At 68.6% G+C, this 55,259-nt stretch carries 57 protein-coding genes and 1 riboswitch (2 of these 58 cut by a window edge); of the genes, 30 read left to right on the forward strand and 27 right to left on the reverse strand.

The window, feature by feature from the left end; translation table 11 throughout:
- On the forward strand, positions 1-91 hold the end of the coding sequence (locus tag H507_RS0100275; protein WP_022908716.1) for a DUF302 domain-containing protein. It extends 302 nt beyond the left edge of the window; only the last 91 of its 393 coding nucleotides appear in the window; its start codon lies off the left edge, out of view; its stop codon occupies positions 89-91.
- 6 nt (positions 92-97) lie between these two features.
- Here H507_RS0100275 and H507_RS0100280 read toward each other — a convergent pair whose 3' ends face one another.
- The 4 genes from H507_RS0100280 to H507_RS0100295 are packed head-to-tail and all read right to left on the reverse strand — an operon-like array spanning position 98 to position 3,564.
- On the reverse strand, positions 98-748 hold the full coding sequence (locus H507_RS0100280) for a peroxiredoxin family protein (RefSeq protein ID WP_022908717.1): 651 nt from the start codon (positions 746-748) through the stop codon (positions 98-100).
- Entirely contained in the window at positions 745-1,689 is a 945-nt protein-coding gene (locus H507_RS0100285) for a cytochrome c biogenesis CcdA family protein (RefSeq protein WP_022908718.1), read from the reverse strand. Before H507_RS0100285 ends, H507_RS0100280 begins: the two co-directional genes overlap by 4 nt.
- A complete protein-coding gene (locus tag H507_RS0100290) occupies positions 1,689-2,006 on the reverse strand; it encodes a glutaredoxin family protein (protein WP_022908719.1) in 318 nt (105 codons plus the stop codon). Before H507_RS0100290 ends, H507_RS0100285 begins: the two co-directional genes overlap by 1 nt.
- A 46-nt stretch (positions 2,007-2,052) precedes the next feature.
- Positions 2,053-3,564, reverse strand: coding sequence for a multicopper oxidase family protein (locus H507_RS0100295; protein WP_026377547.1), 1,512 nt, complete (start codon positions 3,562-3,564; stop codon positions 2,053-2,055).
- Between the two features lie 162 nt (positions 3,565-3,726).
- Here H507_RS0100295 and H507_RS0100300 point away from each other — a divergent pair, with 162 nt between their 5' ends.
- From H507_RS0100300 to H507_RS0100315, 4 genes are all read left to right on the forward strand, one after another.
- Positions 3,727-4,452: a response regulator transcription factor gene (locus tag H507_RS0100300; RefSeq protein WP_281166918.1), complete on the forward strand. Its 726-nt coding sequence runs from the start codon at positions 3,727-3,729 to the stop codon at positions 4,450-4,452.
- Positions 4,449-5,615, forward strand: a complete 1,167-nt coding sequence (locus tag H507_RS0100305; RefSeq protein ID WP_084707564.1) for a sensor histidine kinase — start codon at positions 4,449-4,451, stop codon at positions 5,613-5,615. The genes H507_RS0100300 and H507_RS0100305 overlap by 4 nt, the downstream gene beginning before the upstream one ends.
- Positions 5,616-5,712: 97 nt before the next feature.
- Positions 5,713-6,120, forward strand: a complete 408-nt coding sequence (locus H507_RS0100310) for a YciI family protein (RefSeq protein WP_026377549.1) — start codon at positions 5,713-5,715, stop codon at positions 6,118-6,120.
- A 43-nt stretch (positions 6,121-6,163) separates the two neighbouring features.
- Complete coding sequence (locus H507_RS0100315) at positions 6,164-7,312, forward strand: RNA polymerase sigma factor (protein WP_026377550.1); 1,149 nt, start codon at positions 6,164-6,166, stop codon at positions 7,310-7,312.
- A gap of 51 nt (positions 7,313-7,363) precedes the next feature.
- On the opposite strand, the gene H507_RS0100320 is transcribed toward H507_RS0100315, so the two are convergent.
- Together H507_RS0100320 and H507_RS0100325 are read right to left on the reverse strand one after the other, a co-directional pair.
- Entirely contained in the window at positions 7,364-7,735 is a 372-nt protein-coding gene (locus H507_RS0100320) for a VOC family protein (RefSeq protein WP_022908725.1), read from the reverse strand.
- A gap of 79 nt (positions 7,736-7,814) precedes the next feature.
- Complete coding sequence (locus H507_RS0100325; protein WP_026377551.1) at positions 7,815-8,837, reverse strand: zinc-dependent alcohol dehydrogenase family protein; 1,023 nt, start codon at positions 8,835-8,837, stop codon at positions 7,815-7,817.
- Between the two features lie 147 nt (positions 8,838-8,984).
- Here H507_RS0100325 and H507_RS0100330 point away from each other — a divergent pair, with 147 nt between their 5' ends.
- Entirely contained in the window at positions 8,985-9,932 is a 948-nt protein-coding gene (locus tag H507_RS0100330) for a helix-turn-helix transcriptional regulator (RefSeq protein ID WP_022908727.1), read from the forward strand.
- A 1-nt stretch (position 9,933) separates the two neighbouring features.
- On the opposite strand, the gene H507_RS0100335 is transcribed toward H507_RS0100330, so the two are convergent.
- Together H507_RS0100335 and H507_RS0100340 are read right to left on the reverse strand one after the other, a co-directional pair.
- Positions 9,934-10,590: a DUF1345 domain-containing protein gene (locus H507_RS0100335; protein ID WP_022908728.1), complete on the reverse strand. Its 657-nt coding sequence runs from the start codon at positions 10,588-10,590 to the stop codon at positions 9,934-9,936.
- Between the two features lie 169 nt (positions 10,591-10,759).
- Positions 10,760-11,158 carry a VOC family protein gene (locus H507_RS0100340; protein WP_022908729.1) on the reverse strand — a complete coding sequence of 133 codons (399 nt, stop codon included), beginning with the start codon at positions 11,156-11,158 and terminating at the stop codon, positions 10,760-10,762.
- A 148-nt stretch (positions 11,159-11,306) separates the two neighbouring features.
- On the opposite strand from H507_RS0100340, the gene H507_RS0100345 reads away from it, so the two are divergent.
- A complete protein-coding gene (locus H507_RS0100345) occupies positions 11,307-12,023 on the forward strand; it encodes a DsbA family oxidoreductase (RefSeq protein ID WP_022908730.1) in 717 nt (238 codons plus the stop codon).
- 98 nt (positions 12,024-12,121) lie between these two features.
- Complete coding sequence (locus H507_RS13645) at positions 12,122-12,700, forward strand: MarR family winged helix-turn-helix transcriptional regulator (protein ID WP_022908731.1); 579 nt, start codon at positions 12,122-12,124, stop codon at positions 12,698-12,700.
- A gap of 81 nt (positions 12,701-12,781) precedes the next feature.
- Here the strand turns inward: H507_RS13645 and H507_RS13650 are convergent, their stop codons facing one another.
- Positions 12,782-12,955 (reverse strand): CsbD family protein, encoded by a 174-nt coding sequence (locus H507_RS13650; protein ID WP_022908732.1) that lies wholly within the window; start codon positions 12,953-12,955, stop codon positions 12,782-12,784.
- Between the two features lie 237 nt (positions 12,956-13,192).
- Here H507_RS13650 and ddaH point away from each other — a divergent pair, with 237 nt between their 5' ends.
- The 3 genes from ddaH to H507_RS0100370 all read left to right on the forward strand — a co-directional run bounded on the left by ddaH (position 13,193) and on the right by H507_RS0100370 (position 15,687).
- Positions 13,193-14,029, forward strand: coding sequence for a dimethylargininase (gene ddaH / locus H507_RS0100360; protein ID WP_040437330.1), 837 nt, complete (start codon positions 13,193-13,195; stop codon positions 14,027-14,029).
- 18 nt (positions 14,030-14,047) lie between these two features.
- Positions 14,048-15,268: an ornithine--oxo-acid transaminase gene (gene rocD / locus H507_RS0100365; RefSeq protein ID WP_026377555.1), complete on the forward strand. Its 1,221-nt coding sequence runs from the start codon at positions 14,048-14,050 to the stop codon at positions 15,266-15,268.
- Positions 15,269-15,276: 8 nt separating this feature from the next.
- Positions 15,277-15,338: riboswitch (guanidine-III (ykkC-III) riboswitch) on the forward strand.
- A 34-nt stretch (positions 15,339-15,372) separates the two neighbouring features.
- Positions 15,373-15,687: a DMT family transporter gene (locus H507_RS0100370; RefSeq protein ID WP_022908733.1), complete on the forward strand. Its 315-nt coding sequence runs from the start codon at positions 15,373-15,375 to the stop codon at positions 15,685-15,687.
- Between the two features lie 45 nt (positions 15,688-15,732).
- On the opposite strand, the gene H507_RS0100375 is transcribed toward H507_RS0100370, so the two are convergent.
- On the reverse strand, positions 15,733-16,347 hold the full coding sequence (locus H507_RS0100375; RefSeq protein WP_022908734.1) for a response regulator: 615 nt from the start codon (positions 16,345-16,347) through the stop codon (positions 15,733-15,735).
- A gap of 83 nt (positions 16,348-16,430) precedes the next feature.
- Here H507_RS0100375 and H507_RS0100380 point away from each other — a divergent pair, with 83 nt between their 5' ends.
- Complete coding sequence (locus H507_RS0100380; RefSeq protein WP_084707565.1) at positions 16,431-18,368, forward strand: vWA domain-containing protein; 1,938 nt, start codon at positions 16,431-16,433, stop codon at positions 18,366-18,368.
- A 67-nt stretch (positions 18,369-18,435) separates the two neighbouring features.
- Here H507_RS0100380 and H507_RS13655 read toward each other — a convergent pair whose 3' ends face one another.
- The 3 genes from H507_RS13655 to H507_RS13660 form a co-directional block, all read right to left on the reverse strand.
- On the reverse strand, positions 18,436-20,493 hold the full coding sequence (locus H507_RS13655) for an MMPL family transporter (protein ID WP_022908736.1): 2,058 nt from the start codon (positions 20,491-20,493) through the stop codon (positions 18,436-18,438).
- Positions 20,494-20,751: 258 nt separating this feature from the next.
- On the reverse strand, positions 20,752-21,330 hold the full coding sequence (locus H507_RS0100395) for an NADPH-dependent FMN reductase (RefSeq protein WP_022908738.1): 579 nt from the start codon (positions 21,328-21,330) through the stop codon (positions 20,752-20,754).
- Positions 21,331-21,466: 136 nt separating this feature from the next.
- Positions 21,467-22,645, reverse strand: coding sequence for a sensor histidine kinase (locus tag H507_RS13660; protein WP_022908739.1), 1,179 nt, complete (start codon positions 22,643-22,645; stop codon positions 21,467-21,469).
- A gap of 325 nt (positions 22,646-22,970) precedes the next feature.
- Here H507_RS13660 and H507_RS13665 point away from each other — a divergent pair, with 325 nt between their 5' ends.
- The 4 genes from H507_RS13665 to H507_RS13675 all read left to right on the forward strand — a co-directional run bounded on the left by H507_RS13665 (position 22,971) and on the right by H507_RS13675 (position 25,912).
- On the forward strand, positions 22,971-24,215 hold the full coding sequence (locus tag H507_RS13665; protein WP_084707648.1) for an LLM class flavin-dependent oxidoreductase: 1,245 nt from the start codon (positions 22,971-22,973) through the stop codon (positions 24,213-24,215).
- Complete coding sequence (locus H507_RS13670; protein ID WP_022908741.1) at positions 24,215-24,862, forward strand: CE1759 family FMN reductase; 648 nt, start codon at positions 24,215-24,217, stop codon at positions 24,860-24,862. Before H507_RS13665 ends, H507_RS13670 begins: the two co-directional genes overlap by 1 nt.
- A gap of 98 nt (positions 24,863-24,960) precedes the next feature.
- The gene (locus H507_RS0100415) at positions 24,961-25,362 is read left to right on the forward strand and encodes a helix-turn-helix transcriptional regulator (protein ID WP_022908742.1); all 402 of its coding nucleotides are present in this window, start codon (positions 24,961-24,963) and stop codon (positions 25,360-25,362) included.
- A 64-nt stretch (positions 25,363-25,426) separates the two neighbouring features.
- Positions 25,427-25,912 (forward strand): VOC family protein, encoded by a 486-nt coding sequence (locus tag H507_RS13675; RefSeq protein WP_022908743.1) that lies wholly within the window; start codon positions 25,427-25,429, stop codon positions 25,910-25,912.
- A gap of 7 nt (positions 25,913-25,919) precedes the next feature.
- On the opposite strand, the gene H507_RS0100425 is transcribed toward H507_RS13675, so the two are convergent.
- The 3 genes from H507_RS0100425 to rhaI are packed head-to-tail and all read right to left on the reverse strand — an operon-like array spanning position 25,920 to position 30,669.
- On the reverse strand, positions 25,920-27,359 hold the full coding sequence (locus tag H507_RS0100425; RefSeq protein WP_026377556.1) for a rhamnulokinase: 1,440 nt from the start codon (positions 27,357-27,359) through the stop codon (positions 25,920-25,922).
- 8 nt (positions 27,360-27,367) lie between these two features.
- Positions 27,368-29,446, reverse strand: a complete 2,079-nt coding sequence (locus H507_RS0100430) for a bifunctional rhamnulose-1-phosphate aldolase/short-chain dehydrogenase (protein WP_022908745.1) — start codon at positions 29,444-29,446, stop codon at positions 27,368-27,370.
- Between the two features lie 41 nt (positions 29,447-29,487).
- Positions 29,488-30,669, reverse strand: a complete 1,182-nt coding sequence (rhaI, locus tag H507_RS0100435; protein WP_022908746.1) for an L-rhamnose isomerase — start codon at positions 30,667-30,669, stop codon at positions 29,488-29,490.
- 101 nt (positions 30,670-30,770) lie between these two features.
- Here rhaI and H507_RS0100440 point away from each other — a divergent pair, with 101 nt between their 5' ends.
- Entirely contained in the window at positions 30,771-31,781 is a 1,011-nt protein-coding gene (locus H507_RS0100440; protein ID WP_022908747.1) for a LacI family DNA-binding transcriptional regulator, read from the forward strand.
- Between the two features lie 51 nt (positions 31,782-31,832).
- Here H507_RS0100440 and H507_RS0100445 read toward each other — a convergent pair whose 3' ends face one another.
- On the reverse strand, positions 31,833-32,354 hold the full coding sequence (locus tag H507_RS0100445; protein ID WP_022908748.1) for an aminoacyl-tRNA deacylase: 522 nt from the start codon (positions 32,352-32,354) through the stop codon (positions 31,833-31,835).
- Between the two features lies 1 nt (position 32,355).
- Positions 32,356-32,952, reverse strand: coding sequence for an NADPH-dependent FMN reductase (locus H507_RS0100450; protein ID WP_022908749.1), 597 nt, complete (start codon positions 32,950-32,952; stop codon positions 32,356-32,358).
- A 208-nt stretch (positions 32,953-33,160) separates the two neighbouring features.
- Between H507_RS0100450 and cobA the strand changes: the two genes are divergently transcribed.
- From cobA to H507_RS13685, 3 genes are read left to right on the forward strand one after another with little or no spacing between them, the layout of a single operon-like run.
- Entirely contained in the window at positions 33,161-33,886 is a 726-nt protein-coding gene (cobA, locus tag H507_RS13680; RefSeq protein WP_022908750.1) for a uroporphyrinogen-III C-methyltransferase, read from the forward strand.
- 4 nt (positions 33,887-33,890) lie between these two features.
- Entirely contained in the window at positions 33,891-34,730 is an 840-nt protein-coding gene (locus H507_RS0100460) for an adenosylcobinamide-GDP ribazoletransferase (protein ID WP_211217277.1), read from the forward strand.
- A gap of 3 nt (positions 34,731-34,733) precedes the next feature.
- Positions 34,734-35,315 (forward strand): bifunctional adenosylcobinamide kinase/adenosylcobinamide-phosphate guanylyltransferase, encoded by a 582-nt coding sequence (locus tag H507_RS13685; RefSeq protein ID WP_022908752.1) that lies wholly within the window; start codon positions 34,734-34,736, stop codon positions 35,313-35,315.
- A 58-nt stretch (positions 35,316-35,373) separates the two neighbouring features.
- Here H507_RS13685 and H507_RS0100470 read toward each other — a convergent pair whose 3' ends face one another.
- Positions 35,374-35,592 (reverse strand): DUF6458 family protein, encoded by a 219-nt coding sequence (locus H507_RS0100470; protein ID WP_022908753.1) that lies wholly within the window; start codon positions 35,590-35,592, stop codon positions 35,374-35,376.
- Positions 35,593-35,770: 178 nt separating this feature from the next.
- The gene (locus H507_RS0100475) at positions 35,771-36,865 is read right to left on the reverse strand and encodes an NADH:flavin oxidoreductase/NADH oxidase (protein WP_022908754.1); all 1,095 of its coding nucleotides are present in this window, start codon (positions 36,863-36,865) and stop codon (positions 35,771-35,773) included.
- A gap of 114 nt (positions 36,866-36,979) precedes the next feature.
- Here H507_RS0100475 and H507_RS13690 point away from each other — a divergent pair, with 114 nt between their 5' ends.
- Both H507_RS13690 and H507_RS0100485 read left to right on the forward strand, forming a co-directional pair.
- Positions 36,980-37,663 (forward strand): DinB family protein, encoded by a 684-nt coding sequence (locus H507_RS13690; RefSeq protein WP_022908755.1) that lies wholly within the window; start codon positions 36,980-36,982, stop codon positions 37,661-37,663.
- Positions 37,660-38,217 (forward strand): DinB family protein, encoded by a 558-nt coding sequence (locus H507_RS0100485; protein ID WP_022908756.1) that lies wholly within the window; start codon positions 37,660-37,662, stop codon positions 38,215-38,217. The genes H507_RS13690 and H507_RS0100485 overlap by 4 nt, the downstream gene beginning before the upstream one ends.
- 29 nt (positions 38,218-38,246) lie before the next feature.
- Here H507_RS0100485 and H507_RS18395 read toward each other — a convergent pair whose 3' ends face one another.
- On the reverse strand, positions 38,247-40,445 hold the full coding sequence (locus H507_RS18395) for an ATP-dependent DNA ligase (RefSeq protein ID WP_022908757.1): 2,199 nt from the start codon (positions 40,443-40,445) through the stop codon (positions 38,247-38,249).
- Positions 40,446-40,550: 105 nt separating this feature from the next.
- On the opposite strand from H507_RS18395, the gene H507_RS0100495 reads away from it, so the two are divergent.
- Positions 40,551-41,186, forward strand: a complete 636-nt coding sequence (locus tag H507_RS0100495) for a vitamin K epoxide reductase family protein (RefSeq protein WP_026377563.1) — start codon at positions 40,551-40,553, stop codon at positions 41,184-41,186.
- Positions 41,187-41,336: 150 nt separating this feature from the next.
- Positions 41,337-42,164 carry a phosphotransferase gene (locus H507_RS0100500; RefSeq protein WP_022908759.1) on the forward strand — a complete coding sequence of 276 codons (828 nt, stop codon included), beginning with the start codon at positions 41,337-41,339 and terminating at the stop codon, positions 42,162-42,164.
- Here the strand turns inward: H507_RS0100500 and H507_RS0100505 are convergent.
- Positions 42,143-43,039: a helix-turn-helix transcriptional regulator gene (locus tag H507_RS0100505; RefSeq protein ID WP_022908760.1), complete on the reverse strand. Its 897-nt coding sequence runs from the start codon at positions 43,037-43,039 to the stop codon at positions 42,143-42,145. The genes H507_RS0100500 and H507_RS0100505 overlap by 22 nt on opposite strands.
- Positions 43,040-43,434: 395 nt before the next feature.
- On the opposite strand from H507_RS0100505, the gene H507_RS13700 reads away from it, so the two are divergent.
- The 4 genes from H507_RS13700 (at position 43,435) to H507_RS0100525 (ending at position 47,291) form a co-directional block, all read left to right on the forward strand.
- Positions 43,435-45,228: a restriction endonuclease gene (locus H507_RS13700; protein WP_022908761.1), complete on the forward strand. Its 1,794-nt coding sequence runs from the start codon at positions 43,435-43,437 to the stop codon at positions 45,226-45,228.
- Positions 45,221-45,457, forward strand: a complete 237-nt coding sequence (locus H507_RS18430) for a hypothetical protein (protein WP_084707568.1) — start codon at positions 45,221-45,223, stop codon at positions 45,455-45,457. Before H507_RS13700 ends, H507_RS18430 begins: the two co-directional genes overlap by 8 nt.
- Before the next feature lie 3 nt (positions 45,458-45,460).
- Positions 45,461-45,958: a DUF4304 domain-containing protein gene (locus H507_RS17045; protein WP_022908762.1), complete on the forward strand. Its 498-nt coding sequence runs from the start codon at positions 45,461-45,463 to the stop codon at positions 45,956-45,958.
- Positions 45,959-47,072: 1,114 nt separating this feature from the next.
- Positions 47,073-47,291, forward strand: coding sequence for a hypothetical protein (locus tag H507_RS0100525; protein ID WP_157438828.1), 219 nt, complete (start codon positions 47,073-47,075; stop codon positions 47,289-47,291).
- 132 nt (positions 47,292-47,423) lie between these two features.
- Here the strand turns inward: H507_RS0100525 and H507_RS0100530 are convergent, their stop codons facing one another.
- The 5 genes from H507_RS0100530 to H507_RS0100550 all read right to left on the reverse strand — a co-directional run bounded on the left by H507_RS0100530 (position 47,424) and on the right by H507_RS0100550 (position 51,705).
- Entirely contained in the window at positions 47,424-48,227 is an 804-nt protein-coding gene (locus H507_RS0100530) for a DUF6414 family protein (protein ID WP_022908765.1), read from the reverse strand.
- An 865-nt stretch (positions 48,228-49,092) separates the two neighbouring features.
- On the reverse strand, positions 49,093-49,797 hold the full coding sequence (locus tag H507_RS17545) for a DUF3800 domain-containing protein (protein ID WP_022908766.1): 705 nt from the start codon (positions 49,795-49,797) through the stop codon (positions 49,093-49,095).
- A gap of 130 nt (positions 49,798-49,927) precedes the next feature.
- A complete protein-coding gene (locus tag H507_RS13710; protein WP_022908767.1) occupies positions 49,928-50,335 on the reverse strand; it encodes a DUF4913 domain-containing protein in 408 nt (135 codons plus the stop codon).
- Positions 50,332-51,372 (reverse strand): hypothetical protein, encoded by a 1,041-nt coding sequence (locus tag H507_RS0100545; protein WP_022908768.1) that lies wholly within the window; start codon positions 51,370-51,372, stop codon positions 50,332-50,334. Before H507_RS0100545 ends, H507_RS13710 begins: the two co-directional genes overlap by 4 nt.
- Before the next feature lie 36 nt (positions 51,373-51,408).
- Positions 51,409-51,705 carry a hypothetical protein gene (locus H507_RS0100550; protein WP_157438829.1) on the reverse strand — a complete coding sequence of 99 codons (297 nt, stop codon included), beginning with the start codon at positions 51,703-51,705 and terminating at the stop codon, positions 51,409-51,411.
- Positions 51,706-51,895: 190 nt separating this feature from the next.
- Between H507_RS0100550 and H507_RS0100555 the strand changes: the two genes are divergently transcribed.
- Positions 51,896-54,748, forward strand: a complete 2,853-nt coding sequence (locus H507_RS0100555) for a Na+/H+ antiporter subunit A (RefSeq protein WP_022908770.1) — start codon at positions 51,896-51,898, stop codon at positions 54,746-54,748.
- Positions 54,745-55,259, forward strand: partial view of a Na(+)/H(+) antiporter subunit C gene (locus H507_RS13715; RefSeq protein ID WP_022908771.1) — the 5' portion only. Its footprint extends 34 nt past the window's final position; the window shows 515 of its 549 coding nt (coding positions 1-515); it begins with the start codon at positions 54,745-54,747; its stop codon lies beyond the right edge, outside the window. Before H507_RS0100555 ends, H507_RS13715 begins: the two co-directional genes overlap by 4 nt.

Here is a 55,259-nt window from a genome sequence, read left to right on the forward strand (position 1 = left end):
GCACGAGCTCACGGGCAACCAGGCCATGGCACCCGTCGCCGAGCGGATCGGTGGCATGCTGCAGGGCGCACTCGACAGCCTGACCAGCTGACGCTGCTCACAGGCGACTCTTCGCCTCCTTGAGCAACTGGGCGGGAGCGATCCACATGGAGGGGTAGTCCCCCTGCCACCGCTGCACCCCGCTCGCATCGATCAGCACGAACCCGTGCCCCGGCAGCCCTTCGTGCATGCCGGTTCCCAAGGTGCCGTAGGCCTTGGAGACGCTGCCGCCCTCGTCCAGCAGGTAGGTCGAACGGACGCCGAACTGGTCAAGGTCTGGCTGGATCTGCTCCTTGGTGTTCATCACGATCGGCAGCACCCTGATGCCGGCCTTCGCGAAGCCGGGGTCCTTCTCGATCTCTGCCATCTGCTGGGTGCAGGACCCGCAGCCGGCACCCTCGTTGAAGTAGAGGAGCACGGGCTTGCCGCGGTAGTCGGACAGCGAGACGGTGGTTCCCGCCGTGGTGCGCAGGCTGAACGCGGGCGCCTGGCGCGACACTGACGAATCGGTGGCGCGTGAGTTCAACAGCCCGACGGTGACCAGCCCGGCGATCACCACGAGGACGACCACGGTCGCCACGCGGCTGACCAGGCGCCACCTGGCCCGGTGGGCGTCCTCCATGGCGCGCTGGTTGCGCAACGTCTCGCGGGCGGTGAGCGCGGCACTCTCGCGGTTGGCGCGCCGGGTTCGGCGAGAACTGGTGGTCATGATCGGCTCCTCGGGGCAGATGGTTCGGTGGGATCGCTGCTCGGCACCTCGTGGCAGCTCACCGCGGGCGGTGGCGCGGTCCGCCGGTCACGCAGGGTGAACCAGACGAACAAGCCGGCCAGGGCGAGCAGTCCCAGACCGAGGACGGCCTCGGGCACCGGTTCGAGCCAGCCGAGCAGGCTGCGGGCCGCCCGGGTGACGCCGGCGCCCGCAGCCCGTTGGAACCAGGTGGCATTCCCGGTCATGGTCGTCGAACTGGCAAGGGAGATCACGGCGACGCCCATGGTCATGAAGGCGAGTGCGACGATGACGTTCACCGTGGTGGTGCGCAGGGTTCGGCCCGCCACACGAAGCGCGATAGGACGCGACCGACCCCATCGGCGTTGGTCGAGCCGGGCGACGTCCCACAGCAGCGCCATGGCCAGGAGTGGCAGCACCATGCCGAAGACGAAGGCGAGGCCCAACACCATCCCACCGGCAGGATTGCCCGCCAGCGCCGAGAGGGTCATCACCCCGGCCAGCACGGGGGCGCAGCAGCTCGAGGCGATGCCCGAGAAGACGCCGAGGCTGAAGAAGGTCGCCGAGTCGCCGCTGGTGGTGTCCGGGGCCCGCAACAGGGAGGGCATCGACCACATGCGGCCAGACAGTGCCAGCAGGCCCAGGCCGATCATCAACAGCCCACCCGCCCAGTAGAGGGGCTCGTGATAACGGGCGATGGCTCCCGCGAGGATGCTGACGCCGAGGGTGATCGGTACCAGCACCAACGCGAGCCCGGCCGCGAACACGAGGGTCAACGGCAGCAGCCGCCACCGATTGTTCTTGACCGCCGCTGCCAGGTAGGAGGGGGCGAGGAAGACGATGCAGCAGGGAGCGAACAGTGCCACCGTGCCGGCCAGGAATGCCGCGAGGACGCTGCCGGTTCCGAGGAGTTCGGCGCCCATCATCGACCCCGGCCTGCTGGAGCCAGGCGTTCGAGGGCCCGGTCGAGCTTGCGGCGGGGCAGTCGTCCGGCCGAGAACCACTCACCCTCGACCAGCACCAGCGGGAACATCGCCGGGCGGTGCCTCATCAGCAGTTCTCGTCCTCGTGCAGAGTCCGCGTCAACGAGTTCGACCCCTGCCTCCCCGCGAGCGGCGCGCTGGGCCAGTTCGGCCCGGGCGTCCTCGCAGAAGTGGCAGCCGGGAGCGATGAGCAGGGTCACCTGTGGTGGCACGGGAGCGGTCTCGGCTCCATGCCCGGGGTGCGCAGCGATGTTCACCCCACCAGCGTCCCGGCCTCGCCCGGTGGGCCCGGTCAAGCCAAGGTCAAGATTCGGTGTAGCGCAGCTCAGTCATCATGCCTGCCTCGGCGTGGTAGATGTTGTGGCAGTGCACGGCCCATCGTCCGACGTTGTCGGCGTCCAGATCGATCGCCAGTCGCTGCATGGGTGCCAACAGCACGGTGTCCTTGCGCAACCCCGAGGGCAGGGCGAAGGTGTGGCCGTGCAGGTGCAGAGGGTGGGTCATCATCGTCTGGTTGGTCACGTCGATCCTCAGCCGCTGACCCTGCTGGACGGTGAGCGGGTCGTTCTTGCCGAACGGCGCCCCGTTCATGCCCCACACGTACGGCTTCATCGATCCGTCGAGGCTCAGCTGCAGCGTCGCGTCGGGCACCCGGTCGGGCAGCTTGGCCGACTCAGCGGGCAGCAACTGTGACCCGATGAACACCTCACCCGACAGTTCCGCCGGGCGCACGTCAGCTGCGGGCGGCGATCCGGCGCCCGTGCGGACCACGGCCATGGCCTGACCTCCCGACGTCTTCCCGAAGGGGGCAGCCACCAGCGGGAAGACCCCGTCAGCGAGGGTGACCACGGCGTCGTAGCGCTCGCCCATGCCGATGTGGAACGCACCCACCTCACGTGGCACCACCGGGTGACCGTCGGTGTGGGTGAGAGTCATGCGATGACCGCCGAGTGCGACGGTGAAGATGGTGTCGGAGGCCGCGTTGATGATCCGCAGCCGCACCTTCTGGCCCGGCTTGGCCGTGAACCTCTCGGGAGCTGCAGGCACCCTGCCGTTCACCAGGAAGTGCGGATAGGTGACATCGCCGGCATCTCCCCAAGGGGCCATGGCGGTGCCCCCACCCCCCATGTCGTGGCCACCCATGTCGTGCCCACCACCCATGCCGCCCATGTCGTGCGAGCCGCCGCCGTCGTCGACCAACTTCTTCAGCACGTCGTCGGGGGTCCGGCCGGTGCCGTCAACCCAGTCATCGAGGACCACGACCCATTCGTCGTCGTGACCACCGGGTTCGTTCGGGTCCTCGATGACCAGCGGCGCGTACAGGGCGCGGTCGAGTTGGACCCCCACATGGGGATGGAAGAAATAGGTGCCCGGGTCAGGCGCGGTGAACTCGTAGACGAAGCGGTCGCCCTGCTTGACCGCGTCCTGGGTCAGTCCCGGAACACCGTCGGCGGCATTGCGCAGGCGCAACCCGTGCCAGTGGATGCTGGTGTCAGCGGGGAGCTTGTTCTCGAGGCTGATGCGCAGGAAGTCACCGGCCTTGGCGCGGATCAGCGCACCCGGGACCGTGTCGCCGTAGGCCCAGGTGGCAACGGTGGGCCCACCCAGGTCGAGCGTCGTCTCGCGGGCCACCAGGCTCTTCTGCACGAGTCCCTGTCCGGCCGAGGGCGAGGCAGAGGGCACCGGTCCGATCGGGTGGGTCGACCCGTGCGTGGCGTCGGTGGTGGAGCACCCGGTCAGGGTGGCCGCCAGACCGGCGCTCCCCACCAGTCCGGCTCCTCCCAGAAGGATGGCGCGGCGTGACAGACGATGCACGGTGACTCCCATTCCGGTCCCGGGTGGGGGACCCTCCCCATCCACCGTGCCATCCCTGGCACGCGGATCGGGTCTGGGGAATGTTCAGGTTCGGTCAAGATTGGCCGGACGACCTCGGCCCCCGATGCCGGTCCCCCGTGCGAGCGGGGGCAGACTGGCCTGGTGAATCCCCCTGCCCCAGCCACGGTTCCGGCCCCGCCCACGGTTCTGGTCGTCGACGACGAGAAGCCCCTGGCGGGGATGATCGCGGCGTACCTGTCCCGTGAGGGTTTCGGAACGCTGCTGGCCCACACGGGCCCGGATGCGCTCACCCTGGCCGAGCAGCGGGCCCCGGACGTGGTCGTCCTCGACCTGGGGCTGCCCGGCATGGACGGCCTGGAGGTGTGCCGCCGGATCCGCACCTTTAGCGACTGCTACATCATCATGATCACAGCCCGGCAGGACGAGGTCGACACCCTGATCGGCCTTTCGGTGGGCGCGGACGACTACGTGACCAAACCCTTCAGCGTGCGTGAGCTGGTCGCCCGCGTCCAGGCGGTCCTGCGTCGTCCACGCACGTCGGGTGGCTCGCACCCGCAGGAAGCGCCTGTCCGGGTGTTCGGCGACCTGCACGTCGACGTTGCCGGGCGGGAGGTGAGCCTGGCCGGGGTGCCGGTGGAACTCACCCCGACCGAGTTCGACATCCTCGCCACCCTCACCTCGAGGCCACGGCTGGCCTTCAGCCGCAGGCAGATCCTTGACCTGGTGTGGGGTGACACCTGGGTGGGTGACGACCATGTGGTCGACGTGCACGTGGCCCACCTGCGGCAGAAGCTCGGGGACGACTCCGCGGACGCCCGCTACGTGCGCACCGTTCGTGGTGTGGGTTACCGGATGGGTCCGGCATGAGTGCTCGGCGCCCCGCCAAACAGAGGTACCCTGCCAAACAGAGGTACCCTGCCAACCAGAAGTACCCCGCCAACCAGAGTCTTGCCGGACGACTCATGGTCGGTCAGACCATCGTGCTGCTGGCGAGCGTGCTGACGGCCGGGCTGGTGGCCTCACTCGTCGGGCCCCCGATCTTCCATGATCACCTGGTCGAGGCCGGTCACACCGCCCGATCACCCGAACTGACCCACATCGAGGCCGCCTACCGGGAGGCGAGCGCCATTGCGTTGGGCGTCGCGCTGCTGCTCTCGCTGCTGTGTGCCCTGGTGGTGTCATGGTTGGTCAGCCGTCGACTGCGTCGCTCCCTGCACGACCTCACCGAGACGGCTCGAGAGGTGTCCCAAGGGCGATACGGACGGCGCGCTCCCGTGACCGGCGGCGGTTCGGAGCTGGACTCGTTCGCCGTAGCGTTCAACTCCATGGCCAGCCGGCTGCAGGACGTCGAGGCGACCCGGAGGCGTCTGCTGTCTGATCTCGCCCATGAGCTGCGCACCCCGATCGCCACGCTCAGCGCTTACCACGAGGGGCTGGCGGACGGCGTGATCGAGCTGGACGCCGACGCGCGGGCCGTGTTGGTCTCCCAGACGGCACGACTCTCGCGCCTGGCCGAGGACATCGACGACGTCTCCCGGGCCGAGGAGGGACGGCTCCGACTGGAGCTGTCACGCCAGCCCTTGGAGGACCTGATCACCGCCGCCCTCGACGGGGCCCGACCGGCCTTCGCCGAGAAGGGGGTCGACCTGGTGCGCTCCCCGGGTGGGGGTGCGGTGGTCGTCTGCGTCGACCCCTCCCGGATCGGCCAGGTGCTCGGCAATCTGCTCACGAACGCCTTGCGCCACACCCCGGCCGGGGGACGGGTCATGCTCGGGGCATCGCGCTCGGGCGAGAACGAGGTCGCCATCCGCGTCAGTGACACGGGCGAGGGCATCACCGAGGAGCAGCTGTCCCACGTCTTCGAACGGTTCTTCCGCGGCGATTCCGCTCGCGACCGCGACCGCTCGGGGTCGGGAATCGGGCTGACGATCAGCCGAGCCATCGTCCTCGCGCATGGCGGGACGATCACCGCCAGCAGCGACGGACCCGGGCACGGCGCGAGCTTCGAGATCTTGCTGCCCCGCGCCTGAGGGAACATCCATGGGCGATGATGTCGAGAATCGTGAGGCAGCCTCGTCCCACCAGTGACGCCGCCCACCGGGGCCGCGCGAGACAAGGGAGATGACCATGGCCAAGTACCTGTTGCTCAAGCACTACCGCGGCGCCCCCAAGGGGGTGAACGACCACCCGATGCACGAGTGGACCCCCGAAGAGGTGACCAACCACATCCAGTACATGCACGACTGGTCGGCCAGGCTGGAGCAGACCGGGGAGTTCGTCGACGGCCAGGCGCTGTCGCCGGACGGCACCTTCGTCCGCTCCGACGGCGAGGGACGACCCCCCATCACCGACGGGCCGTTCGCCGAGACCAAGGACCTCATCGCCGGCTGGATGGTGATCGACGTGGATTCGTGGGAGCGGGCCCTCGAGGTCGCGGGGGAACTGTCCGCGGCCCCGGGATACGGCGGCAAGCCGATCCACGAATGGCTCGAGATCCGTCCCTTCCTGACCGAGCCCCCCACCGTCACCGAATGACACTTCCCACCAGCACCCCTTGACCGGAACCGGCGTGACCAGCGTGGACGAAACCCTGCTGCGAGCCCTGGTGCCCACGGTGATCGGTGTCCTCGTCCGCCGCGGCGCCCCGTTCGCGGCGGCCGAGGACGCCGTGCAGGAGGCCTTGGTCAAGGCATTGACCAGCTGGCCGGACGACCCACCGGCGCATCCGCGTGCCTGGCTGGTGACGGTGGCATGGCGTTCCTTCATCGACGCCAGCCGTTCCGAGGGGGCCCGCCGAGACCGGGAGCTGCGGCTCGAACTCGAGCCGGAGCCGGGAGCGGTGAGCGATGCGGACGACACCCTGCAGCTGTACTTCCTGTGCGCCCACCCGAAGCTGACCTCGTCCTCGGCAGTCGCTCTGACCCTGAGGGCCGTCGGTGGGTTGACCACACGGCAGATCGCCCGGGCCTACCTGGTGCCCGAGGCGACCATGGCGCAGCGGATCAGCCGGGCCAAGCGGACCATCGCCGACACCCGCCTCACCGAGCCCGGTGACCCGGCGACGGTGTTGCGGGTGCTCTACCTCGTCTTCAACGAGGGCTACTCGGGCGACCTCGACCTCGCGGCCGAGGCGATCAGGCTCACCCGGCAGTTGGCCTCGGTCAGTGCGGACGAGGAGGTGGCGGGCCTGCTGGCACTGATGCTGCTGCACCATGCCCGTCGCCCGGCCCGAAGGCTGCCGGACGGAACCCTGGTGCCGTTGGCGGAGCAGGACCGGTCACTGTGGGACACGGGCCTGATCGCCGAGGGGGTCGACCTGCTGCAGGGGGCGCTGGCTCGTGACCGGCTCGGGGAGTTCCAGGCGCAGGCGGCCATCGCCGCGTTGCACGCCGATGCGAGCCGGGTCGAGGAGACCGACTGGGTGCAGATCGTGGAGTGGTACGACGAACTCGTGCGGCTCACCGACAGCCCCATCGCCCGACTGAACCGGGCCGTGGCCGTGGGGGAGGCCGACGGTCCCCGCGCCGGGCTGGCGCAGTTGGACGAACTCGACCCGGCCCTCCCCCGCCACACGGCAGCCCTCGCGCACCTGCACGAGCGCGCGGGTGACCGGCGGGTGGCGGCTGCGCTGTATGCCCAAGCTGCCGGGCTGGCTTCGAACACGGCCGAGCGGGACCACCTGATGCGACAGGCAGCCAGGCTCGGACAATCCGCCGGGCTCGCCTGAGGATCAGCCCAGCACCAGATCAGCCCAGCACCAGATCAGCCCAGCACCAGATCAGCCCAGCACCATCCAGCGATGGCCGAAGGGGTCGCGGAAGACGAGGATCCGACCCGTGGGTCCTCCGGGCTCGGGGCCCCGGGTGATCCGGGCTCCCCCGGCCGACACCGAGTTCGCCAAGGAGTCCAGGTCGTCCGCCGAGACGACGAGAGTCACCGCGGCACCGCGATCGGGAAGGGGAGCGGCGACGTCGAAGGCCTCGAACTCGTCCGACATCATCACCCTGCCGCCGAAGGCGGTGAACTCGCAGTGACCGACCGACCCGTCCTCGCCGACCATGGGTTCGACGCTCACCCGGGCGCCCAGGTGCTCGACATACCAGGCGAGGGCGGCGCGTGAGTCGGGGACGCAGATGTAGAGGTCGACCATGGCACCACTCTGCCCCGCGGTCGGCCCGCTGTCAGCAGATGCCTCCCAACCCCTGGGTCTGGCGCCTGGTCCGTTCGGATCAGACCTCCAGCAACACCTTGATGGCGCGTCGCTCGTCCATCGCGCGGTAGCCCTCCGCAGCGTCCTCAAGTGGCAGGCGCAGATCGAAGACCTTGCCGGGGTTGATCTCCCGACGCCAGATCAGGTCGATCAGGTGTGGCAGGTACTCCCGGACGGGAGCGGGACCTCCGTGCAGGTGCACTCCCGAGAAGAACAGTTCGGCACCGGGGAGGTTGACATCGTGGGCCACCCCGACGTATCCGACGTGACCTCCCGCACGGGTGGCCCGGATCGCCTGCATCATCGATTCCTGGGTGCCCACCGCCTCGATCACACTGTGGGCGCCCAGGCCATCGGTCAGCTCCTTGATGCGGGCCACACCTTCGTCCCCACGCTCCTCCACGATGTCGGTGGCGCCGAACTCCCGCGCCAGCGCTTGGCGGTCGACATGGCGCGACATGGCAATGACTCGTTCCGCGCCCAGCTGCCTCGCCGCCAGTACTCCCATCAGTCCGACGGCACCGTCACCCACGACTGAGACCGTCTTCCCAGGGCCGACCTCGGCGGCCAGAGCCGCGAACCAGCCGGTCCCGAGCACGTCGGACGCTGCCAGCAGTGACGCCATCACGTCCTCGTCCGGTGTTCCAGGGGTGGCCACCAGCGAACCGTCGGCCATCGGGATCCTGGCGCGCTGGGCCTGGGTGCCCACTTCGGAGCCGGTGAAGATGCGGTGCACGCAGTGGGACTGGTACCCGGAGCGGCAGATCTCGCAGGTGTTGTCGGAGAGGACGAAGGACCCGACCACGAAGTCCCCGGGCTTGACCGAGGTCACCTCCGAGCCGACCTGCTCGACGAAGCCCACGAACTCATGGCCCATCGGCTGGTGGTCGACCGGCTCGGCGCCTCGGTACGGCCACAGGTCCGAACCGCAGATGCAGGTGGCGGCCAGCCGGACGACGGCATCGGTGGGGTCGACGATGCGGGGGTCCGGGCGGTCCTCGACGCGTACGTCCCCGGGGGCGTGCATGACAACTGCTCGCACGGTGGTCTCCTTCTTGGGTCTTCTGGGTGGGCCGTCTTGACCCGTCACCGCCAGTCAACCCCCGCGCCGGTCGGGGCGGGAGTCACTGGCATGAGGTGTACCGGTAGGGACCCCCACAGCCGTCGCCCTCGCTCTAGCGTGTGATGCATGCCCGAGCAGCCCTCCCATGCGAGCGAACCCCGGGGCACGGGTGAACGCCCCACCCTTGACCAGCGAGCCGAGGTGCGTGAGTTCCTCACCACCCGACGCGCCAAGGTCTCGCCTGCCGAGGCCGGGTTGCCCTCCGGCGGCGACAGGCGGGTGCCCGGACTGCGACGAAGCGAGGTGGCCCAGCTCGCCGGTGTCAGCATCGAGTACTACACCAAGCTCGAACGCGGGTCCCTGGGCGGGGCATCGGCCTCAGTGCTCTCGGCCATCGCCCGGGCACTGCGGCTCGACGATGCCGAGAGAGCCCACCTGTTCAACCTCGCGCACGCGGCAGACGGTACCGCGGCGGGCATGCGAGCCCAGCGGCGCAGCCCCTCGATCTGGACGCCGCCCCCGGCGCTCGGATGGGCCCTCGACAACTACGTCGGCCCGGCATTGGTCCGCAATGGCCGCATGGACCTGCTGGCGACCAACCAACTCGGGCACGCCATGCACCAGGCCATGTACGACGTCACCCCGACCGGACAGGTACCCAACTTCGTCCGGTTCACCTTTCTGCACCCCACCGGGGCCCACGAGTTCTACCCCGACTGGCTGACGGCCGCCGAGATCGCAGTCGCCATCCTGCACACCGAGGCCGGGCGCGACGCCCACGACAAGCAGCTCCAGCGGCTGGTCGGCGAGGTCGCGACCCGCTCCGAGGAATTCCGCACCTTGTGGGGACGACATGACGTGCGCACCCATGGCGCCGGCACCAAACGTTTCCACCATCGGGTCGTCGGCGACCTCGAACTCGCCTACGAGTCCTTGGAGCTCGCCTCCGAGCCCGGGTTGAGCCTGACCCTCTACGCCGCTGAACCGGGGTCGCCCACCGCTCACGCGCTGGACCTGCTGGGCTCGTGGACTGCTGCTCCCGCCGCGCGCACCGGAACCCCCGCGGGATCGTGAGTCAGTTGCCCTGGCTCAGCCCGATCACCAGATTGATGGTCGACCCGATGATCACGACGCCGTAGACCCACGACAGCAGGCAGTGGCCGGAGACCACTCGCCTCAGCGCCGAGGTGGTGGTGGGGGTGTCCGAGACCTGGTAGGTCATGCCGAGGTTGAAGGAGAAGTAGACGAAGTCGCTGAACCGGGGCGGTTCGTCGGTGTTGAAATCGATGTCGGTGGTCTCGCCGTAGTAGTAGAGGCGGGCGTAACGCAGCGCGTAGACCGTGTGGATCGTGACCCACCCCACCCCGACGGCCACGAAGCTGATCAGGGCATCGACGGCGGTCTGGGACTTGCCTCCGGCGATGAGCGCCCCGATCGCCAGCAGGCTGGCGAGGGCGGAACCGATGGCGATGACGTCGGCGATGCCCGCGCCGGGGTCATCGGTGGCCATGCGCTGGCGGGTGGCATCCGGGCCGAGGCGCAGGTCGCTCACCAACGTGGGCAGGGCGAAGCCCAGCCCGAAGCCGATGTAGCCGAGCAACACATCGGCCAGCATGGGCAGTTGGGCGACGAGGTTCGACAGCACCCCGACGACCACGCCGATCACGACGCCCACGGCGAGGTGCCTGACCACCCTTCGTCCGAAACGTTCGCTCGCGTCACCGGCAACCATGGTCCACCCCTCGGATCGGTCCAGAAATGGTCACCACGTGACCATCCGTCCGCCATCCTCCCGCCGGAGGCAATCCCGGGGCCGTTTCTGGACACGTGTCGCGAGAAGACCCGCACAGTCAGGAACACCCGAAGGCGTTCGAGGGGGCGCGCCCCGGTCCAGTTCTGGTTCAGTCCTCGTAGCCGATCAGCCACCGCAATCCGTAGCGATCGGCCACCTGCCCGTCCGTGGCACCCCACGGGCGCTTGACGAGCGGATCCAGCACGCGTCCACCGTCGGCGAGCGCGTCGAACCAGCGGGTCAGGGTCGCCGGGTCCGCGGTGCCCAGCAGTGCGAACATGCCCCCGGTCATCGAGAAGGCGTCCTCGTCGGCGCCGGCATCGCTGGCGAACAGGGTCACCAATCCGTCGGTCAGCATGCCGTGGGCGATCGCGTCACCGGGCCCGTCGGTGCGCGAGAACTCCTGGTAGGTGTTGAGTTCCAGGCGTCCGCCGAAGACCCCTTGGTAGAACTCGAGCGCCTCCCGGGCCGTGCCGGGGAACAACAGGTACAGGTGCGGAGCAGTCATGCGCAGACCCTACGGGCGAGCCGGCGAGGGCGCACGGCCTGTGCCAGTTCCCCTGTGCCAGTTACCCTGCACCACGGTCGCCCGTGCGCGGCCGCGACGGGACGGGTGCCCGAGGAATGTTTCGCACCGCGCACAGGTTGCTTCAAGCATGAAGATTGACATCTGGTCCGACATCGCCTGCCCTTGGTGCCACATCGGGCTCACCCGGTTCGAGCGGGTCCTGGCCGACTTCGAGCACGCCGACGAGGTCGAGGTGACCGTCCACTCCTTCCAGCTCGATCCGACCCTGCCCGAGCAGTACGACGGCACCGAGCTGCAGTACCTCTCCGAACGCAAGGGCCTGCCCGCGGCCCAGGTCGAGCAGATGTTCGCCCACGTCAACGAGGCGGCCGCCACGGAGGGGCTGCACCTGAACTTCGACACGGTCAAGGTCGCCAACTCGCGCAAGGCGCACCGGGTGCTGCATGCCGCCCGATCAGACCGGGCCGCCGACGCCCACGCGCTCGAGACCAGCCTGCTGCGCGCCCACTTCGTCGACGGCGAGCGCATCAGCGACCCCGAGGTGCTCGTCCGCCTCGCCACCGAGGCCGGCCTCGACGAGACGACGACACGGGCCGCCATCGACTCCCCCGAGCACGATGCGCTCGTGCAACAGGACATCGACACCGCGGCGATGATCGGTGTCACCGGGGTGCCCTTCTTCGTGCTCCACGAGAAGTACGGCATCTCGGGCGCACAGCCAGCCGAGGTCTTCGAGCAGGCGCTCGCGCAGGTGTGGGACGAGGCGCACCCGACGACAGGTCTTCGGCCGATCAGCATCGCCGGCAGCGAGAACGCGGAGGCCTGCGGGCCCGACGGCTGCTGAGGGTCCGTGCCCGGGATCCGGGGCCTCGACCGTCGAGGGGGTGGAACGGTCCGGATGGAGGGCCAAGCGGCCCCCACGACGACCTAGAGTGGGCGATCATGCGTGCCGACGACACCCCCGACGAGCCCCGCTGGCTCGATGCCGACGAGCAGCGGGCCTGGCTTGCCCTGGCCCGACTGCTGGTGCGGCTGCCAGCCCTGCTCAGCGCCCAGTTGCAGCACGACTCCGACCTCACGCACTTCGAGTACACCGTCCTGACCTGCCTCAGCGAGGCCGACGACCGCACCCTGCGCATGTCGGAGCTCGCGCAGCTCTCCGAGGGGTCCCTGTCGAGGCTGTCGCAGGTGGTCGGCAAGCTCGAACAGCGGGGCTGGGTGATCCGCCGTCGCAGCCGGGACGATCGCCGCGCCATCCTGGCCACGTTGACAGACGCGGGCATGGAGGCCGTGGTGGCTGCCGCCCCCGGTCACGTCAACGCGGTGCACCAACTGGTGATCGATCCGCTCACCCCCGAACAGCTCGAGCACCTGCGCTCCGCCTGCGTCTCGATCATGAAGGCAGCGGAGGGTGAACTGCCCTGGTTCCCCGGTATCGACCACGGACGTCACGCGGGCACCGGCTCGAACGGCGGAGCGGCCGAGGAAGAATTGCGCTCGGAGGATGCCGAGACGGCCTGACTGCAGGCCCTTGAGACATGACAACGGCGGGGTCGCGACCATTCGTGCGACCCCGCCGTTGTCCACCACAGCTGAGGGTGATCAGCTTCGGAAGGCGTCCTTCACCTTCTCGCCAGCCTGGTTGAGGTCGGCCTTGGTCTGATCGGCTCGGCCCTCAGCCTCGAGTCGCTCATCGTCAGTCGCCTTGCCAGCGGCTTCCTTGCCCTGACCAACGACCTTGTCCTTCGCGTTCTCCAGCTTGTCATCGACACCCATGTGCGTTTTCCTTTCTGGATCTGCGGCGGTTGCCACAGGCGGTTGCCATCCACGCTAGCGCGAGGGACCCCACCTCAGTGCACCCTTCTGGGTGGATCGGGCCCGTCGACCGCTGACGCGTTGATGGGGGGCCAGCCCCACCTCTCTCAGGGAAGATTTCGGCTGGGTGCTGCTCTCGCCTCAAGTTTTTCGGCTTCAGGTATGGATTACTGATGATTGTCGTGTCAGACTCCGTGGATGACGACATCCACGCTGGCCGCCACAGCCACCGGAGCGATCCCTCCTCGAGCCATCTCCGTGCTCATGTGCGAACCCCGGTACTTCGAGGTGAGCTACGCCATCAACCCATGGATGGACCCGAGCACAGGTGCTTCGTCCGAGCTGGCAGTGGAGCAGTGGCGCACGCTGGTGGACGTCTATCGGACGCTCGGTTTCGACGTTGACCTCATCGAGCCGATCCCCGGCCTGCCCGACATGGTCTACGCCGCCAATGGTGCGTTCACCCTCGACGGCATCGCCTACGGGGCATCCTTCACCCATCCTCAGCGCCAGCCCGAGAGCGCTGCCTACCTGCGCCGGTTGGAGGAACTGGGGTTCGACTGTCGGGAGCCGCACTTCGTGAACGAGGGCGAGGGCGACATCCTGGTCGTCGACGACGTGCTGCTGGCAGGACACGGGTTCCGCACCGACCCCCGAGCCCACCAGGAACTGCGCGACATCTTCGGCCGCGAGGTGGTCAGCCTGCGCCTGGTCGACCCCCGCTACTACCACCTCGACACGGCCATGTCGGTGGTGGCGCACTCGGTCGCCTTCCTGCCCGATGCCTTCGACGGACCCAGTCAGGCCGAGATCCGACGTCGCTTCCCCGATGCCATCGAGGTCGGCGCCGACGAGGCCGGGGTGCTGGGCCTCAACTCCTTCGGCGACGGGTCCTCCATCGTCCTCACCGACCGGGCCCCCCGGTTCGCGGCGGCCCTCGAGGCTGCCGGGCACACGGTCGTGGGGGTGGCACTCCCCGAACTCCTGAAGGGTGGCGGCTCCGTCAAGTGCTGCACCCTCGAACTGCGTCGCTGACGCAGGACGGACGACATCATGTCCGCCACCGAACGGGCGATCGAGCAGGTCGAGAGGCATGCCGCGCACAACTACCTCCCCCTTCCGGTCGTCATCGCCGCCGCGGACGGTGCTTGGGTCACAGATGTGGAGGGCGGACGACACCTCGACTGCCTCGCCGCCTACTCGGCGGTCAACTTCGGCCATTCCAACCCACGCCTGGTCGAGGTGGCGAAGGCCCAACTCGACCGGGTCACCCTGACCAGTCGGGCGTTCCACTCCGCGGGCATCGGCCCGTTCGTCGAGGCACTGGCCCAGCTGTGCGGCAAGGAGATGGTGCTGCCCATGAACACCGGCGCCGAGGCTGTGGAGTCGGGCATCAAGGTGGCTCGCCGATGGGGGTATCTCGTCAAGGGAGTATCGGCCGACCGGGCCGAGATCATCGTCGCCCACGGGAACTTCCACGGCCGCACCACGACCATCATCAGCTTCTCGGACGATCCTGACGCGCGCGAGGGGTTCGGCCCGTTCACCCCCGGTTTCGTGCTGGTGCCCCACGGCGATGCCGCGGCGCTCGAGGCCGCCATCACCCCGAACACGGTGGCGGTGCTGCTCGAACCGATCCAGGGGGAGGCGGGCATCCATGTGCCCTCCCCCGACTACCTGCGCGAGGTGCGCCGGATCACGCGAGAGCGTGGCGTGCTGTTCATCGCCGACGAGATCCAGTCAGGTCTGGGACGCACCGGGGAGACCTTCGCCTGTGACCTGTGGGGGGTCGTCCCCGATGTCTACCTGCTGGGCAAGGCGTTGGGCGGTGGCATCGTCCCCGTCTCGGCCGTGGTCGCTGATGCCGAGGTGCTCGGGGTGCTGACCCCCGGCTCCCACGGCTCGACCTTCGGAGGCAACCCACTGGCGGCAGCCGTGGGACTGGAGGTGGTCCGCATGCTCGAGGAGGGCACCTTCCAGGAGCGCGCGCGGCGCCTGGGCCACAGGCTGCATGACGAGCTCGCCGGGCTGGTCGGGCACGGGGTGACCGAGGTGCGCGGGGCGGGTCTGTGGGCGGGGATCGACATCGACCCGGCCGTGGGTTCGGCGCGCGACGTCTGCCTGCGCCTGCTGCGGGGCGGTGCCGGGCTCACCAGTGTGCTGGCCAAGGACACCCACGGCCAGACGGTGCGGTTGGCTCCCCCACTGGTGGTCACCGAGGACGAGATCGACCTGGTGGTCGCCGCCTTCCGTGCTGCCGTCACCGGGGTGTGAGAGGCTGGTCACCGCCCCCCAGGGGCCCGGACGAGGGAGCCGTACCCGGACCATGGACAAGACGGCCATCACCCCACTCCCCCATCTGAACCAAGGAGTGCCTGATGGCATGGATCGTCCTCATCGTGTCCGGACTGCTCGAAGCCGTGTGGGCCACTGCCCTCGGCAAGTCCCAGGGTCTCAGCCGGCCCGTCCCTTCGATCGTGTTCGGTGTCGCCGTCGTGGCCAGCATGGTCGGGTTGGCCCAGGCCATGCGCACGCTGCCGGTCGGAACCGCCTACGCCGTCTGGGTCGGCATCGGTGCGGCCACCACCGTGGCCTGGGCCATGGCCACCGGTGCTGAGCCGGTCAGTCTGGTGCGGGTGCTGCTGATCGTGGTGCTCGTCGGCTGCGTGGTGGGGCTGAAGTTCACCCACTGACCGCCCGGATCGCCGGCGGCATGGGTCATCAGCGCACATGGGTCCTCAGCGCAGCAGTCCCAGTTCGCGCGCGCGGGCAACGGCACCGGTGCGCGAGTCGACCCCCAGCTTGCTGAACGCCCTGACCAGATGGGTCTTGACGGTGGCCTCGGTGACGAACAGGTGCTTGGCGATCTGGCGGTTCGTCGCTCCCTGCGCGACCAGGCAGAGCACCTCGAGTTCGCGGTCGGAGACCTCGACCCTGGGGCCCCTCAGGGTGGCCGTCACCCGCACCGTCTGTTCGGGTGAGAAGACGTCGTGCCCCATCGCCGCGGCACGCACCGCCTCGATGATGCGCTCCGGGGAAGCATCCTTGAGCAGGTATCCGGACGCCCCGGCCTCGACCGCCCGCACGATGTCACGGTCGTGGTCGTAGGTGGTGAGCACCAGCACGGGCACGCGAGCGCTGAGTTGGCCCGCCAGCCAGACGCCGTCCTGGGTGAGGTCACCCAGGCGAAGATCGGTGAGCACCAGGTCGGGCGCGTGGGTGTCGACAGCGGCCAGCGCCTCCCGGGCAGTGGCGACGCCCGCCACCACGTCGAGATCGGGCTCACTGCGCAGCAGGGCCTGCAGCCCCTGACGGACGACCGGATGGTCGTCGACGAGCACGATGCGGATCACGAGCCCACTGTAGGAGGCTGCGCCGCCGGTTCCGACCCTCGAGGCGGCTACCCTCGGAGCGTTTCGAGCGAAGGGGAGCGCCCATGGCGACCAGGAGTCTTGTCCGAACGATCATGGTGGCGCTGCTGGCGACACTGACGGTGGCCGGGACCACTGTTCTCGCCGCCCCACCCGCCCACGCCGAGCAGGCCGGAAAGCTGCTGCTGGTGCTGGACTCGTCCGGTTCGATGGCCGAGAAGGCTGCCGATGGCAAGACCCGCATGGAGGCCGCCAAGGCCTCCCTCAACACCGTGATCGACTCCCTCGACCCCGCCGCCAACGTGGGACTCCGGGTCTACGGGGCGAAGGTGTTCGACCGCAGCGCGGGCAACGCCTGCGCTGACTCCCAGCTCGTCGTCCCGATCGGCACGAACAACAAGGCTGCCCTCAAGGGGGCCGTGGCCACGTTCAAACCCTTCGGCGAGACACCCATCAGCTACTCCCTCGAGCAGGCGGGGAAGGATGTCGGCAATTCGGGGCAGCGCTCCATCGTCCTCATCTCCGACGGCGAGGAGACCTGCAGCACCAATCCGTGCACCGCAGCCCAGAAGTTGGCCAACCAGGGCATCGACGTGCGCATCGACGTGGTCGGGTTCGACGTGGCGGGCAAGGCCAAGCAGCAGTTGCAGTGCGTCGCCAAGGTGGGCCGCGGCCAGTACACCGACGTGAAGGACACCGCCGAGCTGACCGACCAGCTCAACCAGGCGAAGAAGCGTGCCTCGGAACCGTTCGAGGTGTCGGGGACCCCCGTGCAGGGAGCCCCGGACGCCGCCTCAGCGACCCCGATCACCGCTGCCACCTGGACCGACACCATGCCGGCGCCGGGGAAGAAGAAGTTCTACCGGCTCGACCGCACCATGGACCGGTCCACCTTCTGGGCCGGCCTCACGATGACCCCGACGCTGACCCCCGACAAGAACTACGCCTTCACCTCGATGAAGGTCGTCCCCCAGGACGCCGGCTACCCGACCTGCGGCTCCGGCTATCCCTATGCCTGGACCACGCGCGGACGCACCGCAGGCCTGATGACCGGACGCGCCAACTCGGCGGGACGCAGGGACGACTCCATCACCGAGTGCCAGACCAGCCAGTTGGTGCTGCAGATCGAGGCGGACGACGCCGACGACGCGCCCGACCTGTCGAAGCAGAAGTTCCAGCTGAACGTGTTCGAGGAGCCTCCCGTCGAGCAGGAGTCGTCGCTGCCGACGGCCGTTCCCGAGGACAAGCTCCCGTGGACGCCCATCAAGCCCGTGAAGGCCACCCCGGTGGTCACCGCCACCAGCCTGACCAAGGCGCCCAGCGTGCAGCCGGGCACCCACACCTTCGACATCGTCCCCGGTGAGTTCCGGGTGCTGAAGGTGCCCGTCGGGTGGGGGCAGCGCCTCGAGGCGACCCTGTCGACCGGCCGACTGCCCCAGTACAAGGGCAAGGACGACTACGACAAGATGGAACTGACCCTGCTCGCACCGCTGGGCGGCGAGGCCAACGCCCGCTACGACAAGCCCCCACACGCCGACTCCGACATCGTCTGGGACGACGGGGTCAACCTGGCCGCAGGGACCCGTGAGGTGCGCTACCGCAACCGTCACTCCCTCGACGAGGCGAGCGTGGCCGCTGGCCTCGCCGGCGAGTACTACGTGGTGGTGACGTTGTCGAAGAACCCCACCTCGCCCGCGAACACCATCCCGGTCACGCTGACGCTGCAGAACATCGGCACCGCCGGCACCGGGGCGCCCACCTATGAGGAACCGTCGCTGCCGAAACCCTCCGGGAGCCCCTCGGCTGAGCCGACCTCCGACCCGACCTCGGCCTCGCCGGGTGACCCCACGTCGGAGGCCTCGCAGTCATCGAGGCCGACCGGGGCCAACACCCCCCGTGACGGTGGACGCAACTGGCCGCTCATCGCGGGGCTCACCCTGCTGGGGCTGGCTCTGGGCGGGTTCAGCGTCTGGTACGCCAACCGCACCCGGCGTCGTCCCTGACTGGCGCCACGCCAGTCGAGTGGCAGCCTGCGAGCGTGTCGAGACCCGTGGGCTCACAGGCACGCCCTCAGCCCTGCGCGCCCGCCCCGGTGCGACGCCGAGGCCACCAGATGCGGTGCCCGATCAGCGTGAACAGGGCCGGGACGATGACCGTGCGCACCACCAGGGTGTCGACCAGCACCCCGAGGCACACGATGATGCCCAGCTGCCCCATCACGACCAGGGGGAGCACCCCCAGCGCCGCGAAGACAGCGGCCAACACGATGCCTGCCGAGGTGATCACCGCGCCGGTGTGGCGGACGGCCTCGACCGTGGCCAACCGGGTGGCGTCCTTGCCCGAGCGCAGTGCGTACTCGGAGCGGATCCGTTCGACGAGGAAGATCGTGTAGTCGATGCCGAGCGCCACCAGGAACAGGAAGGCGAACAGCGGGACCTCGATGGCGTAGGCGGGCTTGTCGATGAACGTCCGGCTCAACCACCAGCCGGCACCCAGGGCAGCGGCCGCGCTGGCGGCGTTGACCGTCAGCAACAGCAGCGGAGCGATCGCGGAGCGGGTGAGAGCCGTCACCACCACGAAGCAGACCAGCAGGATCAAGGGGGCGATCACCTTGAGGTCACGGCTCTGGGCCTCGCGCTGGTCGAGGTCCTGGGCGGTCTGCCCGCCCACCACCGCAGTCGGGTCGATCGCAGCGGCGGTCGTCCGCAGGTCACGCACCAGCTGGAGCGACTCGGCGGTGCCGGGCACGGGGCTGCCGGTCACCTGCAGCGACACCCGGCCACGAGCCTCGTCCGCGCCGGTCGGCAGCACCCGGACGACACCGGGCTCGGCCGCCAGGCCCTTCAGCAACGCCGCCTGGCGATCACTGGCCGCGACCACGGTCAGGGGGGAGGTCTCCCCGGCGGGGAAGTGCGAGGCCACGGTCTCGAGACCGGTGGCCGACTCCGAGGCCACGCGGAACTGGTCGGCCTGGTCCAGACCGACCCGCACCCCCAACAGCCCGGTGGCGAACACACCCAGCACCGCCAGGCCCGCGACCAGGGAGACCACCGGACGAGCGGTGACCCCGCGGGCGATGGCGCCCCAGACACCCGGCTTCTGCACCTGGTCGGAGTCGACCCGAGGCACGAAGGGCCAGAAGATCCGGCGGCCGACGATCGCCAGCAGGGCAGGCAGTCCCACCAGGACAGCGATCAGCGCGCAGAGCAGCCCCGCCGCGCTCGCCAGGCCGAGCCCACGGGTGTTCGGGAGGGCGGCGAACAGCAAGGTCATCAGGCCACCGACCACGGTGAGGTTGCTGGCAAGGATGGCGCCGAGGCTGGCCCGCCATGCCGTCCAGAGCGCGACGCGGTGGTCGCTGTGCCGGTGCAGTTCCTCCCGGTACCTGCTGATCAACAGCAGTGCGTAGTTGGTTCCGGCACCGAAGACGAGCACGCTGACGATGCCCGGCTCCCCGTGCCACCCCGACACGATCGCCAGCGCATTGGTGAGGGTCTGGGCCAGCCGATCGGCGATGCCGACCACCACGAGGGGGATGAGCCACAGCACCGGGGAACGGTAGGTGATCAGCAGCAGCACGGCGACGATGCCGACGGTGACCGCCAGCAGGGTGAAGTCCGCGCCCTCGAAACTCGCTGCGATGTCTGCGCCGAACGCGGGACCTCCGGTGATCTGCATGGTCAACTCGTTCGGACGCTGCTCGGCCACGGCAGCGCGCAGTTCCTTGACCTGCTGCTTGTTGGCGGCGTCGTCCTCGGTGGCGGGCACCGGCACCAGCGTGATCGCGGCCTTGCCGTCCTCACTGATCGTGGGCCTGGGCACGGCCTTCAGGGCGCCAGCCACTGTGGCGACCCCACCCAGGTCGGCCTGGGTGAGCGCACCACCGTCCGTCCGCGTGGTGACCAGCAGGACGACGGAGCGGTCTGAGCCGGGGAACGATGCCAACTGCTCGGCTGCGATCCGGGACTGGGCCTCGGTCGGCAGGTTGGCGTCACGGCTGGCGGTCGACAGTGATCCCAGCACCCCGCTCAGTCCGACGAAGACGACCAGGTAGGCGACCAGCACCAGCCACGCGCCGACCTTGCCCACCATGGTCCTGCTCGTCAGCGCCTCGCCCTGCTTGCTCATGTGCACTCCTCAACCCGCCCCGATGGCTTCTTCGAGGTTAGGTGCGGGGCACCTCCCGGCGCGTGGGCGGATCGTCCATCGTCTGGTTGACAACGAACCGGCGACCGCGGGGGTGGGGGTTCCCGCGCGTGTCCAGAAATGGCCCCGACTCGCGTCCGTGGACCAGATCCAGCGGCACCTGCCGATCATGGGTCCACTTCTGGACATGGAAGAGGGGCGCCACCGTGTGGTGGCGCCCCTCCATCGGGCGTCTGTGACTCAGGCAGCGTCCTGGTCTGCCGCTTCCTCGGCGAGGGCGTGCTCGACAGCCGTGAGCAGGCCGAGCACCTGGTCGGCGACGGGCGCGACGAGGGCCGCGGGGTCGGCCACCAGTCCGTTCTCACCGGGGGCGTTGTCGCCGAACGGGATGGCGACGGGCTCGGTGACCAGCTGCATCTGGTAGTTGGGGATGATGCTGGCGAGCTGGGCGTTCGCGCGGCCCGCACCTCCCCAGCCGTAGCCGACGAGGCCGGCGGGCTTGCCATTCCACTCGGCGAAGACCACGTCGAGGGCGTTCTTGACCGAGGCGGGATAGCCACCGTTGTACTCGGGGGTGACGAAGATGAAGGCGTCGGACTCGTCGACGACCTTGGCCCAGGCGCGGGTCGACTCCAGTTCGTAGCGGCCCATCCGGGGCGGGAGGGTCTCCTCGGCGAGGGGCAGGTTCTGCTCCTTGAGGTCGACCAGGCGCACCTCGTGGTCCGTGGCGTTCTGCAGCAGGGGCAGCAGCTCACGCGCGACCTGCTCGCCCACCCGAACGGGGCGGGTACTGCCAATGACAACCGAAATGGTGGACATGTGGTTCCTCTCAGTTGGCCGTACTGCGGCCTGACGTGTTCCGCCTCCCCAACGCAGTTGAACACTCAATCATTCCCGCGGAGGTCGGGATTTCGCCGAATGGGACGCCCACCGGGGTGGGCCCGTGCGCAGCTCGTCAGGCCGGAGGTGTCGCTTCCACGACCGTCCCGGTGCGCTGGTCGTCCTGGCCCGAGGACGTGACCACCAGCCGCCAGCCGATCTCGTCCAGACGTCGTCGGATCAACTCAAGCCCGTAGCCGGAGCCGGTCCGTCGGGGATCGAACCCTCGTCCGTCGTCGGAGACCACCAGGCCCTGCGGTGACACCTGCACCGTGCACCGGTGTGCTCCGGAGTGACGGACGGCATTGGCCACGGCCGACTGGGCGACCCTCAGCAGGGCAACCTCGACCTCGGGCTGGAACCGCCGGCCCGCCAAGTCGTCCTCGAGTGTCACCAACAGGTCTGGGGTGGACGAACGATCCGCCAGGCGCGCCAGGGCCGCCACCAGGGTGGTGTGCGTCAGGTCGGCTGGCGCCAGGGCGGCGACGAGTTGGCGGGCCTCGGCGAGCCCCGAGAGGGACGACTCGCGCGCCTGCACCACCAGGGGCTCCGCAACTGCCGGGCTGTCCGGGAGCGCGCGCAGCGCGGAAGCCAACAGCAGGCTGATGCCCTGGAATTCCTGGGCGAGGGTGTCGTGGATCTCGCCGGCCAGTCGTTCGCGCTCGGCCATCACCCCCGCGTCGTGTTGGGCGGCGGACAGGTCAGCCCTGGTGCTCTCGAGTTCGGTGATCAACCGCTGACGGTGGTCGCTCTCGCGCACGAGGGCGTTGAAGGTCATCACCGTGGCGACCGCGACCGCGGCACCGATGGTGGGCCCCAGCACCAGCGGCCACGTCAGTCCGCCGTAGTGGCGAGCCATCCCGGCCTCGGTGGCGACGAGTTCGACCACGAGGGCCACCACACCCAGACGCATCCCGAGCAGGTGGAGCGACAGGAAGAAGAGCGGGAAGGCGACGTAGGCCGCCCCCACCGAGAGCCACAGCAGCATGAGCCAGGCCAGCAGGAGGGCCACGAACCAGATCAGCAGGGTCACCCGCTGGCGCCCGCGCAGGTCGTGGGCATCGGCTCGTCCATCACGCAGCACCGGCAAGGCCACGACCCCCACGAGGTGGACGAGCACCATCACCACCGCGGCCGCCCACGTGGCACCACGCGCCTGGTCAGTGCTCGGGAGGACGGCGACGGTGCCCACGGTGAGCGCGATCACGAGCGCGTGCAGTGCCCAGCGGATCCGGGTCACGGCGTGGGCTTGCACCCGTCCAGACTAGGGGGCTCGACCGGGGCGAGCGTCATGGGCCGCGGCCGGTGCTGGGTGCCCGCGTTCCGGGCAGGATGCCCGCGTCCCGGGCAGGATGCCCGCGTTCCGTGCACCTGCCCCCGTCCAGGGACAGGGCAGCTGAGCCCAAGGAGGGCAACTGGCCCCGAAGGCGGGCAACTGGCGAGACCCCGGTGGGCCCGCCCATCCCTGGCCTATAGTTGAATTCTCAACTAACTGGAATGCCGAAGCATCCCCCGGCGTTGAGACGGACGAATCGGGAACCACCCCGCACCAGACTCCAGGTCACCACATGGGAGACATCATGCAGTTCGGACTCTTCACCGTCGCCGACGTCACCACCGACCCGACCACCGGCAAGACACCCAGCGAGTACCAGCGCATCAAGGCGCAGGTCGAGATCGGCAAGCTCGCCGACCAGGTCGGCCTCGACGTGATCGCCTACGGGCAGCACCACAACCCGCCCTTCGTCGCCTCGTCCCCCACCACGACGATGGCCTATGTGGCGGCGCAGACCGAGAACATCCTGCTGTCGACCGCAACCACGCTGATCACGACCACCGACCCGGTGCGCATCGCCGAGGACTACGCCACCCTGCAGCACCTGACCGACGGACGCATGGACCTCATGCTCGGACGCGGCAACACCGGCCCCGTCTACCCGTGGTTCGGCAAGGACATCCGCAAGGGCATCGAACTGGCCATCGAGAACTACGACCTGCTGCACCGGCTGTGGCGCGAGGACGTCGTCAACTGGGAGGGCAACTTCCGCACCCCGCTGCACGGTTTCACCTCCACCCCGCGTCCGCTGGACGGTGTGGCCCCGTTCGTGTGGCACGGCTCGATCCGCAGCCCCGAGATCGCCGAACAGGCCGCCTACTACGGTGACGGGTTCTTCTCGAACCACATCTTCTGGCCGGCCAGCCACACCAAGGCGATGGTCAGCCTCTACCGTCGTCGCTACGAGCACTACGGTCACGGCGCCGCCCACCAGGCGATCGTCGGGCTGGGTGGCCAGGCCTACATCGCCCCCACCTCGCAGCAGGCCGTGCGGGAGTTCCGTCCCTACTTCGACAACGCCCCCGTCTACGGCGGTGGCCCCTCGCTGGAGGACTTCACCGAGCAGACCCCCCTGGTCGTCGGGAGCCCCCAGCAGGTGATCGAGAAGGTGCTCGGATTCCGTGACTACGTCGGTGACTACCAGCGCCAGCTGTTCCTGATGGACCACGCCGGCCTGCCGCTGCCGACCGTGCTGAAGCAGATCGAACTGCTGGGCACCGAGGTCGTCCCCGTGCTCCGCAAGGAGTTCGCCGCCCTCAAGCCGGCCGACGTACCGGACGCCCCGACCCACCGCTCGCTGGTCGAGGCCGCGGGAGGACCTCACGAGAGCATCGACACCACCCCCAGGACCGACCGGTGGACCGGCACCCGCGCCGAGGACGCCAACCACCTCGAGCCCGCCAACCACCTCGAGCCCGCCAATCACCTCGACCCCGCCAATCACCTCGACAGGGCCACGGCCGGGCTCAGCCAGGAAGGAAACCACTGATGCGCCGCATCACCATCGTGCAGGCCGGCCTGCGCAACCCCTCCACCACCGCCATGCTGGCCGACGAGCTCAAGGTCGCCGTGCAGGATGCGTTCGTGATGGCCGGGGACGAGGCCGAGGTCACCGTCGTCGACGTGCGCAGCCACGCCCACGCCGTGGTCGACAACATGCTCACCGGGTTCCCGTCCCAGGCACTCGAGCAGGCGATCGCGTCCGTCACCGAGGCGGACGGCCTGGTCGTCGTCACCCCGACCTTCTCCGCCTCGTACTCGGGCATGTTCAAGAGCTTCATCGACGTGATCGAACCGGGAGCACTCGCCGACAAGCCGGTGCTGCTGGCCGCGACCGGTGGCACGGAGCGCCACTCGCTGATGATCGACCACGCGCTTCGTCCGCTGTTCGCCTACCTCGGGGCTGACGCCGTGCGCACCGGTGTGTTCGCCGCGACCGCCGACTTCGGGGACGCCGAGGGCTCGCAGGTCTCGACCCGGGTGGCCCGGGCCGCCGGTGAGTTGGCGGCCCGCGTCGTCGGGTCCGGGCGATCCGTCGCGGCGGAGCAGTCGCTGGCAGCGACAGAAGCGGTCGGCGACGACGAGGTACCGGGGTTCACGCCCTTCGAGCAGTTGCTGGCCCGCGTCACCCGCTGACCAGCACCCGCCCATCGACCCAGCCCCATCCCCCCACGCCCCCACAGCCCATCTCCCCCGCACCCGGATCCACCGGCCAGCAGAGGGACTGTGATGGGATGGCTGGCGTGGAGCACGACGACCTGATCCGGTTGCGGCGAGCCCGCGACCGGATCGATCGCGACTACGCCGAGCCGCTCGACGTGCCGGCCCTCGCCTCGGAGGCGCTGATGTCGGTCGGCCACTTCCAGCGCCAGTTCAAGGCCGCCTTCGGCGAGACCCCCCACCAGTACCTGATGACCCGGCGGATCGAGCGCGCCCAGGCCCTGCTGAGGCACGGCACGATGAGCGTCACAGAGGTCTGCATGGCCGTCGGGGCCACCTCGCTCGGCTCGTTCTCGGCGCGGTTCACCGAGTTGGTGGGCATGACACCGAGTCAGTACCGCGCCTCCTCCCATGACGAGTGGGCCGGCATCCCGGGCTGCTTCGCCAAGCACGCGATCCGGCCCCGCCGCAGCTGACCCGACCGGCAACCGGTCAGGAACGGAGAAGCCTCCGCCCCTGGCCCGCCGTAGCGTTGCGGTCATGACGAACTCACTCACCCTGGCCAATTGCTTCATCACCGTCGACGATCCCGAGGCCGCGCTCGCCTTCTACCGCGACGTGCTCGACCTCACGGTCGTCAAGGACGTCAAGAACGGCGACTTCCGCTGGCTCACCTTCTCGACCCCCACCCAGCCCGAACTCGAGATCGTGGTGCAGCAGATCGGCGTCGGCGGCCTGCCCATGTCGGACGAGGACAAGCAGGCCCAGGCGTCCCTGCTCGCCAAGGGACTGCTGTCGGCACTCATCTTCTCCGTGGACGACGTCGACGCACTCTTCGAGAAGGTGCGGGCCTCGGGTGCCGAACTTCTGCAGGAACCGCAGGACCAGTTCTACGGTGTGCGCGACTGCGCCTTCCGCGATCCGGCCGGGAACATGGTCCGGTTCAACCAGGTGCTGCCCCAGCCGGCGGGCGGCCAGGCTTCGGGGGGCCAGGCTTCGGGGGGCCAGGAGAAGGTGCAGGCCTGAGATGTGCCTACCGGCGGCCCTTCGAGGGCAGGTACCTGTGGGTGACCGTGCTGCGCGCCACCACGGCGCGCAGCTCGGCCGGGTCGTCGCCGAGGAGACCGGCGACCCGCGCCTGCACGAGCAGGTTGCCCAGGGCAGTGGCCTCGACGGGACCGGCGACCACCGGCAGTCCGACTCGATCGGCCGTGAGCTGGCAGAGCAACCCGTTCTGGGCCCCACCGCCCACCAGGTGCACCACCTCGACCTCGTGCCCGGCCAGCGCAGCGGCCCGGCGCACGGCGTCGGCGAAGGCGGCGGCCAGCGACTCGACCACGAGCCTCACGGTGCCGGCGCGCGAGGTGGGCACCGGTAGAGCGTGGTCGCGGCACCAGTCGTCGAGACGGTCGGGCATCGTCCCTCGTCCGGCGTCGTTCGGGGCGAGGAAGCGGTCGTCGTCCACGTCGACGAGACCGACCGGAACGGGTAGCCGCCCGGCCTCGGCGAGCAAGCCCTCCAGGTCGTCGGCCGCGCCCCAGGCCCGCAGGCACTCCGTGATCAGCCACAGGCCCATCACGTTGTGCAGGAATCGGGTGGTCCCGCCCAGCCCACCCTCGTTGGTGAACCCGGCCAGGCGGGCGTCCTCGGTGATGACGGGGCGGTGGAGCTCGAGACCGACCAGGCCCCAGGTGCCACAGCTGATGTAGGCGAACCGGTAGCTGACGGCGGGTACTGCGGCGACCGCACTGGCGGTGTCGTGGGAGGCGACCGCCACCACCTCGGACGAGTACCCGACCCGTTCGGCCACTGCGGGCAGCAGTGACCCCAGTCGTGTTCCCGGGTCGACCAGCGGCGCGAGCAGCCCGGTTGGCAGGCCCAGCCTCCGCATCAGGTCGAGGTTCCACCCACGGGTCAGCGGGTCGAGCAGTCCGGTGGTGGAGGCGTTCGTCCGCTCGGTGACCTCGACCCCGCACAGCCAACTCGCCAGCAGGTCGGGAACGAGCAGCATCCGATCGGCGGCCTCGAGCCAGCCGGGGGCTTCGGCCGCCAGCTGGAAGCAGGTCGTGAACGGCAGGTGCTGCAGCCCGTTGATGCGGTACAGCTCGGCCGGCCCGATCTTGGCGTGGACCCGCTCGACCCCACGCTGACAACGGTCGTCGCGGTAGTGGAAGGGAGGATGGAGGAGACCACGCGTCCCCCCGCCGGTGGTGCCGACCAGCCCGTGGTCGACCGCCCACGAGTCCACGGCGACGGAGTCGACGGGACCTGCCCGGTGCAGACCCTCGAGAACCTGCTCGAACAATCCCGCGACGTCCCAGTGCAGACCGTCCTCCATCCGCGCCGGCTGGTTCGGGAAACGGTGCACCATGCCGAGCTCGACCCTCCGGTCGGGCGTCAGTGACCCCACCACGACCCTCCCACTGGAAGCGCCCAGGTCGGCGGCCGCGAACCGCCCCCCAGCAGCGCTCACGGCAGGGCTCACCGCAGGAAGGCGGCCGCAACCCCGGCGTCGACGGGGACGTGCAGGCCGGTGGTGTGGGAGAGATCGGGTCCGGTGAGCACGGCCACGGCATTGGCCACGTGCTCGGGCAGGACTTCTCGCTTGAGCAGGGTGCGTTGGGCGTAGAAGGCGCCGAGGTCGTCCTCGGCGATGCCGTAGGTCTTGGCCCGGTTGGCTCCCCATCCCGAGGCGAAGATGCCGGACCCACGCACCACCCCGTCGGGGTTGACCCCGTTCACCCTGACCCCGTGCTGCCCGAGTTCCACGGCGAGCAGGCGTACCTGGTGGGCCTGGTCGGCCTTGGTCGCCGAGTAGGCGATGTTGTTGGGCCCGGCGAACAGCGAGTTCTTCGAGGCGATGTAGACGATGTCGCCACCCATGCCCTGCTCGACCAGCACCCTCGCAGCAGCCTTCGCGACCAGGAAGGAGCCCTTCGCCATCACGTCATGCTGCAGGTCCCAGTCGGCCTCGGTCGTCTCGAGCAGCGGCTTCGACAGCGACAAACCGGCGTTGTTCACCACCAGGTCGAGCCCACCGAAGGCCAGCACCGCCGCGTCGACGGCCGCCTGCACCTGGGCTGCGTCGGTGACATCGCACTGCACCCCGATCGCCACGTCGGAAGCGCGGGCTCCCTTGCCTGACTGGGCAGCCGCCCCCACCTCCTCGGCCACCTGCTGCGCCTTGGCGAGGTCGAGATCGGCCACCACCACGCAGGCACCGTCGGCCGCGAGTCGCTGGGCCGTGGCCTTGCCGATGCCGGACGCCGCCCCGGTCACCACCGCGATGCGGGTGGCGTGCGACTTCGGGCGGGGAAGCCGCTGCAACTTCGCCTCCTCGAGCGCCCAGTACTCGATCCGGAACTTCTCGGCGTCGCTGATCGGGGTGTAGGTCGACAGGGCCTCGGCGCCCCTCATCACGTTGATGGCGTTGACGTAGAACTCGCCAGCGACCCGGGCCGTCTGCTTGTTCTGGCCGTAGCTGAACATGCCGACTCCCGGCACCAGCACCACCAGGGGATCGGCACCCCGCATCGCCGGTGACCCAGCGGTGGCATGGGCCTGGTAGTAGGCGGCGTAGTCCGCCCGGTACCGCTGGTGCAGCTCGCGCAGTCGCGCCAGTTGTTCGTCCAACGTCGCGGTCGCGGGCAGGTCGAGCAGCAACGGCTTGACCTTCGTCCGCAGGAAGTGGTCGGGGCAGGAGGTCCCCAGACCGGCGAGCCTCGGGTGCTCGGCCCGGGCGAGGAAGTCGAGCACCACCTCGGCATCGGTGAAGTGCCCCACCATCGGACGGTCGGTGCTGGCCAGTCCGCGCAGGGTGGGTGCGAGAGCCGCCGCCCTGTCCCGACGGTCTGCCTCGGGCAGGGCCTCGTGCCCGGCCAGCACCGGGCCGAAGGGATCGGGTCGTCCGTGCTCGGCGATGTGGCGTTCAGCGGTCTCGATGATCCACATCGAGTTGGCCTCGCACTCCTCGGAGGTGCTGCCCCAGGCGGTGATCCCGTGGCCACCCAGGATGCAGCCGATCGCCTGCGGGTGCGCGCGGTGCAGGGCGGCGATCTCCAGACCCAGTTGGAACCCCGGTCGGCGCCACGGCACCCAGACCACCGAGCCCCCGAAGATCTCCTCGGTCAGCCGCTCGCCGTCGGCGGCGGTGGCCAGGGCGATGCCGGCGTCGGGGTGCAGGTGGTCGACATGGGCTGCGTCGACGAGCGCGTGCATGGCTGTGTCGATGCTGGGAGCAGCCCCACCCTTGCCGAACAGGCAGTGGTCGAAGGCTGCCACCATCTCGTCCTCACGATCGACCCCGGGATACACGTCGACGAGCGAGCGCACGCGGTCGAGGCGGAGCACGGCCAACCCCGACTCGGTGAGCGTGCCGAGGTCACCGCCGGATCCCTTCACCCAGAGCAGGTCGGTCTCGGTTCCGGTGACCGGGTCGTTCGCCCGGCCCTTGGCCGAGGTGTTGCCGCCGGCGTAGTTGGTGGTGCGGGGGTCGGCCCCCAGTCGGTTGGAGCGTGCGATCAGGGTCTCGGCGGTCAGGGATTGGGGGGTGGTGCTCATGGGTCCTCTGCTGGTCGTGGGAAGGGGTCGGACGAGCGCCGTCAGGCGCCCCACCCGGCCTGGGTACCGCCCACCCGGGCGGCCTCGATGGTGGACTGGTAGCCGGATTCCCGCTGGGCTCGCATCGGGTCGGCGGGCAGGCCCCTGCTCTCGCGCCACTGCGCGAGGGCTGGTCGCACGTCGGTCTGGAAGGCGTCGACGAAGATCTCGTTGGCCGTCAGCACGTCACCCTCGGCCTCGGCGGCGGCCAGCGCCTCGCGGTCGAGCAGCAGGGCGCGAGCCGACATCTCCTGCACGTTCAGCACCGAACGGATCTGGCCGAGGATCTTGTTCTCGACGTTGTGGCACTGGTCGAGCATGAAGGCCACGTCGGGGGAGTTGAATCCCCCGCCCCTGATCACCTCGACCAGGATCCTGAACAGTTGGTAGGGGTCGGCCGCGCCGACGATCAGGTCGTCGTCGGCGTAGAAGCGGGAGTTGAAGTCGAAGCTGCCCAGCCGGGAGAGGCGGAGCAGCTGCATGACGATGAACTCGATGTTGGTGCCCGGCGCGTGGTGCCCCGTGTCGAGGCAGACCACGGCCTGCTCACCGAGGGCTGTCACCTGGGCGTAGGCCGTGCCCCAGTCAGGGACGTCGGTGTGGTAGAACGCCGGCTCGAAGAACTTGTACTCCAGCACCAGGCGCTGGTGAGGGGCCAGCCGGTCGTAGATGGCCTGCAGGGACTCGGCCAGGCGGTCCTGCCGTCCGCGCAGGTCGGCCTGCCCGGGGTAGTTGGACCCGTCGGCCAACCAGATCTTCAGGTCACGGGAGCCGGTGGCCGCCATCACCTCGAGGCAGCGGTAGTGGTGGTCGATCGCCTGTTGGCGCACCGCGCGGTCGACGTGGGTGAGCGAGCCGAACTTGTAGACGTCGTCCTGGAAGGTGTTGGAGTTGATGGTGCCCAGCCGCACCCCCTCCGACTCGGCATGCTCACGCAGCGCCCCGAAGTCGTCGACCAGGTCCCACGGGATGTGCAGGGCGACGCTGGGCGCGAGCCCGGTCATGCGGTTGACCTGGGCGGCGTCGGAGACCTTCTCGAAGGGTGTGCGTGGGGTGCCGGCAGTGGTGAAGACCTTGAACCGGGTGCCGGAGTTGCCGAAGGCCCAACTCGGCAGTTCGATGGCCTGCCGCTCGAGTTGGGCCAGCACCTCGGCGGGCAGGGAACCGGCGTCGGTCAGGGTCATCGTTCGTCGCTCCGTTGCTTTTGAATCGTTTCAATCGGAGCCTAGGTGTACCCGGTCACAGTGGTCAAGGGTGCGCCCGCGGGGTGGGTTAGGGTGACGCCGTGGTCAGTGTGCGTGATGTGGCGACCGAGGCCGGGGTGTCGGTCGGAACCGTCAGCCACGCGCTGAACCACCCCGAGCGGGTCTCCCCCGAGAACCTGAGCCGCGTGCACGCCGCGATCGAGCAGCTGGGGTTCGTGCGCAATGACGCCGCCCGCCAGCTTCGTGCCGGACGCAGCCGCAGCATCGGCCTGGTCGTGCTCGATGCGGGAAATCCGTTCTTCGCCGAGGTGGCCCGCGGGGCCGAACTGGCCGCGGCCGCTGCCGGCCTGTCGGTGCTGGTCGGCAACAGTGTCGAGGACCCCGCCCGCGAAGCGTCCTATCTCGACCTGTTCCGGGAACAGCGGGTGGGTGGGCTGTTGATCACTCCGACCACGGACGACCCCTCCGCACTGCTCCGTCTGCACGAGTCGGGCACCCCGGTGGTGCTGGTCGACCGCGATCCGGGCGACAGCCCGTTCTCGTCGGTCTCGGTCAACGACGTGCTGGGCGGGGAACTCGCGGCCGAGCACCTGCTGGCCCGGGGCAGGCGCCGGATTGTCTTCGTGTGTGGGCCGGTGTCCTTGACCCAGGTGAGGCATCGGCTCGAGGGTGCCCGTCGTGCGGTCGACCGGTGTACCGGAGCAACCCTTGAGGTGATCGAGCGTCCGGCGTTGACCGTGCTCGAGGGACGAGCCGCTGGCGACCTGCTCGCCGACCGGCGCCCGGTCGATCGTCCCGATGCGGTGTTCTGCGCCAACGACCTGATGGCGGTCGGGTTGCTGCAGGCGCTGGTCATGTCGGGTCGGGTTCGGGTACCGGACGAGATCGCCCTGGTGGGCTACGACGACATCGACTTCGCGACCGCCACCGTGGTGCCGCTGACCTCGGTGCGACAACCGGCGCGACTGATCGGCACCACCGCCGTCGACCTGCTGTTGCAGCAATTGGGCGAGCGCGGGGCTGAGCGACGGGCCGTCCGCTTCGAACCTGAATTGGTGGTCCGGGCCTCCAGTGGTGGCCAGGTGGGCTGACCCTCGGGTCGTGCGCCCGGTCCCGGCATGAGGCGTCACGCCAGGAATGATTCAGTCCGAGAGATCCGCCACCGTGGCGTCGAACAGCGCGATCACGTCCTCGGCGGCGACCGTCAGGCCCACCCCGTGACCCCCGCCCCCCAGCGAGACGGTGCGTCCCACCACGGACGAGTCGACGTACACCGGCAGTGCCTGGGACGAACCGAACGGCGTGATCGTCCCCCGCTCGTAGCCGGTCACCGCGAGGGCGGTGGCCGCGTCGGGCATCGACAATCGGTTGGTGCCCAACAGCGCTCGCAACTTGGGCCAGCTGAACTGTCGGTCGCCCGGCACCAGCACGAAGACGTGGGAGTCGTCGGGCATCCGGACGACGAGGGTCTTGAGCAGATCCCGGGGCTCGATCCCCCGCGCGGCTGCCGCCTCCTCCACGCTGGTGACGCGACCGTGGCGGGAGACGGTGAAGGGGATCCCGGACTCCCGTGCAGCCACGATCGCACGGGTGTCGGGGGTCGGGCTGTCGGGGGCCGGGCTGTCGGGTGCAGGGCTGTCGGGTGCAGGCGTGTGGTCGGCCATCTCAGCCCCGCAACCTGGTGACGAGGTGGGTGAGTTGGTCGAGCAGGGTCGTCATCGAGCGGCTCCTGCGCTGGTCGGGACGGAACCCGTCGGGGCCGAACTCGTTGAACGTGCTCATCGAGACCTGCTGGCGTACGTCGACCATCTGGAAGTTCGAGACGATGGTGCGCCAGTGCTCCACGGCCCGCACGCCCGAATCGGCCCCGTAGCTGACGAAGGCGACCGGCTTGAGGGTCCACTCGGGAGCGATGGAGTCGAATGCGTTCTTGAACGCTCCGGGAACAGAGTGGTTGTACTCGGGGGTGACGAAGATGAACCCGTCGAGGTCGTCGATGGTCTGACTCCAGCGGGTCACCTGGGGACTGTCGTAGTTCCGGTTGGCGGATCCGGGAACCGTGGGCGAGGTCAACACCGGAAGCTCGAAGGTCTTGAGGTCGACCACCTCGAACCTGAGCCCAGCCTCGGCCGCGCCCCGGTGCTCGTCGGCACGGTCCTTCACCCAACGGGCGACTGCCTCGCCCTTGCGGCCCTCCCGCACGGATCCGATGATGATGCCGATCCGCATCTGCTGCTGGTTGGTTGGCATGGTCTCGCTCATCGACTGCTCCTCGTCCGCTCGTATGGGGCGCGCTCCACCGTAGCCCCGCTGCCGCGCGGTGTGTGAGGGCGGTCAGCTGCGCCAGTCCTGAACCCGGTCGGGGTAGCCGACGGGGGTCACCTAGAGTGAACCCGTGGCCGTACACCCCTCCCCCGCGGAACCCCAGTCTCCCGGTTCGCCGGACGAGACCAAGCCGCACCACCCCCGGGTGGGCGGACGGGTCACGCTGGTCGGCGGAGGGCCGGGAGACCCAGGTCTGGTGACCCTGGCGGGAGCAGCGGCGCTGATCCAGGCCGATGTCGTGCTCACCGACCACCTCGCTCCCAGCGATCTGATCTGGGAACTCAACCCAGACGTGCAGGTCATCGACGTGGGCAAACTGCCGCGCGGCGCCTTCACCCCGCAGGAGTCCATCAACCAGCAGCTGGTCGACCTGGCCCGCCAGGGCAAGGACGTGGTGCGTCTCAAGGGCGGCGACTCCTTCGTCTTCGGACGAGGCGGCGAGGAGTGGCTGGCGTGCACCGAGGCCGGCGTCGAGGTGCGCGTCATCCCCGGGGTGACCTCGGCCGTTGCCGTGCCCGAGTTGGCTGGTATCCCGGTCACCCATCGGGGGGTGACGCAGGGATTCGTGGTCGTCTCGGGGCACGTCGCACCCGACGATCCCCGCAACCAGGCCGACTGGGGCGCGCTGGCCGCCACCGGTATGACCCTGGTGGTGCTGATGGGCGTGAAGTCCCTTCCGTCGATCGCCGAGACCCTGATCGCTCACGGACGACCCGCCGACACTCCCGCATCCGTGGTCGCGAACGGTGGCCTGCCCAGTCAGCGGCGGATCGACGGCACCCTGGCCACCATCGCCGCACGCGCCGCAGAGGAGCGAGTGGCCCCGCCGGCGGTCTGCGTGATCGGCGAGGTCGTCCGTGCGCTCGGCTGAGTCCGTGAGCTCGGCTGGAGCAGTCGCGACCGAGTCCCCCCGGGTCGGACGAGGCGACCTGGTCGAGGGACTGAGGCTCATCCTCGCCCTGCTGACCGTGGTCCCCGTCGGACGCCTGTCACAGATCACACCCGGCTCGGCGCGCGTCGCCATGCTGGGCGCTCCGCTCGCCCGCGCCGTGATGGGAGCACTCGCGGGGGCCGTACTGCTGGGGGCGTCGCTGCTGGGTCTGCCGCCGCTGGTGGCGGCGTTGCTGGCCGTGGCTGCGCTCATGCTCGGCAACCGCGGCATGCACGTCGACGGCCTCAGCGACACCGTCGACGGGCTGGGTGCCGGCTGGAACCGCGAGCGGGCCCTCGAGGTGATGCACCTGGGCAATGCAGGACCCATGGGGGTGGCGGCCATCGTCGTGACCGTCGGGGTGCAAGCGGCAGCCTGGTCGGCGCTCGACTGGGCCTCACCGGGGGCGGCCACCAGGTCGGCCCTGCTGGTGGCCACCCTGGTCACGTGCTCGGGCGTGGCCGCAACCCTTGCCGCCGCGCGAGGGGTTCCCGCGGCCCCGCAGTCGGGGCTCGCCCGCGAGGTGTCCTCCGTCGTCCCCGTGGCATTGGTGGTGACCTGGCTGCTGCTGGCCGCCGTGGCGATGACAGCCGCTGCCACGTGGGCGGGTCTGGCCTGGTGGACCGGACCAGCGGCCATCGTGGCCGCGGCCACCGTGGTCGGGTGGCTGCTGTGGCGATCGGTCCGTGTCTTCGGCGGGGTCACCGGCGACGTGATGGGTGCCTGCATCGAGCTCGCCCTGACCGCGGCCAGCGTCGCGGTGCTCGTCCCACTGGGGCGCTGACCGGTGCGAACCCTCGTCACCGGCGGCACCCGGTCGGGCAAGTCGGCGATCGCCGAGGGCCTGGTGCCCGACCGTTCCACCCTGCGGCCCGATGAGACCGTCGTCTACGTGGCGTGCGGTCCCTCGTCCGACGACGAGGACTGGAACCACAGGGTCGCCCTGCACCGCCGGCGACGACCCGCCCACTGGCAGACCTGGGAGACCGTCGACCTCGCGGAGGCGATCGACCGCCTTGCCGGGCCCTGCATCGTGGACTGCCTCGGCACCTGGCTGACCGCGCAGTTGGACGACCTGGACGCCTGGTCGAGACCGGCCGATGAGATCACTGCCGAACTGCGCTCCCGCGTCGACGCCGTGGCCCAGGCCGTGGCGCGGTGTCCGCATCCGCTCGTGGTGGTCACCAACGAGGTCGGCCAGTCCCTGATCTCGATGGAACGCTCGGGACGGTTGTTCACCGACTGGCTGGGCTGGCTGAACCAGGCCGTGGCCGCGAGCTGCGACCGCGTGGTGCTGGTGGTCGCGGGGTGCCCGCTCGTGGTGAAGGGCGAGGCCTGGGAGCAGGCCTCGCCCTTCGATCAGGCGTGATCACCGCGGATCCGCCGGAGCGGACCACCCCGGTGGGGTCAGACGCGGACGGTGTGGGTCAGTGCAGGTCGTGGTCGATGCGCTCGTCGCGGACGACCTCGTGGCGGGTCCGCTGACGCTGGGCCTGCAGGATGAAGGACAGGATGATGGCCGCGACCCCCGCGATCATCAGGATCCAGCCGAGGGTGTTGTCGCTCACGCCGGGGATGTTGACCTGGACGGCGAAGGTCAGGATGGCCCCGACGACGACCAGGAAGATTCCGAGTCCGATCCACATGTTGTTTCTCCTCAAGTCTGGCGGCACCGCCGACCCACCCACGGGTGGGGGATCCCGGAGCACGCGCTCTGAGTGAAAAACTACACACAGGTGCCCCCGCCACGCGCAGGAGCCGCGCGACGCGGCGTCAACCCACCCTTGAGGGTGGGTCGCGCCGCGTCTCGGACGGAGGTGAGGTTCAGTGCCAGGCAGCCCGCACGTACTGCGGCGGGTAGAGCCGGCCGGAGACCTCGTCGGCCACACCCAGCTCGTGGGCCGCGCGCTGGGGCCACGACGGGTCACGCAGGGCGGCTCGTCCCAGCAGCACGACGTCGGCCTGGCCGCCGTCGATCACTTCCTGTGCCTGCTCGGGCTCGGTGATCATGCCCACCGAACCGGTGACCACGCCGGCCTCGGCCCGGATCCGGGCCGCGAAGGGCACCTGGTAGCCGGGCCCCACCGGGATCGGCACGGTCACGTTGCCGCCCGACGAGACGTCGACCAGGTCGACACCGTGCTCGCGCAACACGTGGGCCAGTTCCACGGACTGGTCGACCGTCCAGGCCGGGCGGTCGTCGACCCAGTCGGTCGCCGAGATGCGGACGATCACCGGCACCTGGTCACCGACCCTGGCCCTGACCGCGTCGACCACCTCGACCAGCAGACGGCTCCGGTTCTGGAACGAGCCGCCGTGGTCGTCGTTGCGGTGGTTGGAGAGCGGGGACAGGAACTCGTGGAGCAGGTAGCCGTGGGCGGCGTGGATCTCGAGCACCTCGAAGCCGGCCTGCACGGAGCGTGCGGCCGCGGTGGCGAAGGCGTCGACGAGGGCCGTGATCTCGTCCGTGCTCAGCTCCTCGGGCTGCAGCAGCCCGGGGAAGGCCGTGTCACTCGGCCCGACGGGGGTCCAGCCACCCTCGTCGGTGGGTGCGACGCCGTTGGCCTCGCCCGGGAATCCGCGGCGGGTCGAGGCCTTCCGTCCCGCGTGCGCCAACTGGATCGCGGGCGTGGCTCCCTGCGAGCGGATGAATGCGGTGATCCGGGCCCAGGCAGCCACCTGCTCGTCATTCCAGATGCCGGTGTCCTGGGGGCTGATGCGTCCCTCGGGAACAACCGCCGTGGCCTCGGTCATGACCAGGCCGAACCCCCCTTGTGCCCGCGCCCCCAGGTGGACGAGGTGCCAGTCGGTCGGGATGCCGTCGCGTGCCTCGACGGAGTACTGGCACATCGGGGCCAGCCAGATGCGGTTGCGGATGGTGGTGTTGCGCAGCGTGATCGGCGCGAAGAGTGAGCTCACGTGGGGGGCAACACCGCTCGCGGCGATCGTGTTCCCACCCGGCGGCCGACGGCTGCGAGTTCCGTCCACCGTTCGACCCATGCCGCGGGTGGCCCGTGAACTACGGTGTCGTCCATGAGCATCGCGGACACGCACCGGCGGTACGCCGCACACTTCACCCATCTCGTCGAGAACACCTCCGACTGGAACCTGCAGTCGCCCGTGGCCGACTGGCGTGCCCGCGACGTCGTCGAGCACCTCACGAGCTGGCTGCCGGGCATGATGCGATCGCTGGGTGTCGAACTGGCCGACGTCACCGACCGCAACCCGGTGCGTGCGTGGGCCGATCTCACAGCCCAGGTGCAGGTCCTGCTCGACGATCCCGAGCGCGCCGGCCAACTCGTCCAGGACTTCTCCGGTGGCCAGTCGACGGTCGAGGACCTGCTCGCGAAGTATTACCTGCCTGACGTCTTCATGCACACCTGGGACCTCGCCCGCGCCACCGGTCAGGACGCGACCCTCGACCCCGACACCACCCAGAACCTGGTCGAGGCCATGACCGGTGCGGCCGACATGCTGCGCGCCAGCGGTCAGTACGGCGACCCGGTCGTGCTCGACGACTCCCACCCGATGCAGGACAGGCTGATCGCGCTGATCGGACGAGATCCCCACTGGACGGCCCCCGTCGTCGACACCCCGGACGGTCAGATGCCCGCCGGGGCGATCGACGAGACGACCGAGGAGGTGGTGCTGCCGGTCGACGAACTGATGTCGGACCCACAGGACCCCGATGCCCGCCGAAGCGGTGGCCGAGCATGACGCAGTCCAGCGGTACCACCGGCCAGCCCACCACTCCTCCGACCGACGACAAGGACTGGACCTTCGTCACCACCCAGGGCTGCCCCGACTGCGGATACATGCCCACCCGGGTGGACGAGGTCGGTGCACGGGTGCGCGCGACCATCGATCCCTGGCGCCACCGCCTCGCCGCCGACGACGTGCGCCAGCGCCCGACCGAGACCACGTGGTCTCCGTTGGAGTACGGCTGTCATGTGCGTGACGTCTGCATCCTGTTCCGCCAGCGACTGGGGCTGATGGTGACCAGCGACAACCCGACCTTCGCCAACTGGGACCAGGACCAGGCCGCAGTTGAGGGCCGCTACTGGGACGAGGACCCGGCCGAGGTGGCCGAGCAGTACGCCGTCGAGGCGGAGCGCACCGCGGCAGCGTTCGACGCGGTCACCCCCGACCAGTGGGACCGTCCGAGCCTGCGCAGCAACGGCTCGTCCTTCACGGTCGAGACCTTCGCCGCCTACTTCCTGCACGACCTCGAGCACCACGCCCACGACGTCGGTATCAGTCGGGCCGGGTAGGGCCGAGCCCACGTCGGCCACGATCCTACTCAACCGCGCGCGTTCAGCACCTCGTCCAGGTCGTAGCTGACCGGTTCCTCCAGCTGCTCGTAGGTGCACGAGGTCGGGTCACGGTCCTCGCGCCAGCGGACGAACTGCGCGGTGTGGCGGAAGCGGTTGCCCTCCATGTGGTCGTAGCGCACCTCGACGACCCGCTCGGGGCGCAACGGCGTGAACGAGAGATCCTTGTTGGCATTCCACCGCGAGTAGGCGGACGAACTGGGCGTGCGCGGGAACGACTGGTCACGGTTGTCGGGCAGTTGGTCACCGGTGGCGGCGTCGTCGGTCTCACCAGCCCAGTTCCACGGGTGGCCGGCGAAACCGGTGACCAGGGGCTGCAGTTCCTCGAACAGTTCCTTGCGCCGCTCCATCGGGAAGGCCCCGATCACGCCCACCGAGTTGAGGGTGCCGTCGGCGGCGTAGAGCCCCAGCAACAGCGACCCGATCCGGTCGTCGCCGGAGGCGTGGGTGCGGTACCCGGCGACCACGCAGTCGGCGGTGCGCTCGTGCTTGATCTTGTACATCGCCCGCTTGTCCTCGAGGTAGAGCACGTCGACAGGCTTGGCGATCACCCCGTCGAGCCCGGCCCCCTCGAACTGCGTGAACCAGCGTTGGGCGACCTCCCTGTCCCGGGTCGCCGGGGTGAGGTGGATCGGTGGCTTGGCCTTGGCGAGTGCCTTCTCGAGCGCCGCCCGGCGTTCAGCGAAGGGCCGGTCGGTGTAGTTGGTGGAGCCGAGGGCCAGCAGGTCGAAGGCCACGAACGAGGCGGGCGAGGACTGCGACAACTTCTTCACCCGACTGGCGGCCGGGTGGATGCGTTGCTGCAGGGCGTCGAAGTTGAGCCGGTCGCCATGGTCGGGGTCGACCATCACGATCTCTCCGTCGATGACGCAGGCGTCGGGGAAGTTGGCCTTGATGGCCTCGACCAGTTCGGGGAAGTAGCGGGTCATGGGTTTGGAGTTGCGCGAGCCGATCTCGACCTCATCACCCGACCTCCAGATGAGCGAGCGGAACCCGTCCCACTTCGGTTCGAAGATGACGTCGGACTTCGGGAACTCCTTGACGGGCTTGGCCAGCATCGGCCCGAACGGGGGCACCACCGGCACGCCCCAATGGGCGTCCCGTTCGGCCTTGGGCGCCATGTACTCCTCGTCGTCGCGGTCCTTGCGTCGCTTCGAGGGCTGCACCCGCGGCGGCTCGCCGGGCATCTTGGGGTAGTCGGGTGGGAAGTTGAGCTCGCCCAGGCCTCGGGCCAGTTGTTCCTCCCACAGACCGAGAGCTCCCCTCAGCTCACCCACGGCCTCGTCCATCGGGAGCCAGGCGTGGCCGCGCTCGGCCACGATTGCGGGCACGGTCCGCACCGTGAAGTCGGCGGGGGAACAGTCCTTGAGCTCCTCCCAGGTCACCGGGAACGAGACCGGGGCCCCCGGCAGTGGACGAGCCGAGTAGGCGCCGGCGATCGTCCGGTCACGGCAAGCCTGGTTGAAGTCGACGAAGACCCGCTCCCCGCGCTCCTCCTTCCACCAGGACGAGGTGACCAGGTCGGGCAGCCGGCGCTCCAACTCGCGGGCGATGCCGATCACCCCGTGGCGCACGTCGAGGAACTCGTGGTCGGGTCGGATCCGGGCGAAGACGTGCACCCCGCGGTTGCCGGAGGTCTTCACCCAGGCGGTGAGACCGACCTCGTCCATCACCTCGCGGAGCGCGAACGCGGCCTCCACCGCGTCGGTGAAGCCGCGTCCGGGCTGGGGGTCGAGGTCGATGCGGAGTTCGTCGGGATTGTCGAGGTTGGCGGTGCGGACCGGCCAGGGGTGCATGGTGATGGTCGACATCTGCGCCATCCAGACGGCGTCGGCGATCTCGTCGACCACCAACTGCTCATGCTTGCGTCCGCTGGGGTACGTGCACATCACGGTGCGCATCCACGACGGCAGCCCCTGGGGCGGACGCTTGGAGTAGAACGGTTCCCCGGTGATGCCGTCGGGGAATCGCTGCAGGGTGACGGGACGGTCTCCGATCGCCTGCAACAGTCCCGGTTCGACCGCGAGCAGGTACTCGGCCAGTTCGGCCTTGGTGACGGCGCGACCGTCGGGCATCTGGTCAGCCGGCCACAACTCCTTGTCGGGGTTCGACAACTTCACCTCGCGGGTGCCGCCGCCTGATGCGGGAACCTGCAGCATCTCGGTCATGGGCTCGAGCGTAGACGGGGGCACCCGGGTTGGGGGGCAACTTCGGCGCTGGCATAGGCTCGCCACCGCAACCCGTGCGGGTTGCCCAGGACGAAAGGCGTGCAGATGACGGTGGACGAGGCGAACCCGACCCAGGTCGAGGCATCCGCACCCCGGTCACGGACCCGCTACGTCCTGTTCAGCGAGATGCTCGTCTTCGCGATCCTGAGCCTGGTCGCTGCCTTCGTGCTGAGCTACGACGCCATCCTGATCGCCCGTGACCCCAATGTGGTGTTGAGCTGCAACATCAACCCCATCCTCAACTGTGTGAAGGTCGGCTCCACCTGGCAGGCCAATGTCTTCGGCTTCCCCAACGCCTTCCTCGGGCTGATCTCCGAACCGGTGGTGATGACGATCGCGGTCGCCTCACTGGCCGGGGTGCGGTTCCCCAAGTGGTTCATGTTCACCGCCAACGCGGTCTACCTGCTCGGCGTGATCTTTGCCTACTGGCTGCTCTTCCAGTCCACCTTCGTGATCGGCGCCCTGTGCCCCTGGTGCCTGCTGGTGACCATCTCGACCACCTTCGTCTTCTGGTCGATGACCCAGTGGAACGTGCACGAGGGCAACCTGTACCTTCCCGAACGCTGGCAGCAGAAGGCCAGGGCGGCCCTGGACGCGGGGATGTTCACCGCGGCACTGGTGGTCTGGTTCGGCATCATCGTGATCATCGAGATCATCGAGTGGTTGCCGTCGTTCCTGTGAGCCGCCCTCACATGATCGTCCACTGCAGTCTGGGTGCGAGGTCCCGCCAGGATCACCACCGTGGTTCGACCAACCCTCGAAAACGGGGGGTTGGTCGAGCCACCGTGGTGATCCTGGTGGAGCCTCGGGGTCGACATCGCGGGGGCGACGGTGAGTGACGGTCCCCGCCCAGCAGCCGAGCAACCACTGACCGGCGGCAACGCCACCGCGGGGGTCGTGCGCGTGGAGGACCCGCTGACCGGGCCACTGGCCGGTCTGGGGCCCACCGTGAGGAAGCCGTGGCTGCCCCAGTCCGACCTCGTGACCGCCTACTGCGAGCACCTCCGCCGGGCTGGTGTCGATCTGCCCGCCAGCCACGGACGAGACGCTGCCGGACGAGCGGTCACCGAGTTCGTGCCGGGAACTCTTGCCCTCGACCTCCCCCCGCTCGACCTCGACCAGCTGCGGCGGGTCGGTCGACTACTGCGGGCCATCCACGACGCCAGCCCCACCGCGGACGACCCCGACTTCGAGCGCTGGCCGGCGATGTTGATCCCGAGCCCCACGCGGCCGGAGCTGATCTGCCACAACGACGCCACCCCGTGGAACCTGGTGATGGCAGGTCCGGCGCTCACCGATCGCTGGGTCTTCATCGACTGGGACGGAGCCGGTCCCAGTACCGGCGCCTGGGACCTTGCCTACTCCGCACAGGCCTTCGCGGGTCTCCATCCCGACCAGTCACCCGCCGAAGGAGCCAGCCGGCTGCGGGCCATCCTCGTCGACGGCTACCGGTCGTCCGAGGAACTCGCCGCCAGCCTGCCCGAGCTGCTCGGCCAGCGCGCGTGGGCCATGCATGACCTGCTCGAACGCTCCCACGCTGACGGCGACGAACCGTGGTCGTCGATGTTCACCAGCGGCCACGGGGACCACTGGCGAGCAGTCGCCGAGCACTGCACCCGACACGTCGGGAGCTGGCGTCAGGCCTTGTCGAAGCGCTGATCCGTGGCCGTGGGCGCAGCCGGCGACAGATCCGACTGACCTGACAGCGCCCAGCTGACCAGGAGGCCGAATCGCTCGGCCGACTCGGTGCCGGGCTCGGCGGCGTAGGTGTTGAGACGAAGGCCGGGATCGGCGGCCAGGTCCATGGCCTCGTAGTTCAGCGTGAGCTCACCGACCAGGGGGTGGTTGAACCGCTTGACGCCGGACCGGTGCAGTCGCACCTCATGCTTGGCCCACAACTGCCTGAAGCGCTCGCTGCGGGTCGAGAGCTCGCCCACCAGTCGACTGAGCGCGGGATCGTGAGGGTTCTCCCCCGCCATCGACCGCAGCACCGCGGCCGAGTTGTTGGCGATCAGCTCATAGTCGACGAAGAACTCGCGGGCCGACTCCTCACACAGGAAGATGTAGCGGCTGGTGTTGCCCCCGGCCTGCTCGAAGACAGGCGCGTAGAGCAGGCGTCCGACCGCGTTCGTGGCGAGGATGTCGAGCCGCGCGTTGCGCACGTACGCGGCCGACCCGCCCATCTGGTCGAGCAGCCACTGCACCTGCGGCCGCACCACCCGCTTCGGCGCCGTGCGGGTGGTGCGACGGTGGGTGGCGTTGCGGGCCAGGTCGTAGAGGTGGGTGCGCTCGGCCTCGTCCAACTGCAGTGCGGACGACAACGAGTCGAGCACCTGCTCGGAGACGCCACCCAGATTGCCGCGTTCGAGCCGGACGTAGTACTCGAGGCTGACGCCGGCGAGCATGGCCACCTCCTCGCGGCGCAGACCGGGAACCCGGCGGTGGCCACCGATCACGGGCAGGCCCGCCTGCTGGGGGGTCAGACGGTTGCGGCGCGAGATCAGGAAGTCCCGCGCCTCGGTCTTGGTGTCCATGGGCCCATCACACCACGCTCCCCGAACGGTTCACAGGTACCGCCGTTGCCCCCCTGCGACCATCGGACGAGGGTGGGGCCGGGGCCCACTGTCGTGTTCGACTGGATGAAGACCTCGACGAGCAGCGCTGATGGCCGCGAGGAGTGGTTCGGGGCGCGCTCGTAGCGCGATCACCGGCCGATATGTGAAGCTCTCAACGGCACGCCGCCACCCCAACACGACCGTGGTGGAGAGGGACAAGAAGAAGTAGCGGCATCTCCCCTGACGAAGTCGTTACATGGCCCCACACCCCCGTCCGGGTGTGGGGCCATCCCCATGCCCGGGTCGACCGCAAAGATGGCCGTGCAAGCCGTTACCGTAGGCCGGAAGAAGGCTCGGTCGAACAAGAGGAAACCATGGCAACGAGGACCACGATCCACAACGTGATCGACGACTTCCGAGCCGCGGGGTCGAACTCTGAGCGGGGAACTCGGTTCGAACGGCTGATGGAGGGCTACTTCCGTACCGATCCGACCTTGGCCAGCACTTACGACGAGGTCACGTCATGGGCGCGCTGGGACCACAACGAGCATTCCCATGATTCGGGGATCGATCTGGTGGCCAGGAATCGTGACACCGGTGCGTGGACGGCGATCCAGTGCAAGTTCTATGACCCGAAGCACACGCTGCAGAAGGCCGACATCGACTCGTTCTTCACCGCTTCGGGCCGGTCGTGGGACAACATCGTGTTCGACAACCGCATCATCATCTCCACCACTGACCGGTGGTCTCACCACGCCGAGTCAGCGCTGCAGAAGCAGACGGTGCCAGTGCAGCGGATCGGGTTGACCGAGATCGGTGAGTCACCGATCGACTGGATGCTCCACTCGCGCGCCGCCTTGGACTTCGAACCCCGCCGGGCCGCGCGCTACCGCCTTCGACCCCACCAGAAAGAGGCCATCGCCAAGATCCAGGCCGGGTTCGACTCGACTGACCGCGGCAAGTGGATCTCCGCCTGCGGGACGGGAAAGACGTTCACGTCGTTGAAGTTGGCCGAGCAGCGCTGCGCCGACAACGGTGGCCATCTGAAGGTGTTGTTCCTGGCCCCGTCCATCGCGCTGGTGTCGCAGACGCTTCGCGAATGGCTGGCCCAGAGCCAGACCGACATCCGCCCGTTCGTGGTGTGTTCGGACACGAAGGCCTCCCACCAGGCCGAGGACATCTCGATCCACGACATTCCCCTGCCCACGACCGACGCCGACAAGCTGGCCGCCCAGATGGCCGGCGGGGCACGACGGGGGAAACGGATGACGGTGGTGTTCTCCACCTACCAGTCCATCGACGTCGTCGCCCGAGCCCAGCAGCAGTCGGGGGAGGCGTTCGATCTGATCTTGTGCGATGAGGCCCACCGCACCACCGGGGCGAAGTTGCCTGGGGTGACCGACGATTCGGCGTTCGTGAGGGTCCACGACAACACATACCTTCCGGCCGGGAAGCGGCTGTACATGACCGCCACCCCCCGCATCTACGGCGAGGAGGTGAAGAGGAAGGCCGTCGAGGTGTCCGCCGAGCTGTGCTCGATGGACGACGAGGCCCTGTACGGGCCCGAGTTCCACCGTCTTGGCTTCGGCGAAGCGGTGGAACGCAAGCTCCTCACCGACTACAAGGTGATGATCCTGTGCGTCTCCAACGAGGCCGTAAGTGACAGCCTGCAAGGAGTGTTCGCCGACGGGGATGGGGAGATCAACCTCGACGATGCCTCCAAGATCGCAGGCTGCTGGAACGGATTGGCCAAGCGCACCACCGAACTCGACTTCGGTCCCGACCCCGTCCCCATGAAGCGAGCGGTCGCCTTCGCCTCCTCAATCGCCTCCTCGAAGGCGTTCGCCCAGACCTTCCCCGCGATCGCCGACACCCTCAGCGACGACGGTGACCCCGACACCCCCGAACTGCTGGTCGATGCCCACCACGTCGACGGCACCATGAATGCCCTGCTGCGAGGTGAGGAACTGGCCTGGCTGAAGGCCCCCGTCCCCGATGGGGAATGCCGCATCCTGACCAACGCCCGCTGCCTCTCCGAGGGCGTGGACGTCCCCGCCCTGGACGCGGTGCTGTTCCTGTCGCCCCGCAACTCCTTGGTCGACGTCGTCCAGTCCGTCGGCCGTGAATGGAGAGACGGCAGCGACTGCGTACGGCCGCCTGATGCATAAGACTTGGGATTACGGCCCTGGCTTCGAACGCGAGTTCAGATTGCCGAGTGGCAAGCGTGTCGACGGCATCAACTTCGACTCACGTCAGGTCGTCGAATTGAAGCCCGACAACCCTCGTGCGATCCGCCTTGGTCAGCGACAACTCCAAGGCTACCTCGATGAACTAAACGAGGCCTATCCCGGCAGAACGCCGTGGACAGGCGACATTCAGACCTACCCGCGGAGATGACCTATGCCAACCCTCGTCCAGTCGACCGTCGACGCCTACGCGAAGAGCAGGGGTTTCGTGAAGCGAGCAGGCTCGTGGTATCTCAAGCGTGAAGACATCATCTTGGTTCTCAACCTTCAGAAGTCGAACTACGGGCGCCAGTACTTCCTGAACATCGGGCTGTGGCTGAACGTCCTCGGCACGGAGCAAGCGCCCCAAGAGCAGCACTGCCACATTCGGTCGCGACTATCGCGCATTGCCGCAGATGCGGGTAGAGCAGGTGACCTGATGGACGCTGACAAGCTTGAAGTCCAAGCGGATGGTGCCAAGCAACTCACTAGCGAGCTTGCATCCGCGCTTGACCCGCTGATCTCGCTCGCGTCATCCATGAGGGAGCTGGCAGGACAAGCAGGTGCCGAGTTCCTATCACGCGCACTCGTGACCGGATCGGCCCAGCGAGCCTTGGCCGACGCTGGCTCCCCGCGGCCCCGACCCAAGCAGACAAGTACCGAGCTGGAATAACCGGCTCGGAATTGCAGCAGGCTGTCTTGAACGAAGTGGCACGCAATCCCTTTCTCGCGGAGGCTGTGCATGGCTAGGCGATTCATTGGAACGCTTCTTCGGCGTATCCTACTAATCCTGTTGGGATGCCTGTGGGGGACGACCGTGTTGCACGTACTCCTGTCGTTGATCGGAGTCGGTAATTCGCTTCTCTACCACGCAGATCCATTTCTGTGGCCCCAATGGCGTGGTGTCTTCCATCCAGCGACTTGGCTGCTGTGGGTGGCGGCTCTCGTGTTGAGCGTCTGGCTCTGGGTCGTGGTTGGCTGGCATCGGAAGGTGCTTGCGCCCGCCCTACTGTTGTGGGTGCTCGCGTTTGTGCCGATGGTTCGCGTGGAACCGGCACCGGGGGCGATGTACTTCCAGAACACCGCGGAGTATCAGCGAGCAGTCGCCCTCGTCCAGGAGTCCGGCGCGACCGAAGATACCCACGTGCCTATTCCCGCTGGGTTGTCCCGGCTATCCGGCGACGGCACGCTGGACGTGGACAAGGTGGGGTACTTCTTTCCGACGCTGACGGACTGGCGCGACGAAGATGCTCAAGGGGTGTGGTACTCGCGGGATGGGTCACCACCACTGGGGGGAGGCATGCGCACCGTCGCGTGTAGGTACCCAGTTCACCTCCGAGGGCACTGGTGGTACTGCTCGTGGTAACAGCGTGATCCATAGAGTTCCACAGGGGAGGCATGGATCGCGATTGAGTAAAAGACCGTAGGACAGCAGGTTTCGACATGGAAGGCCTGGCCGCTATCGGAATGAACTTCACTCATAGGCCGGGACGGCAGGATCAAAGACCCCCTCGCACACACAAACAGTGAGGGCAGCCATCAGCGAAGTTCCATACCCCTGGGGGTATGTCCGATAATTGATATTATGTCACATCGGCGCCCGTCCGCCCGCTCGAGCGGGGACCACTCTCCTCTGAAGCAGAACGAGTGACGCGACCAGGCCCAGCCGCAGCCAGCACGGGATCGGCCGGATTCAGGAGTCACCCGATATCCGCCTCAGCATGCTCGCAAGCGAGATCACCACTTCGGTTGTGATCCCCGCTCGCATGCTGTCTGCGCTAGGCGGGTTGCTTGACCTTGTCGGCCGCAGCGGAGGCCTTCTTGGCCAGCCCGCGGACCGGGGCCAGCGCGACGTCGTCGTCAAGCTCGACACCGGCGGTGGCAAGACTGTGCTGGGCCTGATCATCGCCAGGAGTTGGCTGGCCGAGGGCAAGGGCCCGCTTGCCTACCTCGTGCCCAACAAGTACGTGGTCGACCAAGGCGGAGTGTCTTGCGGGCCGGGCTGATGCGTTCATTCTCGCTGCCCTCGACCCGGTCTCTCCAAGCATGCGTGGCACTAGATGGCTGCTGCAACTGATCCGGTGCGCCAACGCAGCCAATGGATAAGCGTCCGACCCCGCTCTTCTGAGCCTCCTGGCTCACGTATGGATTACCAAATAGTCCAACACCATGAGCGGCCCCTTCAGGAAATGCTCCTGGGCCTCCTCCGATGCCGGGCCACGCCGCTCTCGCTCGCGCCTATCTGCTCGTGAACCAAGGTTTTGACCTGGCAACGACATGAGTGGATACCAGCGATCCGCCTTCACTATCTTTCGAATCTTGCCAATGATTTTCACCGCGCCGTCGAACTCGTGGTTCCCCGAGATCCATCTTGGCTCTAGGGAGCCAACCACTTTCCACTCAGTCTCATCGTTCTCACCCACCACGACCGGCACCACGTCAAGGGTCTCCAAGAAGCTCGCCGCCGCATCGATTTCCGCGAAATCTATGCCGTCGAGGTCCCCGAATCCTAAGACATCCGCCGCGGGGCGCAGCCTCTGTAATGCCCTCACTGCCTCACTGAAACCGCCATTATTGAGCATTGCTCGAATGACATCCGGTACGAAGATCTCACAATCCCATTCGATCATGGACCCGATAGACGCCATTGGAAACTCGATGGCTGGCTGTTGAATCTCTATCCAATCGAGTTCATCCGACCTTTCATGCCCTGCTGCTATGAGGCGCTTGAGTCGGGCCAAATCGTGATCCGTAGTGTTGATTCTCCTCGCCGTCTGCGATCCACGACCTCCCTCTGCCCTCGCGACCTTAACGTCGACCCCCGCGCGGGCGTCACGAACGTCAGTGACAGTCTCCTCTCCGGATTCGCGCACGCCATCCTCCAGGTTCGCCATGTACCGGAGAAGCGATTCACTATTCAAGTACTGCGGATTGATCAGCATGTCGCCATCATGTCACTGCGCCCCCTCATAACGACGCACGCAGACGGAGGTCCAGCGCTGTAGGGCTGGATCTATGCGAACCCAATGGAGCCACGCGCCGCTTCACGGATAACCCCGAGCGTATGGCCCAGATGCTCGATTATGGCGATTCGCTGGTTACGCCTCGGTGTCAGAGGAGCCTGGGGATCCGTGGGGCATGTCGATCGGCAGGACCGCCGCCCATCTCCTCCTCGATGCGATGAGCTTCGGCCCTCGTGCGACATGGCTTTTCGCCGCACTCACACGTCCCAGCATCACCGCCATGCAGCAACCACGCCGCCCGCACCTGGGCCCTGTAGTAGTTCAGGTCGCCGATCACGCGGTGAAGGTCTCGCTTGAGCCGATCGCTCTCCCGTCGCTCTGCGTCGCGCTCTCTCATCCCGCCCGCAAGAGCTACGTGCGCCCTCCTCGCATGATCAAGAGATCTGCGGGCATGACTCTCCGCCGCCTCAAGGCGCTGCTTGAGCGAGCCCTCCGCGTCGTGCCCACGACAATCCACGCAAGGCTTGACGATCAACGGCGTCTTGGGACCAGCCCTCTCGATGTACGGCAGGCCACAGCAAGGACAGACCATCTTTCGGTCGTATGCCTGCTGGCCAGAATCGCCGACCCCGTAGGGATTTGTTCTTCCCACCAGACACCTCCAAGCTAGATCCTCTGCCTCTAGGTGAGCACGCCGCACTGACAAACTCCGCGGCAGCCACCCTCCTCGCAGCCGCACCTCGCTCCTTTAGACCATGACTAGCGTTGTGGGGCGCGGCGGTGTAGTGTCTTGCATGCAGACCCCCCCGCGACACGCGGATCAGGGGGTCTAGCTGTTTGTGAGCTAGATCTCTCGTGGGCCGCGGTGCGGGTCGCGCTCTCCCAAGTGCGTTGAGTACCACTCCCATGCGAACTGGTTGCCCTCGTATCGGTCGATGTGCACGTTCGCAGTCCAGGCCACCAGATCAGCCATCTGCACCAGCTGCGACGTCCTTGAGTCCATGTGGATGGCATCTTCAACTACTCGCCGATCGGCCAGCCTTAGGTTTCGATGAGTCGCCCGGTAGGAGGTATCGCTACCGTTCCCGTCCATGAACACCAAGGCGAGGGATCCCGTCTCGGCAAGCTCCCCTTCGAACTGCTGGATCAACGCCGAGTACGCATCGCGCCTGGTATTGGCGACGCCACCGACCCCCCGCCGCCAAACAGCTCCAACCCTCAAGTTCTCCGTGCAACGGAGAGTCTCCAAACACGCGAGAGCAACCTCCCGCCCGAAGTCCTTCCAATGCTCTATCCCAGCGTGTACATGGCGCTCTGGGATCCTGTCGGAGATTCGCCCGCGACCGTTGATGTAGTCGGTCGCATGCAACTCTTGGGTGATGGGCACTCCGAATTCCCGCCATAGCCGCTTCCGAGTGTCTAGCCAAGCTTGGAGCACCGATGACCAGCGGTCTGGTCGAAACTCCACCCACCCGTACACGACCAGCCCCGACTGCGGGTGACCAGAGTCATCGACGTACACCAAACGATCGAGATGATTCGGGCTCACCGAGACGAGCTTACCGAGCCTCGGACAAGAGATCCCACGCGCGTGGCCAACTGTTGACCCCCGTTAGGAGACTGCGGGACATAAGGGGGAAGTCACATCTCTCAGGTGGCTGCATTCACCAAAGGCTCCTTCAGAGATAGTCAGCCAAGTCGACGACGCAGGGGGCGGCCCACAGTGCCTCGGCCTGCTTGTGCTCCCCGTTCTTGCAGGCCGCTAACGGGCCGTCGGTGCCGGTGATGATCGCCCAATGGGGGCCGAAGTGGTCGCGCCACCACACCGACGGTCCCAGGAGCCCGTCGTTGCGAAGGTGTTCCCACGCCCGCCACAGCGCCTCGATCCGGTTCACCGCCTCGGGATGGAGCCACCACCTCGAGCACCACCGGTACTTCAACTCACCCAACGGCGGCCGCCAGTTGGGAAGCATCCACTCCCGCAACCACTCATCAGCCGACCCGTAGACCAAGGCCGGCGCCGCGCTCTCCGGCTCGGGCGTGACTGTCTCGTCGCTGGTGTCGTCGACGTCGTCGAGGAAACTCATCGGGTCCTCCCCCGCTTCTGCCGACGGTCCGGCCTTGCCGAGGCACGGTTCCCGGCGTGGCGGCCGCGGTGACTCTCTGCGGCAGCCTCCTCCACGAGAGTGAACCCGGGCGCAGCCTTGCGGGCCACCTGATCGGCTTCCTCCACCTCGGCCGCGGTCACGGAGGCGACCACCACCTGCTCCTCGTCCGCAGCCTGAGAACCAGCCAAGTCACTGGCAGCAATCCCCTGCTCCCGCCGCGCCTGCTCCCTCAACATGACCACCTTGGGATCGTCCGGATCCAAACCGTCGGCCTCCGCCCGGTCAGCACGCGCGCCCGCCTCATGTTCCTGGCTTTGCGCAGCGAGGTCGAAGGCCTCATCGGCCAGACCACTGGTGCGACGGGCCAGCCCGTCGTCGAACGCGGCCTTCACGTCCAGCCCAAACCGGCGTTGGGTCTCCGCCTCGATCCGCTGCGCCACCTGGGCTGCCATCGGATCCAAACCGATCGTCACCCGCACATGCCCGTAGGCCTGGATCCAATCGTCCTGCGACGCAGCCTCCCGCCACCCATCATCCGCGACCACCCGATAGTGCGGGCGATGCTCGGCGACGACCTTCCCCACATCCAACTGCTCGGCCTCCCGACCGACACTCTCGGTGTGGACCGTGGCGGTGCGGTCCTGCCACAGATCGTGGGCCTCACGCAGGTTCACCCCGAACCGTTCCTGGTATTGCTGCTCGATCCGGTTCGCCGCGTGCACGGCCATCGGGTCGACGTCCCGCATCCCCCGCGCGGTGGCGTAGGCGTCGGCCCACTCAGCTGGGGTGGCCTGGTCCTCCCAATCGGCCCACCCGACCCGCCGGTAGACGCCCTGCTGGCTCCGGACCCACTCCTTGAACTGGGCCTCATCGGCCCGACCTGCGGCCATCGCCTGGTCCCGACCCAGGCGTTCCTGGTCGGCGCGTCGACGCTGCGCCACCTCGATGACCCGCGCCACCGCGGCCACCGTCGCACGGATCGCGCGTTCGGCCTCGGCGGTCAGTTCCTCACTCATCGCTCTTCCCTCCCTTGCCGTGTCGGCGTGTGGGGGTCAGCGGCCCGGGCCGCCTCGTGAGCGTTCGTCATGGTGATCCCTCCTGGTGATGTCCGGGTCAGCGGTCTGCTGACCCGTCGGCGGGTGCATCGGTGCCGGGGCAGTGATCGGCGCGAACGCCGCCTGCTCGTGCACCTGCCGGGGCGCCCGGAGATCGTCCTCCGACAACAGGCCCAGCTCGCCGCGCAGCACCACCACTGTGGCGTCCAATCTGCGCTGCACCTCATGGCGAACTCGTTGTGCCGCGACCAGTTCTCGGGCCGCCTCATGCGCATCCGCGATCGCGGGACTCATCCGCCCCAGCTGGTCGATCACAGCCCTCCAGCAAGCGAAGCACGTGCCCGTCCCACCACCGCGTGAGCCCCCGGCCTCTTCGCTGAAAGCTCACATCTGAGATATTCGGCGGGTCCGCCAGCCTCGACCGGATAGACTGGCCCCTCCTCAGGCCGGACAACCGGTGCCACCGACCTTGAGAGGAACGCCCGTGCTGCTCGTCGTGACGATCTTCGCCCTCGTGGCCGTCGTCGCGACCTTGGCGAGCAGCCGCATCGGACGACTGGTCTTCCTCGCCCCCGCGCTCGTCAGCATCGCCTCGGCCGTCTGGTTCGCCCTGCAGGGGCCCACGGTGGCGCACGGACGAGTGGTCACCGAGCACCTCGAATGGATGCCGGCCCTGGGGGTGTCCATCGACCTGCGTCTGAACTCGGTGAGCTGGCTGCTGGCGATGGTGGTGACCGGCGTGGGAGGGCTGATCTTCGCCTACTCCGCTTGGTACTTCGACACCGAGACCCTCGCCTCACGCACGGTGGGCCTGCTCACCGGGTTCGCCGCGAGCATGCTGCTGCTGGTGCTGGCGGACGACCTGATCGTGCTGACCGTCGGGTGGGAACTCACCACTGTCTTCTCCTACCTGCTGGTGGGCCTCAACCACCACTCCGCCACCTCCCGCCGGGCCGCGATGACCGCGCTCGTGGTCACCACCGTGGGTGGACTGTCGATGTTGACGGGCGTCCTGCTGCTGCGCTCGGTGACCGGAACCACCTCGCTGTCGCAGACCCTCGACCTCGCGCCCACCGGCGTGGCGGCGGGTTGGGCCGCAGCGCTGCTGCTGGTCGGGGCCCTCACGAAGTCGGCCATCGTCCCGTTCCAGTTCTGGTTGCCGGGAGCGATGGCGGCCCCGACCCCCGTCTCGGCCTTCCTGCACGCCGCCGCCATGGTCAAGGCAGGCATCTTCCTGGTCGCCATGGTGACGCCGATCTTCGTCGACCTGCCGTGGTGGCGTCCGGTGCTGGTGGGGCTCGGCGTGGTGACGATGCTGCTGGGTGCCCTGCGGGCCCTGCGCCAGGTCGACATCAAGGTGCTGTTGGCGCACGGCACCGTCAGCCAGTTGGGGCTGTTGCTGACCACCCTCGGAGTCGGAACCCCTGCCGCGGTGCAGGCAGGCCTGGCCCTGCTGGCCGCGCACGCCGTCTTCAAGGCGACCCTGTTCATGGTGGTGGGCAGCATCGATCGCCACACGGGCACCCGTGACCTGCGACGACTGGGAGGACTCGTCCGCTCGTTGCCCGTCACGGCCGTGATAGCGATCATCGCGGCCGCCTCGATGTCGGGCATCCCGCCGACCTTCGGGTTCGTGGCCAAGGAGTCCGCCCTGGCCGCGGCGCTGGAGGCGGCCCAGGAGCCAGGTCTGACGAGTGTCGGATGGGTCGCCCTTGTCGGGATCGCCGCCGGGGCAGTGCTCACCTTCGCCTACTCGCTGCGGCTGGTGGTCGGGGTCTTCTTCGGCCGGGTGCGCACCGCCATCGACCACACCCACGGGCCCCTCGTGGCACCCGCTCTGGCCCTGACCGTGGCCACCCTCGTCCTCGCCTTCACCGGCGAGGGCCTGTCGAGCCTGCTGCACGCCCACGTGGCCCGGACCCCCGGCGCCGACGCTCCCCACCTCGCCCTCTGGCACGGGGTCTCCGTGCCGCTGCTGATCTCGACACTGGTGCTCGTCGTCGGCGTCGGCGTGCACCGGGCGCGCGGACGCGGCCTGGCAGAACCCGTCGGCGACGACCCCTTCGAGCAGGGCTACACCTTGACGCTGCGAGCGCTCGACCGGTTGGCGGTCGAGGTCACCGGACGCGTGCAGACCGGTTCACTGCCCCTGCACATCGGCACGATCCTGGTGGTGGTCGTCGCGCTGCCCGGCATGGCCCTGCTGGTGGGCGGGCTCCGTCTGGGTCCCGTGCGGTGGTCCGACTCGCTCGCCCAGGCGGCCGTCGTGGTGCTGATCCTGGTCGCGGCCGTCTACGCGACCCTGGCGCGCGGCCGGCTCAAGACGTTCATGCTGCTGGCCATCACCGGCTATGGAACGGCGCTCCTCTTCCTGCTGCACGGTGCGCCAGATCTCGCCCTCACCCAGTCGCTGACTGAGACAGTCTTCCTGGTGCTGCTGGTCCTGGTGCTGCGCCGACTGCCGAAGTACTTCACCGATCGGCCCCTGAAGGCGAGCCGCTACCTGCGGGCCCTGGTCAGCATCGCCGTGGGCACCTTGGCTGCCGTGCTGGCGATGGTGGCACTGCAGGCGCGTGCCGCTCCCCCGGTGTCGGAGAGTTTCTACGAGGAGGCCTACGACTTCGGCTACGGCCACAACATCGTCAACGTCACCCTGGTCGACATCCGCGCCTGGGACACCTTGGGCGAGATCTCGGTGCTGCTGGCGGCCGCCACCGGAGTGGCGAGTCTGGTCTTCGTCCGCCGACGGGCCTCGTCGCAGACGCTGCAACCCGACACCGAACCCAGCGGACGCCGCACCTGGCTGCGCGGTGCGCAACTGCTGGACGAGCACCGGGCCAGCCCCCTGCTCGAGATGATGACCCGGTTGCTGTTCCCGGTGATGATGCTGGTCTCGGTGTACCTGCTGATGGTGGGGCACAACCTGCCCGGTGGTGGCTTCGCCGGTGCCCTGGTGGCGGGAATCGCGCTGGCGATCCGCTACCTCGCCGGGGGACGGGCTGAACTCGAGGAGGCCGTACCGCTCGACCCGGGCAAGCTGCTGGGCGGCGGCATGGTGGTGGCCGTGCTGGGCGTGGTCTGGCCGGTGTTGATCGGCGGACGGATCGGACAGTCCTACGCGTTCGAGATCGACCTCGGCCCGATCGGCGTGGTCAAACTCGTCACCACCCTGGTCTTCGACATCGGCGTCTGGATGCTCGTGATCGGGGCGATGCTCGACTTCGTCCGTTCGTTGGGCAGCGGCATCGACCTGCACTCGGAGAAGAACGTGGCCCCGGTGCCGCGGTTCTCCAGCGACCGCAGCGTGCCCGGCCTGACCCCGGAGGTGGAGCGATGACCCCCAGTCTGATGCTCGCCATCGCCGGTGGGGGCCTGCTCGCGGCGGGCGTCTACCTGCTGACCGAGCGCTCCTTGATGAGGATCCTGGCTGGCATCATGCTGGCCTCCAACGGCGTCAGCATGCTCTTCCTGGTGGTCTCGGGCCCGGCCGGGCTGGCCCCCATCGTCGGCGAGCCGAAGTACCGCATCTCCGACCCCCTGCCGCAGGCGATGGTGCTGACCGCCATCGTGATCACCCTGGCCACCAGCGCCTTCCTGTTGGCGATGTCGTACCGGTCATTCCAACTGGAGGGCCATGACGAGGTCGCCGATGACGTCGAGGACAGGATCGTGCGGCGTCGTGCCGACCGCGACCTGACGAGCGAGTCGTACACCCAGCACGAGGCCGACGAGGTTCCCACCGACACCGAGACCGGCGGACTCGAGGCAGCCGAGGACGAACCGGCCCACGCCACCACCGATCCCACCAGCGAACCCGACTCCGGCAAAATCTCCGGCGCCACCAGCCC

It is taken from the genome of Aestuariimicrobium kwangyangense DSM 21549 (assembly GCF_000421525.1).
Classification (GTDB): Bacteria; Actinomycetota; Actinomycetes; order Propionibacteriales; family Propionibacteriaceae; genus Aestuariimicrobium; species Aestuariimicrobium kwangyangense.

What these genes read in the sequence shown, in the direction of transcription:
- H507_RS0100305 (WP_084707564.1), top strand. Translation starts at nt 4,449, where the DNA reads ATGAGTGCTCGGCGCCCCGCCAAACAGAGGTACCCTGCCAAACAGAGG.
- H507_RS13670 (WP_022908741.1), top strand. Translation starts at nt 24,215, where the DNA reads ATGCGCCGCATCACCATCGTGCAGGCCGGCCTGCGCAACCCCTCCACC.
- ddaH (WP_040437330.1), top strand. Translation starts at nt 13,193, where the DNA reads ATGACGACATCCACGCTGGCCGCCACAGCCACCGGAGCGATCCCTCCT.
- H507_RS0100530 (WP_022908765.1), bottom strand. Translation starts at nt 48,227, where the DNA reads ATGCTGATCAATCCGCAGTACTTGAATAGTGAATCGCTTCTCCGGTAC.
- H507_RS0100320 (WP_022908725.1), bottom strand. Translation starts at nt 7,735, where the DNA reads ATGGTCGACCTCTACATCTGCGTCCCCGACTCACGCGCCGCCCTCGCC.
- H507_RS13650 (WP_022908732.1), bottom strand. Translation starts at nt 12,955, where the DNA reads ATGGGTGTCGATGACAAGCTGGAGAACGCGAAGGACAAGGTCGTTGGT.
- H507_RS17045 (WP_022908762.1), top strand. Translation starts at nt 45,461, where the DNA reads ATGCCAACCCTCGTCCAGTCGACCGTCGACGCCTACGCGAAGAGCAGG.
- H507_RS13690 (WP_022908755.1), top strand. Translation starts at nt 36,980, where the DNA reads ATGAGCATCGCGGACACGCACCGGCGGTACGCCGCACACTTCACCCAT.
- H507_RS0100495 (WP_026377563.1), top strand. Translation starts at nt 40,551, where the DNA reads ATGACGGTGGACGAGGCGAACCCGACCCAGGTCGAGGCATCCGCACCC.
- H507_RS0100545 (WP_022908768.1), bottom strand. Translation starts at nt 51,372, where the DNA reads ATGAGTGAGGAACTGACCGCCGAGGCCGAACGCGCGATCCGTGCGACG.
- H507_RS18430 (WP_084707568.1), top strand. Translation starts at nt 45,221, where the DNA reads ATGCATAAGACTTGGGATTACGGCCCTGGCTTCGAACGCGAGTTCAGA.
- H507_RS0100280 (WP_022908717.1), bottom strand. Translation starts at nt 748, where the DNA reads ATGACCACCAGTTCTCGCCGAACCCGGCGCGCCAACCGCGAGAGTGCC.
- H507_RS0100450 (WP_022908749.1), bottom strand. Translation starts at nt 32,952, where the DNA reads ATGAGCGAGACCATGCCAACCAACCAGCAGCAGATGCGGATCGGCATC.
- H507_RS0100340 (WP_022908729.1), bottom strand. Translation starts at nt 11,158, where the DNA reads ATGACTGCTCCGCACCTGTACCTGTTGTTCCCCGGCACGGCCCGGGAG.
- H507_RS0100415 (WP_022908742.1), top strand. Translation starts at nt 24,961, where the DNA reads ATGGCTGGCGTGGAGCACGACGACCTGATCCGGTTGCGGCGAGCCCGC.
- H507_RS13700 (WP_022908761.1), top strand. Translation starts at nt 43,435, where the DNA reads ATGGCAACGAGGACCACGATCCACAACGTGATCGACGACTTCCGAGCC.
- H507_RS0100380 (WP_084707565.1), top strand. Translation starts at nt 16,431, where the DNA reads ATGGCGACCAGGAGTCTTGTCCGAACGATCATGGTGGCGCTGCTGGCG.
- H507_RS0100505 (WP_022908760.1), bottom strand. Translation starts at nt 43,039, where the DNA reads ATGGACACCAAGACCGAGGCGCGGGACTTCCTGATCTCGCGCCGCAAC.
- rocD (WP_026377555.1), top strand. Translation starts at nt 14,048, where the DNA reads ATGTCCGCCACCGAACGGGCGATCGAGCAGGTCGAGAGGCATGCCGCG.
- H507_RS0100330 (WP_022908727.1), top strand. Translation starts at nt 8,985, where the DNA reads ATGCCCGAGCAGCCCTCCCATGCGAGCGAACCCCGGGGCACGGGTGAA.
- H507_RS0100550 (WP_157438829.1), bottom strand. Translation starts at nt 51,705, where the DNA reads ATGAGTCCCGCGATCGCGGATGCGCATGAGGCGGCCCGAGAACTGGTC.
- H507_RS18395 (WP_022908757.1), bottom strand. Translation starts at nt 40,445, where the DNA reads ATGACCGAGATGCTGCAGGTTCCCGCATCAGGCGGCGGCACCCGCGAG.
- H507_RS0100485 (WP_022908756.1), top strand. Translation starts at nt 37,660, where the DNA reads ATGACGCAGTCCAGCGGTACCACCGGCCAGCCCACCACTCCTCCGACC.
- H507_RS0100370 (WP_022908733.1), top strand. Translation starts at nt 15,373, where the DNA reads ATGGCATGGATCGTCCTCATCGTGTCCGGACTGCTCGAAGCCGTGTGG.
- H507_RS13655 (WP_022908736.1), bottom strand. Translation starts at nt 20,493, where the DNA reads ATGAGCAAGCAGGGCGAGGCGCTGACGAGCAGGACCATGGTGGGCAAG.
- H507_RS13710 (WP_022908767.1), bottom strand. Translation starts at nt 50,335, where the DNA reads ATGAGTTTCCTCGACGACGTCGACGACACCAGCGACGAGACAGTCACG.
- H507_RS0100285 (WP_022908718.1), bottom strand. Translation starts at nt 1,689, where the DNA reads ATGGGCGCCGAACTCCTCGGAACCGGCAGCGTCCTCGCGGCATTCCTG.
- H507_RS0100345 (WP_022908730.1), top strand. Translation starts at nt 11,307, where the DNA reads ATGAAGATTGACATCTGGTCCGACATCGCCTGCCCTTGGTGCCACATC.
- H507_RS0100335 (WP_022908728.1), bottom strand. Translation starts at nt 10,590, where the DNA reads ATGGTTGCCGGTGACGCGAGCGAACGTTTCGGACGAAGGGTGGTCAGG.
- H507_RS0100430 (WP_022908745.1), bottom strand. Translation starts at nt 29,446, where the DNA reads ATGAGCACCACCCCCCAATCCCTGACCGCCGAGACCCTGATCGCACGC.
- H507_RS0100310 (WP_026377549.1), top strand. Translation starts at nt 5,713, where the DNA reads ATGGCCAAGTACCTGTTGCTCAAGCACTACCGCGGCGCCCCCAAGGGG.
- H507_RS0100395 (WP_022908738.1), bottom strand. Translation starts at nt 21,330, where the DNA reads ATGTCCACCATTTCGGTTGTCATTGGCAGTACCCGCCCCGTTCGGGTG.
- rhaI (WP_022908746.1), bottom strand. Translation starts at nt 30,669, where the DNA reads ATGACCCTGACCGACGCCGGTTCCCTGCCCGCCGAGGTGCTGGCCCAA.
- H507_RS0100445 (WP_022908748.1), bottom strand. Translation starts at nt 32,354, where the DNA reads ATGGCCGACCACACGCCTGCACCCGACAGCCCTGCACCCGACAGCCCG.
- H507_RS13675 (WP_022908743.1), top strand. Translation starts at nt 25,427, where the DNA reads ATGACGAACTCACTCACCCTGGCCAATTGCTTCATCACCGTCGACGAT.
- H507_RS13645 (WP_022908731.1), top strand. Translation starts at nt 12,122, where the DNA reads ATGCGTGCCGACGACACCCCCGACGAGCCCCGCTGGCTCGATGCCGAC.
- H507_RS13665 (WP_084707648.1), top strand. Translation starts at nt 22,971, where the DNA reads ATGCAGTTCGGACTCTTCACCGTCGCCGACGTCACCACCGACCCGACC.
- H507_RS0100470 (WP_022908753.1), bottom strand. Translation starts at nt 35,592, where the DNA reads ATGTGGATCGGACTCGGAATCTTCCTGGTCGTCGTCGGGGCCATCCTG.